45 protein-coding genes and 10 tRNA genes (1 of these 55 running past the window's edge) are annotated in these 57,671 nt (G+C 39.0%); 18 read left to right on the top strand and 37 right to left on the bottom strand.

Annotated elements, in window-relative coordinates:
- Both PX700_RS06740 and PX700_RS06735 read right to left on the bottom strand, forming a co-directional pair.
- On the bottom strand, positions 1 to 1,802 hold the 5' portion of the coding sequence (locus tag PX700_RS06740) for a TonB-dependent receptor (RefSeq protein WP_479520275.1). 643 nt of this gene lie to the left of the window's left edge; 1,802 of the gene's 2,445 nt are visible here — the first part of the coding sequence; it begins with the start codon at positions 1,800 to 1,802; its stop codon lies beyond the left edge, outside the window.
- Positions 1,803 to 2,689: 887 nt separating this feature from the next.
- Positions 2,690 to 3,115, bottom strand: coding sequence for a hypothetical protein (locus tag PX700_RS06735; protein WP_479520274.1), 426 nt, complete (start codon positions 3,113 to 3,115; stop codon positions 2,690 to 2,692).
- Between the two features lie 340 nt (positions 3,116 to 3,455).
- Here PX700_RS06735 and ccoN point away from each other — a divergent pair, with 340 nt between their 5' ends.
- The 12 genes from ccoN to ttcA all read left to right on the top strand — a co-directional run bounded on the left by ccoN (position 3,456) and on the right by ttcA (position 15,207).
- Positions 3,456 to 4,889 carry a cytochrome-c oxidase, cbb3-type subunit I gene (gene ccoN / locus PX700_RS06730; RefSeq protein WP_479520273.1) on the top strand — a complete coding sequence of 478 codons (1,434 nt, stop codon included), beginning with the start codon at positions 3,456 to 3,458 and terminating at the stop codon, positions 4,887 to 4,889.
- 12 nt (positions 4,890 to 4,901) lie between these two features.
- Complete coding sequence (gene ccoO / locus PX700_RS06725) at positions 4,902 to 5,576, top strand: cytochrome-c oxidase, cbb3-type subunit II (protein ID WP_415637754.1); 675 nt, start codon at positions 4,902 to 4,904, stop codon at positions 5,574 to 5,576.
- Between the two features lie 5 nt (positions 5,577 to 5,581).
- Entirely contained in the window at positions 5,582 to 5,767 is a 186-nt protein-coding gene (locus PX700_RS06720; RefSeq protein WP_010554061.1) for a cbb3-type cytochrome oxidase subunit 3, read from the top strand.
- A complete protein-coding gene (ccoP, locus tag PX700_RS06715; protein ID WP_415637584.1) occupies positions 5,764 to 6,801 on the top strand; it encodes a cytochrome-c oxidase, cbb3-type subunit III in 1,038 nt (345 codons plus the stop codon). Before PX700_RS06720 ends, ccoP begins: the two co-directional genes overlap by 4 nt.
- Positions 6,802 to 6,950: 149 nt before the next feature.
- Positions 6,951 to 7,442, top strand: a complete 492-nt coding sequence (locus PX700_RS06710) for a FixH family protein (protein ID WP_479520272.1) — start codon at positions 6,951 to 6,953, stop codon at positions 7,440 to 7,442.
- Positions 7,443 to 7,450: 8 nt separating this feature from the next.
- Entirely contained in the window at positions 7,451 to 9,826 is a 2,376-nt protein-coding gene (locus PX700_RS06705) for a heavy metal translocating P-type ATPase (RefSeq protein ID WP_479520271.1), read from the top strand.
- A complete protein-coding gene (gene ccoS, locus PX700_RS06700; RefSeq protein ID WP_002963071.1) occupies positions 9,823 to 9,990 on the top strand; it encodes a cbb3-type cytochrome oxidase assembly protein CcoS in 168 nt (55 codons plus the stop codon). The genes PX700_RS06705 and ccoS overlap by 4 nt, the downstream gene beginning before the upstream one ends.
- Complete coding sequence (locus PX700_RS06695) at positions 9,983 to 10,654, top strand: sulfite exporter TauE/SafE family protein (protein ID WP_479520270.1); 672 nt, start codon at positions 9,983 to 9,985, stop codon at positions 10,652 to 10,654. Before ccoS ends, PX700_RS06695 begins: the two co-directional genes overlap by 8 nt.
- A gap of 42 nt (positions 10,655 to 10,696) precedes the next feature.
- On the top strand, positions 10,697 to 11,434 hold the full coding sequence (locus tag PX700_RS06690; RefSeq protein WP_415637586.1) for an FNR family transcription factor: 738 nt from the start codon (positions 10,697 to 10,699) through the stop codon (positions 11,432 to 11,434).
- A gap of 412 nt (positions 11,435 to 11,846) precedes the next feature.
- Positions 11,847 to 12,998 carry a right-handed parallel beta-helix repeat-containing protein gene (locus tag PX700_RS06685; protein ID WP_415637587.1) on the top strand — a complete coding sequence of 384 codons (1,152 nt, stop codon included), beginning with the start codon at positions 11,847 to 11,849 and terminating at the stop codon, positions 12,996 to 12,998.
- 197 nt (positions 12,999 to 13,195) lie between these two features.
- Positions 13,196 to 14,122, top strand: coding sequence for a universal stress protein UspE (uspE, locus tag PX700_RS06680; RefSeq protein WP_415637588.1), 927 nt, complete (start codon positions 13,196 to 13,198; stop codon positions 14,120 to 14,122).
- Positions 14,123 to 14,292: 170 nt separating this feature from the next.
- A complete protein-coding gene (gene ttcA, locus PX700_RS06675) occupies positions 14,293 to 15,207 on the top strand; it encodes a tRNA 2-thiocytidine(32) synthetase TtcA (RefSeq protein WP_415637589.1) in 915 nt (304 codons plus the stop codon).
- Between the two features lie 90 nt (positions 15,208 to 15,297).
- On the opposite strand, the gene PX700_RS06670 is transcribed toward ttcA, so the two are convergent.
- The 10 genes from PX700_RS06670 to PX700_RS06625 form a co-directional block, all read right to left on the bottom strand.
- The gene (locus PX700_RS06670) at positions 15,298 to 16,359 is read right to left on the bottom strand and encodes a hypothetical protein (protein WP_479520269.1); all 1,062 of its coding nucleotides are present in this window, start codon (positions 16,357 to 16,359) and stop codon (positions 15,298 to 15,300) included.
- Positions 16,360 to 16,413: 54 nt separating this feature from the next.
- The gene (locus PX700_RS06665; RefSeq protein ID WP_479520268.1) at positions 16,414 to 17,484 is read right to left on the bottom strand and encodes a hypothetical protein; all 1,071 of its coding nucleotides are present in this window, start codon (positions 17,482 to 17,484) and stop codon (positions 16,414 to 16,416) included.
- Between the two features lie 294 nt (positions 17,485 to 17,778).
- Positions 17,779 to 19,104, bottom strand: a complete 1,326-nt coding sequence (locus PX700_RS06660; RefSeq protein ID WP_479520267.1) for a methyl-accepting chemotaxis protein — start codon at positions 19,102 to 19,104, stop codon at positions 17,779 to 17,781.
- A gap of 163 nt (positions 19,105 to 19,267) precedes the next feature.
- On the bottom strand, positions 19,268 to 21,310 hold the full coding sequence (gene recD, locus PX700_RS06655) for an exodeoxyribonuclease V subunit alpha (RefSeq protein ID WP_479520266.1): 2,043 nt from the start codon (positions 21,308 to 21,310) through the stop codon (positions 19,268 to 19,270).
- The gene (recB, locus tag PX700_RS06650; protein WP_479520265.1) at positions 21,307 to 24,870 is read right to left on the bottom strand and encodes an exodeoxyribonuclease V subunit beta; all 3,564 of its coding nucleotides are present in this window, start codon (positions 24,868 to 24,870) and stop codon (positions 21,307 to 21,309) included. The genes recD and recB overlap by 4 nt, the downstream gene beginning before the upstream one ends.
- Positions 24,857 to 28,156 carry an exodeoxyribonuclease V subunit gamma gene (recC, locus tag PX700_RS06645; RefSeq protein WP_479520264.1) on the bottom strand — a complete coding sequence of 1,100 codons (3,300 nt, stop codon included), beginning with the start codon at positions 28,154 to 28,156 and terminating at the stop codon, positions 24,857 to 24,859. Before recC ends, recB begins: the two co-directional genes overlap by 14 nt.
- A gap of 157 nt (positions 28,157 to 28,313) precedes the next feature.
- Positions 28,314 to 29,375, bottom strand: coding sequence for an alkaline phosphatase D family protein (locus PX700_RS06640; RefSeq protein ID WP_479520263.1), 1,062 nt, complete (start codon positions 29,373 to 29,375; stop codon positions 28,314 to 28,316).
- Positions 29,372 to 30,496, bottom strand: coding sequence for an alkaline phosphatase family protein (locus PX700_RS06635; RefSeq protein ID WP_479520262.1), 1,125 nt, complete (start codon positions 30,494 to 30,496; stop codon positions 29,372 to 29,374). Before PX700_RS06635 ends, PX700_RS06640 begins: the two co-directional genes overlap by 4 nt.
- 75 nt (positions 30,497 to 30,571) lie before the next feature.
- Complete coding sequence (locus PX700_RS06630; protein ID WP_479520261.1) at positions 30,572 to 32,941, bottom strand: TonB-dependent receptor domain-containing protein; 2,370 nt, start codon at positions 32,939 to 32,941, stop codon at positions 30,572 to 30,574.
- Positions 32,942 to 33,143: 202 nt separating this feature from the next.
- On the bottom strand, positions 33,144 to 34,187 hold the full coding sequence (locus tag PX700_RS06625) for an alkene reductase (RefSeq protein ID WP_479520260.1): 1,044 nt from the start codon (positions 34,185 to 34,187) through the stop codon (positions 33,144 to 33,146).
- 224 nt (positions 34,188 to 34,411) lie between these two features.
- On the opposite strand from PX700_RS06625, the gene PX700_RS06620 reads away from it, so the two are divergent.
- Positions 34,412 to 34,801, top strand: coding sequence for a DUF2750 domain-containing protein (locus PX700_RS06620; protein ID WP_138585855.1), 390 nt, complete (start codon positions 34,412 to 34,414; stop codon positions 34,799 to 34,801).
- A 70-nt stretch (positions 34,802 to 34,871) separates the two neighbouring features.
- Here PX700_RS06620 and PX700_RS06615 read toward each other — a convergent pair whose 3' ends face one another.
- Positions 34,872 to 35,738, bottom strand: coding sequence for an alpha/beta fold hydrolase (locus tag PX700_RS06615; protein WP_479520259.1), 867 nt, complete (start codon positions 35,736 to 35,738; stop codon positions 34,872 to 34,874).
- A gap of 107 nt (positions 35,739 to 35,845) precedes the next feature.
- Positions 35,846 to 37,171: an OprD family outer membrane porin gene (locus PX700_RS06610; protein WP_479520258.1), complete on the bottom strand. Its 1,326-nt coding sequence runs from the start codon at positions 37,169 to 37,171 to the stop codon at positions 35,846 to 35,848.
- Positions 37,172 to 37,818: 647 nt separating this feature from the next.
- Between PX700_RS06610 and PX700_RS06605 the strand changes: the two genes are divergently transcribed.
- A complete protein-coding gene (locus PX700_RS06605) occupies positions 37,819 to 38,898 on the top strand; it encodes a CHASE domain-containing protein (protein ID WP_479520257.1) in 1,080 nt (359 codons plus the stop codon).
- A 50-nt stretch (positions 38,899 to 38,948) separates the two neighbouring features.
- Positions 38,949 to 40,496 carry a PAS domain-containing hybrid sensor histidine kinase/response regulator gene (locus PX700_RS06600; protein ID WP_479520256.1) on the top strand — a complete coding sequence of 516 codons (1,548 nt, stop codon included), beginning with the start codon at positions 38,949 to 38,951 and terminating at the stop codon, positions 40,494 to 40,496.
- Between the two features lie 64 nt (positions 40,497 to 40,560).
- On the opposite strand, the gene PX700_RS06595 is transcribed toward PX700_RS06600, so the two are convergent.
- The 21 genes from PX700_RS06595 to PX700_RS06495 all read right to left on the bottom strand — a co-directional run bounded on the left by PX700_RS06595 (position 40,561) and on the right by PX700_RS06495 (position 54,834).
- Positions 40,561 to 40,650, bottom strand: a tRNA-Ser gene (locus PX700_RS06595).
- Between the two features lie 177 nt (positions 40,651 to 40,827).
- Entirely contained in the window at positions 40,828 to 41,868 is a 1,041-nt protein-coding gene (gene nadA / locus PX700_RS06590; RefSeq protein ID WP_415637603.1) for a quinolinate synthase NadA, read from the bottom strand.
- 141 nt (positions 41,869 to 42,009) lie between these two features.
- Positions 42,010 to 42,085, bottom strand: a tRNA-Lys gene (locus PX700_RS06585).
- A 64-nt stretch (positions 42,086 to 42,149) separates the two neighbouring features.
- Positions 42,150 to 42,225: transfer RNA gene (locus tag PX700_RS06580), tRNA-Lys, on the bottom strand.
- Positions 42,226 to 42,307: 82 nt separating this feature from the next.
- A tRNA-Lys gene (locus PX700_RS06575) sits at positions 42,308 to 42,383 on the bottom strand.
- Positions 42,384 to 42,407: 24 nt separating this feature from the next.
- A tRNA-Lys gene (locus PX700_RS06570) sits at positions 42,408 to 42,483 on the bottom strand.
- A gap of 82 nt (positions 42,484 to 42,565) precedes the next feature.
- Positions 42,566 to 42,641 (bottom strand) — tRNA-Lys (locus PX700_RS06565).
- 84 nt (positions 42,642 to 42,725) lie between these two features.
- A tRNA-Lys gene (locus tag PX700_RS06560) sits at positions 42,726 to 42,801 on the bottom strand.
- A gap of 84 nt (positions 42,802 to 42,885) precedes the next feature.
- A tRNA-Lys gene (locus tag PX700_RS06555) sits at positions 42,886 to 42,961 on the bottom strand.
- Positions 42,962 to 43,031: 70 nt separating this feature from the next.
- Positions 43,032 to 43,107 (bottom strand) — tRNA-Lys (locus PX700_RS06550).
- 216 nt (positions 43,108 to 43,323) lie between these two features.
- Positions 43,324 to 44,070, bottom strand: coding sequence for a tol-pal system protein YbgF (gene ybgF, locus PX700_RS06545; protein ID WP_415637604.1), 747 nt, complete (start codon positions 44,068 to 44,070; stop codon positions 43,324 to 43,326).
- A gap of 13 nt (positions 44,071 to 44,083) precedes the next feature.
- On the bottom strand, positions 44,084 to 44,626 hold the full coding sequence (pal, locus tag PX700_RS06540) for a peptidoglycan-associated lipoprotein Pal (protein WP_149592635.1): 543 nt from the start codon (positions 44,624 to 44,626) through the stop codon (positions 44,084 to 44,086).
- A gap of 34 nt (positions 44,627 to 44,660) precedes the next feature.
- Complete coding sequence (gene tolB / locus PX700_RS06535) at positions 44,661 to 46,019, bottom strand: Tol-Pal system beta propeller repeat protein TolB (protein ID WP_165740652.1); 1,359 nt, start codon at positions 46,017 to 46,019, stop codon at positions 44,661 to 44,663.
- Positions 46,020 to 46,028: 9 nt separating this feature from the next.
- Positions 46,029 to 46,955 carry a cell envelope integrity protein TolA gene (gene tolA, locus PX700_RS06530; protein WP_415637605.1) on the bottom strand — a complete coding sequence of 309 codons (927 nt, stop codon included), beginning with the start codon at positions 46,953 to 46,955 and terminating at the stop codon, positions 46,029 to 46,031.
- A 4-nt stretch (positions 46,956 to 46,959) separates the two neighbouring features.
- On the bottom strand, positions 46,960 to 47,388 hold the full coding sequence (tolR, locus tag PX700_RS06525) for a protein TolR (RefSeq protein ID WP_149592638.1): 429 nt from the start codon (positions 47,386 to 47,388) through the stop codon (positions 46,960 to 46,962).
- A complete protein-coding gene (gene tolQ / locus PX700_RS06520) occupies positions 47,375 to 48,079 on the bottom strand; it encodes a protein TolQ (protein WP_007580384.1) in 705 nt (234 codons plus the stop codon). Before tolQ ends, tolR begins: the two co-directional genes overlap by 14 nt.
- Positions 48,080 to 49,337: 1,258 nt before the next feature.
- Entirely contained in the window at positions 49,338 to 50,345 is a 1,008-nt protein-coding gene (ruvB, locus tag PX700_RS06515) for a Holliday junction branch migration DNA helicase RuvB (RefSeq protein ID WP_138585712.1), read from the bottom strand.
- 7 nt (positions 50,346 to 50,352) lie between these two features.
- Positions 50,353 to 50,970, bottom strand: coding sequence for a Holliday junction branch migration protein RuvA (gene ruvA, locus PX700_RS06510; RefSeq protein ID WP_002960647.1), 618 nt, complete (start codon positions 50,968 to 50,970; stop codon positions 50,353 to 50,355).
- Positions 50,971 to 50,972: 2 nt separating this feature from the next.
- Positions 50,973 to 51,497, bottom strand: a complete 525-nt coding sequence (gene ruvC / locus PX700_RS06505) for a crossover junction endodeoxyribonuclease RuvC (protein ID WP_002960649.1) — start codon at positions 51,495 to 51,497, stop codon at positions 50,973 to 50,975.
- Between the two features lie 132 nt (positions 51,498 to 51,629).
- Entirely contained in the window at positions 51,630 to 54,131 is a 2,502-nt protein-coding gene (locus PX700_RS06500) for an ABC transporter permease (RefSeq protein WP_479520255.1), read from the bottom strand.
- Positions 54,121 to 54,834 (bottom strand): ABC transporter ATP-binding protein, encoded by a 714-nt coding sequence (locus PX700_RS06495; RefSeq protein WP_165728877.1) that lies wholly within the window; start codon positions 54,832 to 54,834, stop codon positions 54,121 to 54,123. The genes PX700_RS06500 and PX700_RS06495 overlap by 11 nt, the downstream gene beginning before the upstream one ends.
- Between PX700_RS06495 and PX700_RS06490 the strand changes: the two genes are divergently transcribed.
- Both PX700_RS06490 and PX700_RS06485 read left to right on the top strand, forming a co-directional pair.
- Positions 54,835 to 55,458: an arylesterase gene (locus tag PX700_RS06490; RefSeq protein WP_415637607.1), complete on the top strand. Its 624-nt coding sequence runs from the start codon at positions 54,835 to 54,837 to the stop codon at positions 55,456 to 55,458.
- 111 nt (positions 55,459 to 55,569) lie between these two features.
- Positions 55,570 to 55,646, top strand: a tRNA-Pro gene (locus PX700_RS06485).
- A 173-nt stretch (positions 55,647 to 55,819) separates the two neighbouring features.
- On the opposite strand, the gene PX700_RS06480 is transcribed toward PX700_RS06485, so the two are convergent.
- Positions 55,820 to 56,080: a hypothetical protein gene (locus tag PX700_RS06480; RefSeq protein WP_479520254.1), complete on the bottom strand. Its 261-nt coding sequence runs from the start codon at positions 56,078 to 56,080 to the stop codon at positions 55,820 to 55,822.
- A 166-nt stretch (positions 56,081 to 56,246) separates the two neighbouring features.
- Between PX700_RS06480 and PX700_RS06475 the strand changes: the two genes are divergently transcribed.
- A complete protein-coding gene (locus tag PX700_RS06475; protein WP_479520253.1) occupies positions 56,247 to 57,164 on the top strand; it encodes a YbjQ family protein in 918 nt (305 codons plus the stop codon).
- Between the two features lie 72 nt (positions 57,165 to 57,236).
- On the opposite strand, the gene bamE is transcribed toward PX700_RS06475, so the two are convergent.
- Positions 57,237 to 57,503, bottom strand: coding sequence for an outer membrane protein assembly factor BamE domain-containing protein (bamE, locus tag PX700_RS06470; RefSeq protein WP_479520252.1), 267 nt, complete (start codon positions 57,501 to 57,503; stop codon positions 57,237 to 57,239).
- Positions 57,504 to 57,671 lie beyond the last annotated feature (168 nt).

Raw genomic sequence — 57,671 nt, 5'->3', positions numbered from 1 at the left:
TCCCAAACCATACCAAAAGTGAATGAACGGCTCTCTTCAGCTTGTAGGTCATCATCACTTGCACGGTTTACAAGTATTTGAGCATCTGTAGCGTTTCCCCATGGATCTGATAAGTAATCATAAGAACCTGAATTTCCGCCAAACAATTCAGCAACATTTGGTGCTCTAAAGCCAGTAGCTAATACAGAGCGCACCATAAATTCATCAGTGACATTCCAAGTTGCACCTAGTTTCCAGGTTATTTCGCCACCAAAGGTAGAATAATTATCGTAACGAGCCGCGCCTTCTAATGATACAGACTCCAAAACTGGTATTGATGTCTCAAAATAGACTGACTGTACAGAATAGTCGCCATCTGTAGAATCCTGCTGTGCTGAAGAACTTTCGCCTAATTGAGTAATTAAATCAGGGGTATAAAAACCACTTTCAAAACGGTTTTCAATACCTATAGCATAACCAATATCACTTTCTGTTACATTGCTGTATCCAGCAGAAAGAACGAACTGCTCATTGCCGCCCTCATTATTCTCCATAAATATTGAATTGTTAGCTGTTAAGAAGTCGCGTTCTAGAGGCTCGCCACTAAACCAAATATCCTGATTAGCATAAATACTTTCTTCTACTCTGACGGCGTTAATTGAATTTTTTACGCTATCCTTAGAGTCATTTCGTCCATAAGTTGCACTTATATCCCAGCTAGCATCATTATCTAAAAGTCCCTGTAAAGAGACTGAAGCTCTGTAAGTATCAGTTTCTTGTTCATAGAGACGAGGACCAGCATCAGCCATCCTTCTTTTATATTCTAATGTATCAGCTAGCGTACCATTTTCAGAAAATGAATTGGTATATTTAGCATTTAGTCTATCGGTTTTTAAATCGATCGTTATCGGTTGCGGTGCTAATTGCTGTGATGATTCACGGCGCGTATACATTAAATCGATATTTAAAGTTGTATCTGAATCAAGTTCAGTATCATAGCTTGTAAAAATACTATACAAATCATTGGGTGTTTGTGCATAGCTAGATGTAGTGAAATCATAAGACGTTGTTCTATCTTTAAAATCACCATTACCAACGGAGGTTCTACCGCCTAATGTACCTTGTGGTATCCAAGATGATTGCCCTGCATCCACAAAGCGTCGATCAGATTGAATTATTTCTCCGCGACCAGAGTACTGAGCGCCAACGACAAAATTACCATCCGCTACCTGCATACCGTGGAGTATACTAAAACCGTAATTATTCCCGTCATTCTTTGTTGTTCTACTTCCGTCAATATTAAGTTCCGTGCCTTCAAAATCTTTCTTAGTGATTATATTTACAACACCAGCTATGGCATCAGAACCATATACTGCAGACGCACCATCTTTTAATATTTCAATAGACTTAATCATTGCGACTGGAATAGTATTTAAATCGACAGAAGAATCAGCGCCAGTACCAGATGACACCATTCTGCGGCCATTCAATAGAACCAAGGTACGTTGAGAGCTCATTCCACGTAAGTTTACTGTTGCAGAACCGCCTGAACCATTATTACTAGTACCACCTAAGCTTGTACCTGCAACTGAAGGTTGATTTGAAAGTACATCAGCAACTGATGTATAACCACTTTTGGTAATAAAATCATCGCCAATGACGGTAATAGGGCTTGACGTTTCCATATCAGTGCGATTAATACGAGAACCCGTCACTTGAATTTTTTCGATTGATTTTGCAGCTTCGTCTGCCGCTAAAACTTGCACACTTGAGAACATTGGGATCGCTGCAATTACAGCTAAACCAAGAGTTGATTTTTTCATGAAAGAACCCTACTTGTTGGAAATTTACCTTTATTGGTAATGCTCACTTTTTATTAGAATAGTGAGTCAGGCGGGCAACTTAGGCGCTTCTAACTGAACGAAAACTTAACGTCTGTTTATTTTATATATCACAACAAAATAGAATAACTTCATTAGGAACATACGTTACAACTTGTTTCATTGTTAACAAGTAAATACATAGTAATATCAAAACTTTGAGTACAAATAAACACTTAATAAACACACCTGAAATCAAAGTGATTCACTTTGTAATCAAATGTAATTAACTGAGCCATGTACCAAAAACAGACAAATTAACAAGTTAATCACAGTGCATTATTAAAACCGCAAAACTAAATGTTAATTACTAACCATATTTATGCATGCTTAGCGATTAAATAGTCTGATTTAGCTACTTTAAGACGTTTTTTGATTAGATTTTTTATTCAGTCGGAATTAAAGTTGAACTTTTTGAGAGCACTCATTCACCATTGAAACTTTATCAGTATCAAAACCTAAAAAGGCAATTTTATTGATCTTGTCACTCAAATAATCGTATGTATAAGAAAACGAACTCACATCAAAAATGTAAGCTGTATGCAAGAGTTTGCAGCCGCAACTTTAGGGTCTGTTGATCTTTGCGGATTAAAATTTGTTCAAATTAGGGGCTATTTAATTGCGGCGCGAGATTTGTAACCTAGTCGACTAAGTAAAAACCGAGCAACAAAGAGTAAATAGCCCCTAGGAAGAACCTTTTGGGCAGCGCCTGTTTGGCATTAATGCTACGTTATCGCCTATTTATGGGGAATAACCACACTGCATAGGCTCTGCCTTGCCTAAATACCAAACAGACTGCTGCAAATTTAACCTTGAAAGATCAACAGACCCTAATAAGTTACGTAAAAAGAATAATTGAGAGTTTGTATTACAGAGGTTGTATTATCTTTAACAGTTAGCTCTAAATTCCAAAGCATATTTTGCTCGGAACAAATGCCAACCATAGTATTACTTTGCCAAAGATCATTATGTTTTTTAAACTGCTGAGGAATGTAGCCCATATACATAGTGATGCCTTTAAGCTTGGCATCTTCAATTGTAACGTTTGCAGGTAAATCACTAAAAATAGTAAATGGGGTTTCGGGTGAGAGCGTTTGTTCGCTTAACCACACTTTAACACCGTTTGAAAAAGTACACGGCAAATTAGCTTCGCACATGCCATTTTTAAGAAATTCTTTATCTGTGTTTTTAGAAAAATCACACGCTGTTAATAAAAAAAACACCGCCGTAAATAAACTTAACCTGTATGTAAGCATAACAATTTCGCACTAAAGAAAAGCAAATACTAATAATCGTGACTATAAATAACAAGTGCGAGTGTTACTATTAGGCCAAATTAGGCACAAACTGTATCAAAAAATAAACAACAAGCTCACAAAGTTTGATTGATGTCATAATTTTATGTAATTGACCTATCTTTTTTAGGCCAAAAAATTTATCATTTCACCCGCAAAAAATAAGGGTTTCTCAAGTTTTTTTTCTGAAGCTTTCATGTATTGAAAGTTTTAGATAACACGCTTGGGGAAAATAGTAGGCCCCACTTTTAAAGGTGGGTAATTCATTTCTAAACGCATTTATTGCAGCGGAAGCCAGAAAATGAGCCAAACAGTAGCATCACAAACTGAGTATAACTATAAGGTTGTACGCCAATTCGCTATTATGACAGTGATTTGGGGCATCGTTGGCATGAGTATTGGGGTTCTGATTGCTGCCCAATTAGCTTGGCCAGCACTTAACTTTGATACACCATGGTTAACTTACTCTCGACTACGTCCGTTACACACGAACGCAGTAATTTTCGCATTTGGTACTAGTGCACTTTTTGCGACGTCTTATTATGTCGTACAACGTACTTGTCAAACGCGTCTTTTCTCAGACAAACTTGCCGCCTTTTCTTTCTGGGGCTGGCAGCTAGTTATTGTATTAGCAGTAATAACGCTTCCTTTAGGTATTACTAGCTCAAAAGAATATGCAGAACTTGAATGGCCAATCGATATTTTAATCGCTGTGGTTTGGATTGTTTACGCAGTTGTATTTTTTGGTACTTTGATTAAGCGTAAAGTGTCGCATATTTATGTTGCTAACTGGTTCTACGCTGGCTTTATTATTACTGTTGCAGTTCTTCATATTGTAAATAGTATGGCAGTGCCTGTGTCGTTAACTAAATCATACTCAATCTATGCAGGTGCGGTAGATGCGATGGTTCAGTGGTGGTACGGTCATAACGCTGTAGGCTTCCTACTAACTGCTGGTTTCTTGGGTATGATGTATTACTTTGTACCAAAACAAGCAGGTCGTCCGGTGTATTCATACCGTTTATCGGTAGTTCACTTTTGGGCTTTAATTTCATTATATATCTGGGCTGGCCCTCATCACCTTCATTACACAGCGCTTCCTGATTGGACGCAAAGTTTAGGTATGGTTATGTCTATTATTTTATTCGTACCGTCTTGGGGTGGTATGATTAACGGTATTATGACGCTATCAGGCGCGTGGCATAAACTACGTACCGACCCAGTACTGCGTTTCTTAGTTGTTTCATTGTCTTTCTACGGTATGTCTACGTTTGAAGGTCCTATGATGGCAATTAAATCTGTAAATGCGTTATCTCACTACACAGATTGGACAATCGGCCACGTACACTCAGGTGCGCTAGGTTGGGTTGCTATGATTTCAATTGGTGCTATTTATCACTTGATCCCTGCATTATTCGCGCAAGGTCGTATGTATAGCGTTAAATTGGTTAATACCCACTTCTGGTTACACACTGTAGGTGTTGTTTTATACATCGTTGCAATGTGGATTTCAGGTGTAATGCAAGGTCTAATGTGGCGTGCAGTAAATGCTGACGGTACATTGATGTACAGCTTTGTGCAGTCTTTAGAAGCGTCGCATCCTTTCTATATCATGCGCTTTGTAGGCGGTGTATTCATCGTAGCAGGTATGTTAGTTATGGCTTATAACGTTTACCGTACTATTTCAGCTGAGAAAGAATCTCTGAAACTAGACGCGCAAGCACAATTAGCATAACGGAGTGAGATGATGAGCAAGAAAAATTCACAAAACAAACATGAAATAGTAGAAAAGAACGTTGGCCTTATGGCTATCCTGACTGTTTTTGCTATTAGCTTTGGCGCCTTAGTTGAAATTACTCCGCTAATGTTCCAAGACGATACAACTAAGCCAGTAGAAGGCCTTCGCCCTCTTAACGCTTTAGAAATGGAAGGCCGAGATATATACGTGCGTGAAGGTTGTTCTAACTGTCACTCACAAATGATTCGTCCTTTTCGTGATGAAGTTGAGCGTTATGGTCACTACTCTGTAGCCGGTGAATCTGTTTGGGACCATCCGTTTTTATGGGGTTCTAAGCGTACTGGTCCTGACTTGGCTCGTGTTGGTAAGCGCTACTCGGACGATTGGCACTATGCGCACTTAGTAGATCCACGTGCAGTGGTTCCTGAGTCAAACATGCCAGGCTTTCCTTGGTTAGCAGAGAATACGGTTGATACCAGCCTTACTCTGAAAAAACTACAAATTTTCCGTGATACTTTTGCTATTAACCCTGAAAACCCAAAACATCCGGGCTTAGGCTATGGCAGCGACGAAGAACTTAAAGCTGATGTTGAAAAAGTTAACGCTATGAATAACAGCGAAGGCGCAACAGAGATGCAAGCTCTAATCGCGTATTTACAGCAACTTGGCACCCACTTGAAGTAAAAATTATGGATTACGGAACATACAGAGGCATTTTGACTCTGGTAATTTTAGTATTGTTTATTGTGATTGTTGCATGGGCATATAGCAAGAGAAGCAAAACTCGTTTTGACAGCGCCGCTAATGCCATTTTCGAAGATGAAAAAAAACATGACAACACACTCTCTAACGAGGAAAAGGAGTCTGAAAAATGACTAGCTTTTGGAGTATTTGGGTTATTGTATTAACCCTTGCATGCTTATGCATCATTTTTGGCCTGTTAGTTTGGAACTTAAAAAACTACGCTGGCGTAAAGGAAGGTGAAAGCTGTGGACATGAATTTGACGGCATTGAAGAGCTAAATAATCCACTACCTAAATGGTGGACTTACATGTTTTTCGCAACCTTTATTTGGTCTGTATACTATCTTGCGGCTTACCCGGGTTTAGGCAACTGGGAAGGTTTAGGTAAATGGACGAGCTCTAACCAAGGTATAACTTCTTTAGCTGAATCTAAAGAAGCGATTGCTAAAGCGAAAGAAGAAGGTCGCTTTGTAAAACTTGATAAAGAGTACGAAGCTGCAGAAGAACGCTTCGGTCCTATTTTTAATAGACTGGCGCAGGTACCTGTTTTAGATTTAGTTAATTCTAAGTTTGAAGGTGACGCTGCGCAACAAGTTGCTCTTGAAAATGGCAACAAACATGAGCAAACAGATGGTCAATTAGCCATTGAAATTGGTCAGCGTTTATTTTCACAAAACTGTGCGCAATGTCATGGCTCTGATGCACGTGGTGGTACTGGCTTCCCTAACCTAACTGATAAAGATTGGTTGTATGGCGGAACACCAGATAAAATTAGAGAGACATTGCTACTTGGTCGTATTGCAGCAATGCCAGCTTGGGGTCCAGCTCTTGGTGAGCAAGGCGTTAAAGAAATGACAGCACATGTGCTGAGCCTTTCTGGTCGTACTGTTAACCAAAAAGATGCAACCGCAGGTGCAGCAAAATTTGCAATGATGTGTGCTGCATGTCACGGTGCTGACGGTAACGGGTCGGTTGCACATAACCTTCCATTTGGCGCGCCTAACCTGACTGATAACATTTGGTTATATGGTGGCTCTCAACGTGCAGTTGAAGAAACACTTAACCACGGTCGTGCTGGTGTAATGCCTGCTTGGAAAGACATTTTAGGTGAAGAAAAAATTCACTTATTAACTGCCTACGTTTACAGTTTATCGCAAGATAAATAAGTACACGGTTAATAAAATGTTTATAAATTAATTTATTTAATTCAATAGATTAATCCAGATCAAAAAAGCCTCCACTGTGAGGCTTTTTTTTAGTCTTTTACGTATAAATCCTATAAAATAGCCCTTCCTAAACTTACTTTAGAGACACTATGCAACCTACTCCGTGGTATAAAAATTTTTGGCCTTGGTTTTTAATCTTTTTTCCGTTAGTTGCCATTATTGGCTGTATTAGCTTATTTATTACAGCAATAGGTAACGGTCCAGATATGGTTGTTGACGACTACTATAAAAAAGGTAAAGCAATCAACTTAGAGCTGACTAAGTTTGAAAAAGCAAAGGCACTTTATTTACATGGCGAGTTAAATGTAACTAACGAACGTGTAAGCTTTAAATTTACAAAAGGCGACAGCAGCAATGTGCATGTGTTAAAACTCTCGTTTTATCATCGCACAATTAAAGCGCATGATTTTACAGCTACTCTAACCCCTAATGCGAATCAAGAATTTACTGCACTACTTGATAATTACACACCAGGTGCTTACTCAGTATTTATTGAACCAATTGATGGCAGTTGGAAAATGAAAGAAAATATAGCGTTACCAACTGAACAGACCCTTTTAGTTACTCCTAATTATAAGTAGTCATAACTATGTCTAACTCTTGTTTTCATTGCCTTGAGAGTGTGCCAAATGGATTTAGTGCAAGCGTTATAATTGACGACAAAGCCCAGCCAATGTGTTGCATTGGCTGCCAAGCTGTTGCGCAAAATATTGTTGACCAAGGTATGACCGATTACTACAAATACCGCACCGTACGTGCCGGTAAAGTAGAACAGCTAGTACCTGAGCAACTCGCATTTATAAAAAGTTATGACAACGAAGATATTCAAGACGAATTTATAGCCACCAACGATAATATCTCAGAGGTATTGTTGAGCGTTGAAGGGATAACCTGCGCCGCTTGTGCGTGGCTTATCGAAAAACAACTTTTAAATTTAAACACAGTCAAACGTGTTGATGTAAATACCTCAACCAACCGCGCTATGATTCAGTGGGATAAAACCAGCACCCCATTGAGTGAAGTAATTACCTCCTTAGCTAAAATTGGTTATAAAGCCTATCCATTTCAAGCCGATACTGAAGCCCAACAAAAACAACAAACGGCAAAAGCCTATATTCGCCGCTTAGGTGTAGCAGGCTTAATGACCATGCAAGTAATGATGTTTGCATTTGCCATGTACTTTGGCATGTTTTCAGGCATGGACAGTAATTTTGAACAGTATTTTAGGTGGATCAGCTTAGTACTTGCCTCTCCCGTTGTTCTATATAGCGCACTGCCCTTTTTAACCAATGCCATAAATGGCTTAAAAGCAAAACAGCTCAATATGGATTTACCCGTCTCGCTGGCTATTTTTGGCGCATTTGGTGCAAGTTGTTACGCTACATTTATGGAAGTGGGTGAGGTATATTTTGAATCTGTATGTATGTTTACCTTTTTGCTGTTATTGGGAAAATACCTTGAATTTAGAGCGCGTTTAAAAGCGAGCGAGTTTACTGCCAACTTACAAAAACTACTGCCATTAACAGCGCGTACTATTAACGAAAGTGGTGACGAGCTTATAATTGCAGCAAAAAAACTAAAACTTAATGACATCGTACTTATTAAAGCGGGTGAGACAATTCCTGCCGATGGCGAACTTATTAAAGGCAAAACCACGGTTGATGAGTCTATGATGACCGGTGAACATCAACCCGTAACTAAGTTTATTGGTCACAATGTTTATGCTGGTTGTGTTAACCACGACGGCGTTATTGAAATAAAAATTAATAAAATTGGTCAAAATACGCTTTTAAATCAGATTATACGCCTGCAACACAATGCATTAACCAAACGCCCTAAATTGGTTGAAATTACTGATAAAGTAGCACAGTGGTTTATTGCGTGCTTACTCATATTTGCTTCGCTTACTGCTATTGGTTGGTACCAAATTGATCCAGAACACGCATTTTGGATTACTATTTCGGTTTTGGTTGCTACCTGCCCATGTGCGTTGAGTTTAGCCATACCTACCGCGCTTACCTGCGCCGTAGCAACACTTACTCGCAAAGGCGTGTTAATAAAACAAGCGCATGTGCTCGAAACACTCTCACAAATTACTTTATTTGCATTTGATAAAACAGGCACTCTTACACAAGGTAAATTTAGCCTTAATGAAGTCGATATAATCGATAAACAATACACAAAAACACAAATCCTCGATATTGCAGCTAGGTTAGAGCGCTATTCTGAACACCCTATCGCTAGCGCTTTTGATGAAATCACACTTGCTCATCATAACCTTGATAACGTTGAAGTACACCCAGGGCTGGGCATTAGCGCACAAGATGCAACTCATCATTACGCAATTGGTAAAAGTGGTTGGTTTGATAGCAAAAAATCAAATGCACAAGCAAGCTTATATATAAATAAACAAGTTGTTGCACGTTTTTACTTTGTTGATAAAGTTAAAAATGATGCTAAAAAACTTATAGAGTCTCTTCAATCGCAAAACTTAACGTGTCATATGTTAACCGGTGACGCCTCCGATGCAGGCCAAAAAGTAGCAAAACAACTTAAACTCGAAAGCGTGCAATCTGGATGCTCCCCACAAGATAAACAAACAGCCGTTGAACAGTGGTCTTCAAAAAAAGAAGTGGTTGCTATGGTCGGCGATGGTGTAAACGACAGCCCAGTATTTGCCAGCGCACACTTATCAATTGCCATGGAAACCGGTGCAGATATATCTAAAAATAGCGCTGATGTGGTGCTCCTTAATAGCGATTTAGCCTCAATCGATCACTTACTTAATGTTGCTAAACAAACTAGGCGCATTATTAAGCAAAACCTTGCGCTTTCTTTATTGTATAATGCGTCCATATTACCACTTGCAGCATTGGGCTTAGTTGCTCCATGGATGGCTGTGATTGGCATGTCTGCCAGCTCAATTATTGTGATCAGTAATTCACTAAGGCTATTAAAGTTATGAGCATAATTTACATTTTGATCCCCATTGCCATTTTGTTCGTCATTATTGCTATTGGTGTTTTCTTTTGGGCTGTAAAAAGCGAGCAGTTTTCTGACTTAAACAAGCAGGGTCATAGTATTTTGTTTGAAGACGACAAAGAGCAACATAACAAAAGTAATGATTGACCCTCTTTATACCAGCGCATTCTTAATGGGGCTAATAGGTAGCGGACATTGCATTGCTATGTGCGGCGGTATAGCAAGCTCATTACAACTAGCGAGTGATAAACGTAAAACGTTAACCTATTCATTTGCTTATAATATTGGGCGTGCACTAAGTTATATGGCTGCAGGTGCACTTGTTGCAGGAATTAGTAGCCAATTTGCAAGGCAAAACACGTCTTTCTCTTTAGCCCTTTCATTCATTGCTGCTATTTTTATGCTCCTCGTTGGCGTGTATATAATGCGCTTAGGGCCCACTTTGCAATGGTTAGAGAAAATAGGTAAAACCCTTGTATGGCAACACATTGTCAAGCTCAACAAATACTTAATGCCTATTAATTCTCCTTTTAAAGCCCTTGGCTATGGTGCTTTGTGGGGATGGCTGCCTTGTGGTTTAGTATATTCAGCGCTTACATGGGCGATGACTAGCCCAAGTGCATTGGATGGTGCTTTAGTAATGCTTTGTTTTGCTTTAGGTACTTTTCCGGCAATGATTACTTTAGGTGTTACTGCGCAAAAGCTAAATACTATTATTAACCATCCATGGACTCGTATTGTATTAGGCAGTGTTATAATTTGGTATGGTATCTACTTATTGATTATTGCAACTGACAAGTTGGTACATTAATCTACACAATGTCGTGAATAAAAATTAAAAACGGATTAAATTATGGATTTTTCTCAAAGTCGCGCTAAAGGTAATTGTGCTATTAGCTGTAATAATTGCAGTATTAGTCAATTGTGTTTGCCATTTTCACTTAATGGCCAAGAAATGGATAAGCTTGACGAAATTATTGAGCGAAAAAAACCACTGCATAAAGGCGACTATCTATTTGAATCAGGCGCACCGCTGCAAGCTATATATGCGGTACGTTCTGGCTCATTTAAATCGTACACGTTATCAGAGCAGGGCGACGAGCAAATTACTGGTTTTCATTTAGCAGGTGATTTGGTGGGTTTTGACGCAATAAGTAAAATGGCGCATCAAAGCTTTTCGCAAGCGCTAGAAACGTCAATGGTATGCGAAATTCCGTTCGATACCCTTGATGAACTTGCTGGCAAATTACCAAAACTTCGCCAACAAATAATGCGTTTAATGAGTAGCGAAATTACTTACGATCAAGAAATGCTGTTATTACTCAATAAAAAATCAGCGGAAGAGCGTTTAGCAAGTTTTATTTATAACCTTTCGGAACGTTTTGGTGAGCGTGGTTTTTCGCGTAAAGAATTTAGATTTACCATGACACGCGGAGAGATTGGTAACTATTTAGGTCTAACCGTTGAAACTATAAGCCGTTTACTGAGTCGTTTTCAAAAAGCCGACTTAATAAAAGTAGAAGGCAAGTTCATTACTATTTTAGATAATAATGCACTCGCTAAAACAGCCGCAATAGTAAAACCTTGTTAATAAATACCTCCAAAAAAAATCAATGCTTTATTCGTAATTAAAGTGTAATTATTGCAATTGCACTTCCCCTCAACTAATACTTTAGAAGTGAACTTATACAAATCAGTATAAGTATGAAAACTATTTAACAATATGAAAACTGCGATCTAATTCAGTGTAATTATCCTTACAGTGCGTTTTCATTTATACCAATCTGCTTATATATGAGGTCTATTTAATGTTAAGAAAATTACGCTAGAACTAGGCAAAAATTTTTGTATCTAGTTGTTCTAAATAAAAAATTTTAACGACGTTATGTTGCAATTTAATTCGTTAAATTGATCAAAGATTTATGCAGTTTGGTATTAGTCATATTGCAATCCTTATCATAGTTATAAACTTCTATTTATTAACAATATAAAAGGAATAACCTATGCCTAATATTTTATATTTCCTGTTTATCTTCTCTTTAAGTATTATCAGTACTCAAGCATCAAGTTCAATGTTACCTGATGATAATATTGATGACACCCAAGCATTAAAAGAGTTAATTTTAAACACTGCGGAAAATAGCGAGTTAGTGATAGAGCAACCAGGTATTTATGATATTTGCTCAGCCATCATTTTTAGAAATATTAGTAATATCGTCATTTCTGCGAAAAAAGGGGTAGTACTAAGAAAGTGTGAAAAATTTGACGGTGAATATATTTTAGCTTTTTATAACTCACGCTTTATAACTATTGAAGGCTTCACTTTTGAAGGATTAACAAAAGACACTGTTAATTATGTGTGGGGTGAGCAAGGCATACTCTTTGCTGGTTCTTCTGATATATCGGTACGTGATAATCAGTTTTTTAACTTTGGGGATGCCGCAATCAGAGCGACCTCTTCTCATTTATCTTCTTATGATGCGCCAATTAATTCTTTTAGAGTCAAAATTACCAATAATTACTTTGAAAATATCACGCAAGTTACCACCACTCACCCTTGGAATAATAACTTTGGTGGTACGCATGATATTACTGTTGAAAATAATATTTTTGAAGGCTTAAAAGGCTCTTTAAAATTTGCTTCCGTAAAGCCAGTGTCAAAGGGGCTAATAAAATATAATACATTTAAAAATACCAAAGGGACTGCAATTGAGCTGACCTATTATTCCGATGTTAAAATAATTGCGAATACGTTTGTAGATACAGATAAATTTATACTCAATGCCTACCCAAATAAGCCAAGCAGCGTGACAACACCATTTAATTGGGGAAATATATATTTTACGCACAACAGTATTATACGTTCGAAAGGGGGGATCAGAATACAGTCTGATGTCACAAATGAGCTCATTGACGATAAATACGTCAGAGGTATTTATATCAATAATAATCACTTTCTCAATATTGATATGACTGTTTACCCTGAAAAAAAATACTGGGATCTAATTAACTTATTCTCTCGTGGTGGGAAAAGCTATGTATTTTCTACAATTAAGAACAATACTTATAACTTACTCCCAGAAGTAAACTTTGTGAAAAAAACGAGTGGATTTATCGAGAAAAATAATACATTACTCACACCTAAAAGTGATTAGGGCGTGTTGACCTTTCGTGATTAATTTTGGTTTAAATTAACTTTCAGTCTATTTTATAGCCATTTTAGGTTATTAATTTTTAATAACCTTGGAGAAAAAATTTCTTGATTTAGAACAACAATTATTATGCTACCCCTTTAACTGTTTTATATTTACGTTACACTAAATGTACACCCGTTATGTAAATGGAGTAGCATATGAACACTATTAAACGCATTATTGCGGTTATTGACCCTACCAAAGATGATCAACACGGTTTAGCACGTTCAATAGATTTAGCTAAAAAGTCTGGCGCAAGTATTACCGCTTTTATGACGGTGTACGACTTCTCTTATGAAATGACAACCATGCTCTCTGGCGATGAACGTGAAGCAATGCGTAACGCCGTATTAAAAGATCGTGAGCTATGGCTGACCGATTTAGTCTCTCCTTATAAAGATATAAATATTGAAACCCAAGTGGTTTGGCATAATCGCCCTTACGAGGCCATAATTGATACTGTCATTGATCAAAAATACGACTTAGTTATTAAAGGCACACATCAACATGGTGCACTTAAGTCAGTTATTTTTACCCCTACCGATTGGCACTTAGTACGTAAATGTCCCGCTCCTGTATTGTTTGTAAAAGAAATGGCATGGCCTGCTAACGGTAATATTTTAGCTGCTGTAAATGCGGTTAGCGAAAATGAAGAGCATGTAGCACTTAATAAACGCGTTATTAAAGATGCACAATTTTTATGTGAACTTGCCAACGCAAAGCTTAATTTAGTTAATGCCTACCCCGCTACACCGATTAATATAGCAATCGAAATCCCTGAGTTTAATCCTGGGCTTTATAACGAATCAGTTAAAAAGCATCACCATGAATCAACTAATGCATTGGCAGCTGAGTTTAATTTAAGCCAAGAGCAATGTTTTATTGAAGAAGGCCTACCTGAGGATGTAATTCCTGATGTGGCTAAGCGGTTAAATAGCGAATTAGTTGTTATTGGTACTGTTGGACGCACTGGCTTAAGCGCGGCGCTTGTGGGTAATACAGCAGAGCATGTAATTGATAGTCTAGACTGTGATGTACTGGCACTTAAACCTGACGGTTACGTAAGCCCGCTGGCAAAGGATTAATTTTAGGCCTTATGTACACGTTATAAGCGAGTTATTTTTACGTGTTAATAAGGCATGTTTAAATCAATTTTAATTACATCCTAAACTCGCATATTCAGGTGGTTTGGGTATAATACGCCCCTTTATTTTTAGCAAATAACTTTGCTGTATTGTTTTACTAGGGGGCGTAATTGTCACACTCAGATCAAGCTAAAGCTCAATTTAACTTAAATAAGCTGCAAAAGCGTTTACGTCGCCAAACTGGTCAAGCCGTTATGGACTTCAATATGATTGAAGAAGGCGACCGCATAATGGTATGCCTTTCTGGCGGCAAAGACAGCTACACTATGCTCGAAATGCTCCAGCATTTAAAACGTGTTGCACCTATAAAGTTTGACCTTATTGTTGTAAACCTAGATCAAAAACAACCCGGTTTTCCTGAACATGTATTGCCTGAGTATCTTGATAAATTAAATGTTGAATACAAAATAGTAGAAGAAGATACCTACAGTATTGTTACTGATATTATTCCTGAAGGTAAAACTACCTGCTCACTTTGCTCACGCTTACGTCGTGGTATTTTATACCGAACAGCAAAAGAGCTGGGTGCCACTAAAATAGCCCTTGGGCATCACCGCGATGACATGATTGAAACCTTATTTTTAAATATGTTTTATGGCGGTAAATTAAAAAGTATGCCGGCTAAATTAATGAGTGATAACGGTGAGCACATGGTTATTCGCCCGCTTGCATACTGCAGAGAAACCGATATAGCTCAATACGCATTTGCACAAGGCTACCCTATAATCCCGTGTAACCTTTGTGGCTCACAAGAGAACCTGCAGCGTAAACATACAAAAGCAATGCTCGCTAAATGGGATGCAGAGCACCCTGGCCGTATTGAGAGTATTTTTACAGCCATGCAAAACGTAGTACCTTCACATTTAGCTGATGCTGATTTATTTGATTTTAAAAACTTACAAACGGGTGAAATCATTGATGGTGGCGATATCGCCCTTGATAAGCCAGATATACCTAAAGTGCCTGTTACTAATGAGCTTGATGAACAAGAATCGCCAAGTGTAGTTACTATAAATCTAAGCTAACTTTTAGTTATAGTTAACTAAGAGTTAAGGATTAAGGGTTTGTATTTATATACAAACCCTTTAGTTTACCAATTTAATCTTAGCTTTATTTTAGCTCTCAGCTAAACCTTGTAAAAACTCTAAACTTAACTTTTCTTGTGCATTGGCCTGGTACGGCAACTGTTGCAAACTATCGTATGCAAAATCAGTAATATCAAAATGACTTATTTCACTATTCCCAAAGCTGTTACGCTCACCGGGGCTTGGCGACATTCTCTCAATTACAAAATCACTTAAACGCATATCTGTAATACCGTGAGGTAATATTGACCAATGAGCTTTTAAGTCTAAGGTTTGGTTTCCCTGTGTTAAACGTTCCTTAGATACCAAATGAGCAAGTGGTGTATCACCACTGTATAAATTAGCCCTAACACGATACAAACCGCTTTTTATCACGGTTAAATTAGCTGGCACGACCATGTTTTCATCTTGCGCATATGCAGTTTCAAAACCTGTTAAAGTCGCACTTGGCGCCATATATTGAATTTGCGCAACTACGGGGACTTTTTTACCAGCAACATTACCCTCTACAAACACTTGCAAACTACGAGGATAATCATCTTCGCCTTTAAAAGTGATAGTTGCCTCACCTTCACGTGCATTACCTGTATGAGTGTTTAATACTTCTTTCGTGTCTGTATTTGCAAGTTCAACGACTACTTTACCAAGCCCTTGAGCGCTTACTTTTATTGTTATTTCTTCTGGGTATACAAAGCGATATTGTTTGAGACTTACCGTTAAAGCATCGCCACTTTCACCTATAGGGCTCGACACAGGATAAAACTGATTTGGCTTTAATCTATCTTCATCTAAAGCGCTTAATGGCTGAGAATAAGGAGGAAATTTAAGTGCACTTTCATATTGCATAACCACTTGCTGCGCTGCTTTTGTTAGGTCTTCATTAAACACAATTTGTTTTTTTGATTGTGGTTTTTTAGCCTTAGGTACATCTATAGGGATCACTTTTACAGGCGATAAGTCAGCTGCGTTCGCGCTGTGTTTAATCTGTGGTTTTATAGGCTCAGCTACTTTATGAGCATCACTTTTCCCAGTAAACCATAGCGAAAATAAAATAGCGCTAATAATTAAAGCAACGACATAAAATTTTTTCATTAGTTAAATTTAATCCTTTATAAGACGTGCAGTTATAAACCGCACGTCTAAATGTTATGGGATCACATTATAAATAAGTGCTGATGCGCTTAAATTATTTGAATCCTTAATATAACGATATTGTTTTTTCCAAAACCAACTACCTGTAGTTTTATCAAACGTTTTAAACCCTACGTTATCATCGGCTACATTTACGTTGTTCATCGCTATCGTTACATTACCTTTACGCTGCGCGTTATGTATTTCGTTGTGGCTATAACTGTCACTCATCATCATTGGATAATGGTTTGGCATAAAGCTGTTTACCGCATCACCTTGCGATTTTAAACGGCCATCAGTATCAATACTTTGGCTACAACTTCCAAATGAGCGTGCTGAACTTGCACCACATGAAGAATGCGATGCAACAACCGAATCATCATTGCCTTTTAAAAATCCACCTGTTAAACCTAAATACGCATTACCATCGGCAACAAAGCGTAAACGAGGTGTACGTGCATCAGGAAATGGCGATATTTTGCGGGCATTATTCACTTTTAAATCGTGTAATACGCCAACAGCTTCGGTTACATCACTCCCTAACCACCATTTGAGTGCTGCATCGACCGCAAAGTTCCATGATGCGCCAGTTAAAGCACTAACTGCCACATCAGCCAGCTCGCTTCCACCACCCGCGCCAGCTAAATCAAAGGTAGCCACAATATTAAGCGGCTGTAAGCCTTCGTTTTCTAACCAGTTTTCTTGATTATCAATAATATGGCGTGCAACTAAGTCACCGGTTGAATGCGTTACAAATACACAACCATCACTGCATAAATTAGAACGTGATATTTGCTTTAATTTTGGCCACACCCAATCAGTAGCAATTTTTCCTTCAATACGTTCATAAGCAGGCCAATCAATTCGCTCATCTGCGTGATTATTCCAATACGACTGCCAATATGTTTCCCCATCATTAACTACATCGCTACCCGACTTATTTGTAATTTGCGCGGTTTGTAAGCCGTGAATTAATATAATTTTATAGTCTTTACTCGCTGCAGAAAAGCTCATTAACATAGCTAACCCCGCACCGAGTATGTGGCTTGGCTTAATTAATTTGTGTGTGCGTTTTTTGTTGTTCATACAATTCCTTAATGTTGTGTACTTAATATTTTATTATCATTTAAGGTATTCATGTTGGTTTGCGTAAGCTTGTCAGCCTAAGCGCTCACTAGTATTAGGAACAACGGACAAAAATGCAACAATTTATTATCATTTAGGAGGGGGTTGAAATTTATTTCATACTAATTAATGACTTAATAAATCTATACTTGTTAAATTTGAAATTATTGGATGGTTCTCAAGGGGATATTGAGGTAGTAAGATTAAAACGAGCACCATTAAAAGTACCCGCTTTAGAATAAGGACGAAGCTAATCTAACCGTTGGCTTTAAGCTCACTGGTAAATTGCCCAATCGCATTCACAACTTCTTGTGCACCTTCTTGAATTTCCTGCATCACTTCACCTGATTCTTTAGATAGCGCTAAGCCTTGCTCTGCTTTTTCTTTACCTTTTTCTATTACAGCCACCGTATTTTGTGTTTGTGATTGATTGCGCTGTACAACTTCTACAATTTCTTCTGTTGCTTTTGAGGTACGCGATGCAAGCAGCCTAACTTCATCTGCAACAACTGCAAAGCCTCGACCTTGCTCGCCAGCTCTAGCCGCTTCAATTGCCGCATTTAGTGCTAATAAATTTGTTTGCTCAGCAATACTACTAATGCTTTGTACAATACTCGATATTTGTTGCGACTGCTGATCAAGCGCTGAAATTTCATTTGCAGCTTGCTCCATGTTAATAGCCAACTCCGTCATTACAGTAACCGTATCTTGTATAACGCTCGCGCCTTGTTCAGCTTTTTTGTCTGTTTGAGTTGAGGTGCTATAGGCAATTTCGGCCGCTTGTGAAATTGCAATTTCTTGATTTACTTGATCAGTGATAACAGTCGCAAACTTCATCACTTTATAAAGCTCATTAGCATCATTAGATATCGGGTTATATGACGCTTCTAGCCAAACAATATTGCCATGCTTATCAACTCGCTTAAAACGCTCTGCAATAAATTGTCCTTCTCTCAATTTAGCCCAAAATTGTAAGTACTCTTGGGAGTTTGATTCTGACGGTTCACAAAATGTACGGTGATGTTTACCTAGTATTTCACTTTCTTGATAACCCATTGCCGATAAAAACTGATCGTTTGCTTTTAAAACATGACCCTCTAAATCAAACTCAATCACTGCCATAGAACGGTAAATAGCTTTAATGGTATCGCTTTGCTCGCGAGAAGCCGTAATTGTTTTTGTAAGCACACTGCCAAATACAGAAAAATAGAGCAACTGATCTTGCTCCCCTTTTACTGGATGAACTATTAACCGCAGCCATTCAGCTTTGCCGTCGCTGCGCATAACTTGTAATGCACCGCCCCAATGCCCTTCTTTTTTAATGGCTTGCTGTAGACTTTTAAATTCTGCAGATTGACGAGAAGATTCAGTAATAAAATCACTAAAAGAGTTATTACTTAAGTCATCTTCGGTATAGCCTAAATTACTTAAAAATTTATCATTCGCGTGCGAAATTCGCCCATCATAGAGGATATTAAATACTAGCATCTCTCGATAAAGCCCTTCCCATACTTGCTGTAATGGGTAAAGTTCAGCTTTTAAAGACGCTATCTCATTTTGTTTATTTTTAGAAAAAAACATTAATATCCTTACTAATACAATCAATATAAAATTAATTTTAGTATAGGAGACATTTACCATAACGCGATAAATAATAAGAGTTTTAACCGCAACTACATATGAACACTTATATAAGTGAAAATGTACTTATATAATAGCTTCGGCGCAACGTAATCCTCAAAGTCTAAAACGTTAATCTTTCGTATAAACCTGATGCCCTAGATACGCTTTTATTCATTGCTAATTGCAGTACTTTTTTGTCAGCCACCAGCTCAAAGGTGTTTTTAGCACGGGTTATGCCCGTATACACTAATTGTCTGTTAATACCCATGCGCGCTTGCTTTAGCGGTGGCAGTACCATGGCGGTGTAGCTAAATTCTGAGCCTTGTGATTTATGAATAGTCATTACGTATACTTTATCGTGCGCCGGCAAGCGTGCAGGCGAAAATGATCGTTGGTTACCTTGCTCATCAATAAATATGGCTTTGAGCTGCCCACTTTCATCGGGCATTAAAATACCAATATCGCCGTTAAATAACTTAAGCTGGTAATCGTTTTGGCTCACCATTATAGGCATGCCTGTGTAATGATGAGTATTAGGGCTTACGGTAATCAAGCCTTGTTGTTGTAATACGCGCTCAATACGTTGATTTAAGCTATGCACGCCATAGTCGCCCTCCCGTACCGCAGCTAAAAGCTGATAACTTGCAAAAGCAGCATGCACCTGTGCAACACTTGCACCTTGGGCAATTAAGTTTAGGTATTTTGCATAATGACTTGCTGCACTTTTAACGAGTTTTTCTATTGGTTTTGCTACAAAGTCGTAATCTAAAATTACATCGTTAAAACGCCCTTCAGTACTTTCTTGCTCTACGTAATTTAAAATACCGGTGTTATTGGTGTTTACCGCCAATGCTAGTTGACCAATGCCGCTTTGTGCATCAAACCGATAACTGTGCTGCAAAAAGGCAATGCAATCTGCGAGCTTAAATTCACTCTTGTTTTGAGCTGCTAGTTTAGGCTGATTATTAAAACATAAGCTATTTAGCTCATCACAACGTGCTTGCGAGTAGCTTGGTGTTTGCCCAAGCGCTAAACCTTGGCATAAATCGCTCATTACACTGCCGGTATCTACCGAGGCAAGCTGATCTTTATCACCTAAGAGTATTAATCGCGCGTGCGCAGGTAACGCTTCTATTAATTTAGCCATTAGCGATAAATCGACCATACTGGCTTCGTCTATAATCAGCACATCTAAATGCAGTGGATTGCTTTTGTTATGTCTGAATTTATTAGTAAACGGTTTTACGCCCAATAAGCGGTGAATAGTTTGAGCGCTTTGCGGTATCAACACCTTTATATCATCAGGGATCGTTGTGAGCTTATTTTTTGCACCCAATATTGACTCACTCAACCTAGCAGCGGCTTTACCTGTAGGGGCCACAAGTTTAATGCTAAGGGGTACTGTTTTATAAAGAGACTGTAAAATAGCCAGTAACTTAGTTACCGTGGTAGTTTTACCTGTGCCAGGACCGCCCGTGATCACGCTGAAGCCTTTGGTCGCGGCAATCGCGCACGCCACTTTTTGCCAATCAGTTTCAATTGCAGAATCTGCAGGAAAATAGGTATTTAAAAGTTCAGCCAATACTTCGTTGTTAATATTGAGCTTTCGCTCGCTCATACTTAATAATCTGTCAGCGAGTGTTTGCTCATAACCGGCAAGACGCGCAAAATAAAGCCGGTCGTTAAACAATTGCAGTGGTTTACTCTCGCCTACGCTTTCGTGGTTTTGTAAGTAACTAAGCGCTGTGTGTACGTTAAAATCATCACTAAACGGGCTTAGCGTACTTGGTACATTGCCATCGAGTTTATTAAAATCGCCTTTGCGTAAATTAAAAGGATTACTCCAATCAACCTCATTTAAGGTTAAACAACTGTGTTGGCTTTGCTGCGATAAGCACAGCAGTAAAATAATATAAAACAATTCATTATGAACGTTTGATGCGTTATTAGCGCACAATAGCTCAGCGAGTTTTACATCAACGACACGTAGCCGATTTTCAGATAATAGATACTCAAGTAACGGCACTTCGGTAATTGTATTCTTTATTGCAATGTCTTCTTGTACAGCATCTGGCGCTGTACTTTGTGCTACAACGGATGTTTCATCATTAAGCGTTTGGTCAATATCGTCAAACAAGCCAGGTTGCTCATTTAAATCGCTCATAGCATGGCTCCTTGGCTAAATAAGCCATCTAAAATAATCACTTGTTCTACAGTTAGCTTTTTAAAGTACACGCCTTGCCCTGCCGGCATTCCTCGTAAAAAAGTGTAATACACACCACCTAAATGGGTTTCTATCGAGTAATCAGCTATGCGTTGTTTTAATAACCGATGCAGCGCTACTGTGTAAATTAAATACTGTAAATGATACTGATGACTGCTCATCGCTTGCTCAAGCATATCGCCTTCGTAATCAGCTGGCGAACTGCCTAAATAATTAGACTTATAATCTAAAATATAATACTTGCCTTGATAGCAAAATATTAAATCGACAAAGCCTTTTAATAAGCCTTTTACTTGCGAAAACTCAAGTTTACTTTGCGTAAAACCAAAATGCTTAACCAGCATTTCGTTTAGCTTAGGTGCACTTAAACTCTCAAGTGGTAAATTAAATTCCATTTCGACTAGGCAATCATTAGGTGTAAGCACATCCAATGAAAGAAGACCCTTATCTAGGGGGCACGCAAGAACATCAAGCACCCATTTTTCAGCCACTTCTCGCCATTGCTCACCTATGTGATACTTTTCAAGGCTGCGTTTTACCACCTCAGATAAGTTTTGCTCCGTATTAGTCGGGTGAACGACTGGGCTGGTAAAATCTATTTGTTCAAATATTTCATGCAAACAGCTACCAGGTTTTGGCCCTTTAGGAAAACTATAAGGTGATGGCAGCTCGTCCTCTTGTACTGCAAACTCGTCTTTTTCGTGATCTTCATCACTTCGCCCTGGGGCTAATTGGTCGTTGTGCTTTTTAAAACTCAACGCACTAAAACTAGTTGCTCGCCAATTACGCTCAATATTTGCCTTTACACTATTAACACTTAACGTTTGCTGCGCAATTTTGCTATTACTAAAACAAAGCGTGCCCTGCTCTAATAACGTTTGTGAGGTAAATTGCTGGTAACTCATCGCGCTGTTAGCGTCGCAAAACTCACTTAAATGCGTGCGCCATGTTTGGCTACTCGCAAGCTCAAGCCCTGCAAATAACACGTGTCCTAGTGAACTACTTTGAATCGCTAAGCGGCTACTTTGTCCTTGCCCAATGTTATAAACACCCAGCGCACAAAAATGTACGGCACGAGTAAGCGCTACATAAAGCAGGCGTAAATCTTCAGCTAGGCGTTCTTGCTCTGCTTTTTGCAGGGCATCTTCGTCTTTACTTAAATCGTAAACTAGCTTGCCATTATTATGATAAAGCGCTTCTTTTGTTTCGCGATAGCCACTGGCAAACGGCATAAATACCAGTGGGTATTCAAGCCCTTTTGAGGCGTGCATAGTGACTATTTTAACTAAGTTGGCGTCGCTTTCTAGGCGTACTTGCACTGTTTCGCCATCTTGTTGGCTTACCTTTTGAGCAAACCAGCGCAGTAAACGCAGCGTACCTTCAAGCTCTATTTGTTTTTGCTGAAGTATTTCACCCAAATGCCTAAAATCGGTTAACCAACGCTCAACGTTATACCCTAACCCTTGCCATTTAGCGCTAAGCTGATTGTGGCTCATTAAGCGCTCAAGCATTGCCATAGCACCTTGCTTGTTCCAAATGTGGCTAAGCTGTGCAAAAAAGTTTAAGTAGTCTTGCCATTTATTTTCATCATCAGCGAGTGCGTGTATTTCGTTATAACTTAAACAAAATAGTGGTCCGGCTAAAACACCGCGCAGCAATGACTCGTCATATTGACCATGCAGCGCTGTTAAAAAGTTAAGTAAGTGATGGCTAAGCTCTTGGCTAAAAACGCTTTCTCGTGATAAATACACGCTGGCAATTTTGGCATCATCTAGCGCTTTTTTCATTATTTGCGCTTCAACACGGTCACGCACTAATATACAAATATCAGCAGCGCTTACAGGGGTACTGCCAATGCACGCGTCCCCCTGTTTTGCTTTTTCAAGCAGGGTCACTATTTTATTAGCAAAGTGAGTGGCTAAATGCGCTTGCCCTACACCTTTGTTAGTTGGTTTGTTTTTTTCGTCTGCGGCTTCATCTACAAATACATTAAATTCGAATGCGGTAGCGGGTTTGCCATCAATTAAAAAAGAGTCATCCGCTTTTTTGCCTTTAGCAGCCACTGCGTTAAACGGTATGGCGTCGTTATAAATAAAGCTGTTAGCGTGTTTGCCAAATAAACTATTAACGCTATTGACTATATCGGTGCTTGAGCGAAAGTTAGTACCCAGCGTAAATTGCTGATCAATCAGTACAGCTTCTTTTGCGCCAATGTACGTAAAAATATCTGCGCCCCTAAAGCCATAAATAGCCTGCTTGGGGTCGCCTATCATGGCAAGCGTGGTATTTTGTTGCCCATAAATTTTACTAAAAATACCGTACTGAATCGGATCGGTATCTTGGAATTCATCAATCATGGCAACCGGAAACAACTGCGCAATTTTTTGTGCTAGTACGTCGCCTTGCTCATTGTTAAGCGCGCTGTGTAAATTGGTCAGTAAATCATCGGGGGTGATCACACTTTGCTCTTGCTTACGCTTAACTATGGCAGCTTTTACCCAACGTGCTGCATGTTGTACAACCGCTATTTTTAGCCCTTGGTTTATGGTGTTATTAAGTGCGGCAAGCTCATCAAACTGACTCAGTAATGGATGCGTAAATAATGGCTGATTTTTTTTATAATTACCTGCATCGCTTAAGTTTTCTGTGCTCCACACTTCAAACGAATACTTGTTAGTGCCAAATTCAAAAAACAAATCGCCGCCTAAACAAAATGCTTCAAGCGCAGCAAGACTGCCTTTTCGTGCTGGCGTTTTAGAACCACTTAAACCCGAGCCTTTAATAGCGCCTATAAACTCTTGCTCTAATACTGCTTTTTTAAATGCGGGTACACGGATTATATATTCATCGCGGGCTTTCCATACATCATCTAAATTTATTTGTGGTGTAATGTGCGCATTGGCTTTATTTAAAATACTCGCCACTTGAGCGAATAAAGCCTCTGGTGCGGCAAACACATCTAAAATAGCATCGGTGCGTTCTTTATTAAGTGGATATACAAACGCACGCCAAAAATCTTTAATGGTTTCGAGCAGTATGTCGCGCTCATCTAAAATAAATTCGAGATTAAACGCCACACCCGACTCAAACGCATGTTGTTTTAGCATTCGCTGACAAAAGCCATGAATGGTAAAAATAGCGGCTTCGTCCATTGATTTAGCAGCCGCATCGAGTAAATCAAATGCGCGGTGTTTATCGTCAATGACGGCAATTACACCTTCAATGAGTTCATCGTTTGGGTCTTGTCCAAGCAGTGCATCGCGCGCAGCAATAATTCGGCTGCGTACGCGGTCTTTAATTTCTTGGGTGGCAGCGTCGGTAAAGGTTACTACCAATATTTGCTCAACACTGAGCGGCGTATTTACCTCACCGTCTATTTGCATACCTAATAAGTAACGCAAATAAAGGCCTGTTATGGTGTAGGTTTTACCGGTACCCGCACTCGCTTCTATTAAGCTTTGACCAATGAGCGGCATAGTAAGAGGATTAAGCGCTTGCATGGTCACTCTCCTTTGCGTGTTTAAATAAAGGCGTGAGCAATTTATCACTCCATTTTATAAATTCTTCTTGGCAGTCGTTTAGCGATTGCACCGTTAAGCGAATATACGGGTTTTCGCCCTCGCCTCGCCCTATGTATTGCGGGCTAAATTTGCTCATTGCTTTTGTTATATCGCCGCCGCTTTTAACGTACTCATAACCACTTACCGGAAAAAATGGCACAGGCTCTTTGCGCAGTGCTTTGTATAACTCAAACCAATCAAGTAACAATGCATCGGCATCGGCTTTGCTTATGGGCGCAAAGGTAATTTGCTTATCAAGCCCAAGTAACAATGTTTCTACGTGATGCTCCATACTTTGCGCTGCAAGGTGATAAATAAAGCCTTTAATTAAATCTTTCGCTTTAATACTCGCGCTGCGATAAAACACTTGTTTTTGCAAATAAACATGATTGAGCCATCCCTCTATTTTAGTGCCTTCAATGGTAAGCAAAACTTCTATTGGCTCACTTTTTCCGCCTTTAATGTGCTCTTTTACTTGCCCTGCAAGCGCATCAACTCGGTGCTCCATACTTTCAAATATGAGGCTGCCTACATTGGCTTGAGGTAACTCACCTCGCTGCAGTATTTGTTCGGTACTTAGTGGTTGCTCGTTTATATTGGCTTTAAGTATTTCATCAAGATAAAAATAACGGCGCAGCGCATCTAGGCTAAATGGCTCTTCGTCTTTTGCTACTTCGTTAAATTGTGGCAGGCGTAAACCTAGTGTTTGTTGATAAAAGCTCTCTTGTGCGCTGCACACACTTTTAATAAACACATCGAGATCTAACTGCTCTGGCACAATCACATCAAGCGCAATAACCGGTTGTGGTTTAATTGACTCACTTGGCAGCCAAATTGGGTTGTAACTGTGGTTACTCAGCACAGTATTGGCTTGCTCATCTGCTAAATAATAATGGCTATTAAAGGGCTGTAAATGCTGCTGATTGATTAAACATGCTGGCAGTGTTTTTTCGCTTTCTTCGCTTAATACAAAGCTGCGCCCTATGTATTCTAACAGCTCACTTACAAGCGTTGATGGCATGCGCGGTTGGTTATCAAAACACGAGCGACCAATGTAACTCATGTATAAGTTGTCGCGGGCACTCAATAGCGCCTCTAAAAATAAATAACGGTCATCTAATTTACGTGATCGGTCACCTTTTTGCTTTTTAGAATACGGCACCAGGTCAAAACCAATAGGCTGTACGTTACGCGGATAGTCGGCATCGTTTAAGCCAAGCATACATACCACTTTAAATGGTACGGCGCGCATTGGCATCAATGTACAAAAGTTTACTTGGCCTACTAAAAACCGCTGCCCTACGCCTTTTTCTTGAATGCCTTGCTTAATTAAATAACTAACAATACGCTGCGAAACCGCTTTGCTGTAATCGCCGTTGTCGTGGTGTTTTTGTAACTCTTCGAGCACATTTTGCAGCACTAATAAATCCCAGCTATCGTCGCTTTCACTTTCGTATATCGCGTTTAATAGCTCGCTTAAAATATGCGCTTTATTAGTCAGTGTATCGTCGGGCGTTAATTGCTCTTTAAAACTTTGCAGTACATCAATAAAGTGCACAAGCTTATTAAGCGTATCAAGCGCCATGCCCTCTACTTCGTCAGCGCTGTAAATACCGTTAAACGGACATTGCTCGTCGCGCATGGCAATGCCAAGCAGTAAACGGTTAAGCCCATGTTGCCAGGTATTTAAATCGATAGCGGGCAAATCAAAGCTGCTTTTATGCGCTGCGTTTATACCCCATTTAACGCCTACGCGTTCAAGCCAATATTGAATTTGCTCATATTCGTGTGCTTCAAGCCCAAACTTTTCGGCTATTTGCGTCACTTGTAATAAATCGAGAATATCTGACACACCAAAGCGCGAAAACGGTAAGTTAGCTAAACTCGCAAATGAACTAAGGACGGGCTTTTCTTGCTCGATGGCTAAATCGGCCAAAGCGTAAGGAATAAAGCGGCTACCTTGTGCGCCACCAAATACGGCTTCAATGTAAGGGCTGTAAGTGCCTACGTCGGGCATCATCACAATTATGTCTTTAGGGGTTAGTTCGGGGTTTTGATTAAATAAGTTAAGTAAGTAGTCGTGCAAGCGCTCAACTTCTCTAAGCGGTGTATGGCAATCGCTTAGCGTAATGCTGGTGTCGGTTGCACTGATTGGTAATTTACCCTCGTCGTTTATAAACCACTCTTTGTTATCGGTCAGCGATTCACCTTTAAACGCAAGCTGATAAATCTCGCTTTGTACTTGCCCAAGTAAGGTGTCGTCAAACACATCAATAAAACCATCAATCCAACGAGCATCTAGCTGTACGAGTTGCTCAAAATAGTCGCGACCTAATTTACCCCACGACGATAACAACGGATTACCAATAAAGTAGTATTCTTCATCTGGGTTAGTTTGTTTTTTTTGTTGCGCTTCCACCAGCGGCATTTTAGCGTATTTAGCGCTTATTTTAGCCGCTGTTTTTTCATCTATAATATCGCCCCAGTAATGCTCACTCGGGTTAAAAAAGAATAATATAACCTCTGTTTTTTTACTCAGTGCTTCAAACACCTCAAGCTGGGAGCTGGCAATTGCCGATATACCAAATAAGCTAATGCGTTGTGGTAGTAAGCTATTATCCATCGTCTCAAGTGCTGCCAATAATTGCCCTTGCATGTTAGCGCGATGAAATTGGCTTTGCCCAAGGTCTTGGCTTAGTTTTACAATGCGTCGCCATAAGTCAGGTTGCCATGGGGCAATGGTTACATCAACATCATCAAGCTCATCTTTGCCGCTATCCCATGTAGCAATCCAGTGCGGTCGGTACATTAAATATTGGTCATACACATCGGCTATTTTTTCGCACAACGCAAAGGTTTTTTGCCCGTCGATATCGCCCTCTAAATAAGTTTTTAGCGGCAAATATAATGGCTCATCAATACAATTTGGTAAAATTGCAAACAGTTTCCAAGCAAGGTTGGGTTTGTTAAATGCCGACTCTTTAGGGACATTTGGCAGTAATTGCTGATACAACTGCCAAATAAAGCTCGACGGCAGCGGAAAATCCACCTGCGCTGCGACTCCTAAGTTTTCGCTCAAACCTATTTTTAACCACTGCGACATACCCGGCGATTGCACTAGCACCACTTCTTTGTCGAACGGGCTTTGCAATGGGTTTACTTTTAACAGCTGGTGGAACTGCGCTTGCAGAGCTTCCATCCGGTTTGATTGAATAATATTTAGCATATAACACGGTCCTTGCTTGAGATAAAACCAGTGTAAGATATTTTTAATATTAGGGGTAGCGAAAAGGGTAATTGGCTTTAATAAATCAGAGAGTTAAGAACTAACTTACAGGTTTTTAAACGCACAGCATCTATTTTATAAACTGTGCGTAGTGAGTTTATTTATAAGGGCTAATACTTGATAAACTAAAGTCACTTTGCATTATTACTTCGCCATCAATGCCTTTTAATTTAAGTGAAATAGTGGGATCAATTTGCTGCCAGTCGATGCTTAAATCACCATAATTTACGTTATGAGTAAAATCCCCTACTCGGTGTTTGTTAGGGCTTACGTCTTTCCACTTTTCAGTTAAGCCAGAGCTGGTCATCTCAATTAATGGGTAATCAAGGTTTTGCTGATACTTTGATATTTCACCCCAGTGCGTATCGCCGCTGATGATCACTACTCCATTTACTTTATGCTTTTTAATTAATGCAAATAAACGGTTTCTATCTTCAGGAAAGTTTGCCCATGACTCCCAACCTGTAAAATCGGGTAAAAGCTGTAAGCTTGAGGCAATCAATTTTATTGCAGCAGGCTTTTTAAGCTCTTGTTCAAGCCATTGCCACTGGGCTTCACCTAGCATTGATGCGTCCTTCATTTCACTAGGACTATACGGACCTTGGTTATTAAGTTTGCGCTTAGTGTAGTATTCAAGCTCGCTTACATTGTTTAGCGCATCACGGTTCCAACGTAAATCAGGCATTATTACTTGTATGGTTTGCTCATTTTCACCATACATGTACGAGGTATAAATTCCATCAGGACGAGTGCGACGCGCTGAGTTTACAGGTTCATCCCAAAAATTAAGCATAATTTGGCGTGATTGCTCTTTATGTGGATACTCTTTACCTGCATCGTTTTGGCCATAATCGTGGTCATCCCACATAGCAATAATAGGCGTTTGCGCTTTCAACGTTTTAAAACCAGCCTTTGCCCCTAAACGTTGGTACTTATCGGCAAGTACATCCATATCGTTGGTATCGCCATAAATATTGTCACCCAAAAATATAAACAAATCCCCCTGCTCTTTGTTAATTGCATTAAATATGGGTATTTTTTTATCTTGATGCCCACACGAACCAAACAGGATTTTAGATGGCGCAGCAGTAACACTTGCGCTAATAACCAAACTCAACGCCAAGCCAGATAGAGTCAATGGTTTTAATAGGTTCTTCATTTTAAAATCTCGCTAATAGCAGGCGCCATATTTGAATTTATTTCATTTGGGTTCTGCCCAAGAGCCTTTAAAACGGTCGCCGCTATTTGCGCTTGTTTAAGCTCATTTTTAGTTTTAATTAAGCCACTACCTTTTATTGCGGGGCCAATGGCTGCAAGCCAAATATGTTCAGAACCGACAATTCCTTCTGGGTAGGTATTTTCACCTAACTCTAGCTCAGCAAGTGCACGTTTAGAGCTGTGATGTTGCCAATCATTGGCATTATTGCCACGGCCGTGATCAGTAGTAATAATTAGTGTGGTGTTATTTTTATAACCCGTTGTAGTTTGAATGGTTGCCCATAAGTCTTTTATAAACGCGTCACTTTGCCTTGCCGATTTAAGGTATTGATCGTAATGACCATCATGTGCAAAGTCATCGGTTTCGCCTAAACTTATCACTAACAACTTAGGCTTTTTAGCCAACATATACGCTTTAGCAAAGCGATATGTAAAACTATCTAGTCGTACGTTATACCAAGGACTGGGAATTTCATTTTGTAGCGCATTTAACAGTGGCGCATCAGTGAATAAATTCTCTTCAATTGACATAAAACCTGCATTTACATACACGTTACTGCGCTTAGTATTTACAATGTATGGGAATACATCCCAACTACCAAATAAGGCTGTGCTACCTTTAAACTCAGGTAAATTATCTAAACGCTCTAAAATAGTTTTATTTGGGTTGAGCACTTTGTTGTTACTATTTATATTTTCGTCAACTTCACCGGTGAGTATTTCGTTGTAACCAGGGTATGAAAAATACCACGGGTTACTTACCGACATAGTAGAGCCGTTAGCTCTATCGCCAATTATAATCCCTTTTTTAGCCACTACTTGAGTTAAAAAAGGCATTAGTAATTGCTGACGCTCATTTGCTGTTTTTGCCCAAAACTGGGGCTTTAATTGCTCAGGCTTTTTAACAAAATCAGCATTATTAATTAAGCTATTATCAGCCCCATTAAATACTTCTTGCCAGCGTACTCCATCAAGCGTTACCAGCACTACATTTTGCGCTGCTGCAAAGTTGCTCGCTAATACACTTAAACTAAATAGTGTTACTTTTAAAATCGTTTTCATCGCGTTTTTCCGCCCTTTCATATAATAAAGCCCATCAATGATGGGCTTTATTTTAATTCAATTACTAAAACCTAATTAAAAGTCAGCGGTAAATGTAACTGCTGCTGTGCGAGGCGCACCAATAAAGTAAGTAGAGCCATTGCCTGTACCACCTGCTAAGTAGCTTTTGTCTGTAACGTTATAAACAACAAACGATACGTCAATGGCTTTAAATGGGCCTGCATTTACATCAGTTGAGTAGCCTGCATTAAAATCAAGTACGGTGTAACCGTCTACTTTATTGCGCGCGCGAGTGTCTTCATCTTGCCATGCACCTAAGCGCTCACCGGTGTATTTAGCCGATAAACCAACACGAAAGCCATCGCTAAAGTAATCAGTAGACACCACAAATAAATCCTCTGATGAATCTATTATGCTATCGCCTTTTCTAAAGCTCGGCGCTACCTCATTACCACTTTCATCTTTTAATATTACGCCTTGTGAATCATATGCATTTGGATCATCGGATGAATACTCAGAACTGCTATTAGTATAAGACGAGTACACGCTCCAGCTTGGTGTAAGCATATAACTTGCTGCAAGCTCGAGTCCACTGGAATCAATACCTCCTACATTTACGTACGAGCCATTTGTACCAATAGTGTAATCAATGCCGTCTGTGCCACTACCAGGCGCAATAAAAGTAATGCGGTTATCAAACTTAACACTGTAAGCCGTGGCTGTAAGCGTTAACTTATCGGCTTGATAACGTACACCAAAGTCAATATTGTCGGCAGTTTCTGGTTCAATATTTGTAAGTGTTGAGCTGTCTCGTTCAAGTACACCGTCTTTTATTGCTGCAAAATTTTCGCTGTAGCTGGCAAACAATTCAGTGTCGTTATTTAACTGATACAACACACCACCACTAAATAACACGTCTGAGTCGCTATCTACTTTATCTGAACTCTCATTGGCAAAATGGTCGTACTTTTGTAACTCAACTAAATACTGTTTTGCACCAATATTTAACGTTAAATCGCCAAAATTAATAGAGTCTTGTAGGTACCATTTGAATGTATCGGTATCAAAGGTATTTTTGTACTGAGTCCAGTAAGGTGTGCTGTCAAAGTGATGATAAATGCGTGCATCAATAACTTTGTGCCAATCACGCAATTCTTCACGTTCGCTTTGCTCATACCAAAAACCCGCTTCTATATCGTGATCGCCAAATGTAGCTTGGTAGTTTGCGGTTACACCCAAACGGTCTTTGTTGTAATGCGTATGGCGGTATGACATGACAGGCGTTGCTGTAGCATCGTAACACGCAGGATTTAAACCAGGACCCGACTCCCATGGCCAGCTTAAACTTGCAGTACACCCTTCATTTGGTGCAAGCGGGTTGCCTTCACTATCAGCAAAACCATAAGAGCCTGCATTAGTGCCGCCCTCTAGAGTTGGGTCGCCATTTTCATCAACAGGCGTTGTTAAATAAGGTGGGATCCAATCGCCACGCCCTGAATTTTTATGATAATAAGGGCTAACAGTTAATAATGATGTTGGCGAAATCGCGTATTCAAATTTTAAATAGCCTAAGGTATTTTCACGAAGCGTTCCCCAGCCTTCTGCAAACATTTGGTCAAAGTGCGGAACTCCCGTCCAATTCCATGTAAGCTGATCCCACTCTGGTGTTTGTTCAAACTGCTCAAGGCTTACGCTGTTATAATTCGTCTCGCTTACATCGTCGTAAGATAAACGCCCGGTAAGTGTTAAGTCGTCAAAATTAGATACAAACTTAACCTCAGCATGTTGATTGTCTTTACCGCCATTACTGCCTGAGCCAATCCAGCGGCTTGTATCTGTTTGCGAGTAACTTACGTACGCTTGCGTGTTATCAAAAATAGTGCCTGTTTCGTGTTTAAAGTAATAACGCGTGGCATCGTGACTTCCTGAGGTATAAGCAAACGTAGTGCCCTTTTCAAGGCTTGGGTCTTTACTTACAAAATTGAATGTACCGCCTAGCGCTTCAAGTGAAGCCGATTTAATATCAGACGTACCTTGACCAACTTCCACCGTTGCTAAATTTTCGCTTTCTAGGTAACGGTTAGCTTTAGCACCACCACCGTAATTAGAGCCACCATTGGGAATGCCATCAACGGTCATACCTAATTGTTGTTGGTTCCCGTCAATACTAAAACCACGCATTGTAATTGTAGTTGACCAATCATCGCCACCAAATGCATCACCTTCGTTTATGCTAATACCCGGTAAATTATCAATAACCGATAATATGCTCGATACCGAACTTTGCTGCTCAAGCATTGCAGGCTCAATAACATTGTTAGCGTAGCTCGTTGGTTTAGCTACAACGGTTACTTCTTCTATGGTGTTGTCGTTAGCATAAGCAGATGTTGATACAGCCATGGCAATAGCCATGCTCAAAAGCGATTTATTTTTTAAAGCGTACATTGTTGTCCCGTTTGATTTTAATTATAAAATATGAAAACGAGCACAGTATGAATTTCAAATATGACAACGAGGATGAACTTTATTTACATAAAGGTTAAACAAATATGGGACATTTATGGCGGGAATATGTACAAAAAAAGACACCCAAGGGTTTTTCCTCGGGTGTCTTAATTATTTTCTACAGCTTATTAAAAACAGTAATTTATTTTAATTCAGCTAGCATTTCATCGCTGTACGGTACTAACTCTTCACCGTTTGCAATTTTGCTAACGTAGTCTGGGTTTGCAATAAGTGGGCGACCAATAGCGATAAGATCAAACTTAGCATCGTTAATTGCCTCTTTTGCAGACTCAAAACTATAACTGCCTACACCTACTAATGTGCCTTTGTAGCCTGCACGTAAAAATTCAGACGTCGTTTTACCTTCAAGTGATTCAAACGTTGTACTGTCGTCAAAAATACCGCCGTGCAAGTACGCTAAATCTCTCTTTTCAAGTTCTGGTAATAAGTAATCAAATACAGCTTTATCACGGCTATCTTCGCTCATGTTAAAGTACGCACCTGGTGTTAATCTAAGTGCAGTACGCTCGTTGCCTACAGCTGCAATAACGGCATCGGTTACTTCTAGAGCAAAGCGCGACATATTTTCAGGCGTTTGACCGTATTCGTCGCTGCGAGTGTTTGCAGCGTAATGTAAAAATTGGTCAACTAAATAACCGTTAGCACCGTGAATTTCTACCCCATCAAAGCCCGCTTCAATTGCGTTTTCAGCCGCTTTTGCAAAATCAGCAACTAGACTTTTAATATCATCAGTAGTGGCTGCTTTTGGTGTGATGTATGTAAGCTCACGCATACGAGGGACAGAGCCTTCAACGCCAATTGCTGATGGAGCAAGTACATCGCCATCAAAAAAGTGAGGGTGTGCAACACGACCAACATGCCAAAGTTGTGCAAACATTTTGCCGCCATTAGCGTGCACTGCGTCTGTTACTTTTTTCCAACCTTGAACTTGCTCACTGGTAAATAAGCCCGGGGTATTTGGGTAACCTTGCGCATCTGGACGAATAATAGTTGCTTCACTAATAATTAAACCGGTTTCGGCACGGCGAGCATAATATTCAACCATATCTTGTGTTGGCACTAAATTATCGTCAGCCATACAACGCGTTAATGGTGCCATAAGTACACGGTTTTTAAGCTCTATCGTATTATTTAGTTTAAACGGAGCTAGTAGATCAGTTGTCATTTTTCAATCCTTCATTAAGTGTATGCTTACTACAATGTGGCCTTTTTACAAACATTCAAGCTTATTTTGAATGATCGCTCAAATTAGTGAGAAGTTATACTGATCAATCTACAAATTAGATCTGCATTGCTGAAATTAAATAGCAACTTTTCAACACTCTGTCATATAACTCGATATACTTGTGTGCATATAATTTAGATATAGTAATTAAAAGTGAGCTAATTATGACAACGCCAAATTTAAGCGAAGAACAAGCAGTAATTTTAGGACTTGGAGCAAAAAAACGTCTCGCCTATATGTTCGAAACTGTGCAGCAATTTAAGCAAGTATGGATTTTAAACGACGATGATGGCTGCGTTATGCTTGCCAACGAAGATGACGACTGCGTACCAGTTTGGCCAACTCGCGAATTTGCAGAAGCATGGGCAACTGGCGAATGGGCTGGCTGCAGCGCTAAAGCAATCCCACTTGCTGACTGGTTTAGTCGCTGGACACCAGGTCTTGAGGAAGATGATTTACTTATTGCTGCATTTCCTACTGAGGAAGATGATGGCACGATATTGTTTTCAGATGAGTTTGAAAAGCAATTAAAAGCGCCAAAGCAAAAATATTAAGGTGTAAAGCCTAAATACTCAGTGTTCTTTATTTATAAACGCGGCACTTAATTTAGTAGCCGCGTTTTTATTACCTGTTTCTAAAACTCAAATACGCCTGCGTTATAGCATTTGCATTCTCTACTTGCGGGTAATGGCCAAGCCCTACAAACTCTTGTACGCGCGCATTGGGAATAAGCTTTTTATAATGCTCAATCATGTGCTTACCAGAAATTGGATCTTCTGCGCCTGCTATAAACGTAAGTGGTATATTACTATTTATGATGGCACCAACCCAGCGTTCTCGGTTTTGCTGCCTCTGTTTTATATAACTAATGAGTTTAGGCATAACGGCTAAACCACCTTTGTAAACCAGCAGTTCCCAAAGTGTGTCTATTACCTGTGTTGTAGGCGGTGTATTTTTGCCAAAAATAGTCACTAGGTTATTGGCAAATTTTTGTTTATTCATTAATTTCGGCACTATCCAACCTAACTTCGAAAGTAAAAGCTTTTGTATAAATAATGGTTTATGCACTTCAGGAAATAACCCACCATTTAAAAAACATACACTGTTTATTTTAAAGTCACTTTGCGAAGCTACTTGCCTTGCTAACAACTCTTGAGCAACAGTATCGCCATAATCGTGGGCTAGTATGTGTACATCGGTAATATTTAAACGCTTTAAAAATTGCGTGTATAAATCAGCCTGCTCTGTAATTTTATAAGTCGCGTTTATTGGTTTATCCGAAAGCCCAAAACCCAGCATATCGAGTGTTACTAAAAAGTAGTGTTTAGTAAGCTCATCCCACATACCTTCCCAGTCCCAACTTGCACTTGGAAAGCCATGTATTAAAAGCAGCGCGGGGTTATTTGCATCCCCCGCTGTTTTAGTAAAAATTTGATGGCCACTAATTTGAGTAAATTGACCCTGTGATTGCCACTGTTGAAGAGAAAACATATATTAGCTTAATTTTTATTATTAATTTGTTAGTTTTATCATAAAGGTAATTAAAAAAGGACACAAAACCAATGCATAAAATTTGCATTGGCTTATTAAAAGTCATTTTAAAATTTAATAGTGTAATCTACATAGACTCGGTGGTCGGCTCTGTCGCCTTTAACACCATCAACACTGCCTGATTTTTCGGTTGTATAATCTACATATAACCAGCGCAAACTTAAGCCTTTTATTTTCTCTACTTTATAACGAGTATCTACAGCCCAGTACTTTTCATCGGCTTCACCGCCTATTTTACCTAAAGCTGAATTTTCAGCGCCCGTACCGCTAGTGTAGTAAAATTTAGTTGTTAAGCCAGGCGATACTGCTTTCAAATCAATTCCTAAACGAGCTTGCCATGATGTTTCATTTTGGTTTGTTAAATCGGCACCAATTAATGAGCGAGTTGGAAATGGGTTTGTACCATGATCGCCACTGAAATTATCTTCAATCCAAGCATCACTTACTTTAGTAAATGCCGCACCTACACTCCAAATATCTTTTTTCCAATCAGCATCTAAGTAATAGGCAAATCCATCATTTTCACTTTTAGTTAAGCCCGTTAATGCACCAGGTGTATCTTCATCATCTAAATCACCGCCCTCTGCGCCTATTACAAATAAATCACCATCATCTTTTGAGGTAAATATACCACTTGAAAGCGTTAACTTACTTTGCTCAAGTTTAATGTCGTAATTGATTTTAAATCCCATTTTACTTAGGTAATTATGGGACTTTAAATATTCAGCTTCTAATGTTATGTCGTCTTTTTTATGCGTAGCACCTACGCCCCAAATTACACTAATAGCGCCAGTTGCAGATTGATCGGTAGAAAAATCTTCCCAGCGGTCGTCGTGTCGGCGGCTCCATTTATCGTATACATAACCATATAATTTAGTGTTGCCGATATTATAGTCGCCAAAAACACCTCGAAAAGTATTAGGAATAGCACGGCTGCCTGAGCTTTTTAAAAGCATACTTTTGGTTTTTTGCCCACCTACTTTAACGTGACCGTTGTTGCCCAATTTAAAATCTAAAAAATATTGACCAAATTTAGAAAAGCTATCGTCTACTCCACCACTCTCATTACCTGCTGGTAAAATATTACCTGCGGCTGTACCTGTAGAGTTAATATTCATTGCGGTATAAGTCGATACACCCACACTCAATAAATCGTTTATATAACCCGATGTGTAATTGAGCTCTATACCTTGAGCAAAAGTTGAATCGTCACTTGCGTCGTTATCGTAGTCACGATCAAAATATATTGATCTAAGTTTTATATTAAATTCATCTTGCTCTGTCAGCCCATTAACAGCGGCATACGAAGGAATAGAAATACATGTTAATACTGCGGCTGTTACCGCAAATAATTTATAGAGCCGTAGAGTCATAGTTATCTCCGTTACCTTGTTTTGTGTTAAGTTAATGCTGTAGTGCATAACAACGTGTACGTTTAGCAAAAATGGTAAACGTCGTCTAAGGTAATTATATTTCACGCAATGGCGTTTTTTTCATGCTATTAAATATAGAACAATATAAGTTTTTTAATGTTTTAATTTTCATGCTATGAATATTAAGTATTTTTTTTGTGCTCGATACATCACAACATTGAGGCAGCTATTTACTCGTATCTATACTGCTAGGTCACTTTAAAAACACTATAATTATGGCTGAATTTTACTTCGAGCAAACTTACCAAATTAAAATTAGGAGAAAAGACTAAGAGTTATTCGTTGTTTTTATGGGCATCTAATCTACACTAAAGACCAGTAAATATAAAAACGAACACCTTTAGCTAATACTTTTATTGGTAGTTATAAAGCCATCGAGAACATATAAATTATTATATTTATATGTATGTATGTTCATTTTACCTTGATGCTTAAAATCAATTTTTTGCATTCCCTTCATTCTAAACCTCTATAAAGTATATATATTCTAATTAAGAACAAAGTTGTATCCTGAATAATAAGTGCTATATTTATCTCGTTGATAAAACAGATATATGCTTAGTGTATCCATAATAAAGGATGGGTTAATGTTTTCAGGACGACCGGTTAGTAAAGGGCTATTAACCTCTGTACTTATTCATACCATTTTACTCACCACCGGTGTTGGGTTAACTTATATTGCTCATATTAAGCATCAAGATGCACTTAACAACAAAATAAATGACGCCCTTACTAGTCGACTTTCTACGCTTTCATCAGGCGTAGAAAGCAGGCTCGATTTATATAAGTATGGTCTATTTGGTTTAAAAGGCTTTGTTCACGGCATAGGTGTTAACAACCTAAACTACAAAGCAATTTCTAATTACTCTAACAGCCGTAACTATGCCCAAGAATTCCCCGGCGCAAACGGTATTGGTTTTATAAAAAAAGTAAACTATGAAAACTTAAATCAATTTCTACAAACTGCAAAAAACGATCGTCCTGATCATATATTTAATATAAAAAAACTCACGAACAAGAGTAATGAACTTTTTATTATTCAATACATATTTCCTGAAAAAAGCAATTTACAAGCCATTGGGTTAGATATTAGTTCAGAGGAAATGCGTCAACAAACGGCTTTAAATGCAGCCATTAATAATAGCACTCAACTAACAGCTCCCATTACGTTGGTGCAAGCTGATAAAAAAGCACAACAAGGCTTTTTAACCTTACTGCCAGTTTATAAAAAAACGATTATTCCTAAAAACAAAAATCAACGTTTAGAGCAGTTACTAGGATGGGTTTACTCCCCTTTATTAATTAATAATATTTTGGACTCTTTATCACAGGTAGATGAAAATCACCTCATTATTAGCGACCTTAATAGTAGCACCGACTTTTTTAGTTATGGCGCTAAAAGTACTTCTACAAATTTCTATCACAGTAAAGTAATAGAGGTTATGGGAAGAAAGTGGAAAATAACAATTAATGCCTCAGATGAGTTTATTGAAACACTTCACTTACCAAGTAAATATAAAGCATTAGTAAGTGGTATATTTTACACGCTAGGCTGTATGCTTATGGCTTTTTTAATACAGTTATTTATTTTTAGACGAAACCAAAGAATTAAAAGAAAAGCACTACAAGCAAAAAAAATAAGCTCGCATTACAACAAGCAAATTTAAGACTAGAAAATGAAGTAAAACAACGCACCAAAGAAATTGCAGATATAAGTATGCTTCAGCGTAGCATTTTAAATAGTGCTAGCTATTCGATTATTGCTACCGACATAAATGGCTTAATTACATTATTTAATCCCGCCTCTGAAAAGTTATTAGGCTATAAAGCGCAAGATGTTATTGGAATTGAAAACCCTGGTATTTTTCATTTAAAAGAAGAAATTATAAAAAAAGCTCAGCAACTAAGTACTGAATTAAATAAACCTGTCTCCCCTAGTTTTGAAGTTTTGATATTAAAAGCAACAGCAACAGCAACTAAGCCTGATATTAATCAATGGACATACATTTCCTCTACGGGTAAAAAAATACAAGTTAATATAAGCGTTACCTCTTTATTGAACAATGAAAATGAAGTTGTTGGTTATTTGGGGGTAGCATATGATTTAACCGAACAAATTAATCACGAACAAGCTCTTGGAGATGCTAAAGAGTTAGCTGAGCAAGCATCCCAAGCTAAATCTGAGTTTTTAGCTAATATGAGCCATGAAATACGCACTCCTATGAATGGCATACTCGGCACATTACAGTTACTGCAAGAGCAGCCACTCAATGAAAAATCAAAAGAGTATTTAAAAAAATCACTCTATTCAACCCGCTCACTCACCACTATTATTAATGATATTCTCGATTTTTCTAAAATTGAGGCTGGTAAGCTTTCATTAGAGCATAAGCCTTTTGATCTTTTTGAACTGATTCATCACTTAGAGTCAGATCTTGGTCTGCAAGCTAGCGATAAAAACATATACCTTAAATTTGTTATCAATATTAATCATAAGCATTGGGTGGGCGACCCTGTTAGGCTCAGACAAGTGTTTTTAAACCTAATATCTAATGCGATTAAGTTTACGTCGCAAGGTGGCGTTACAGTAACATTTAGGCTAACCGACGAACACAAAATATGTTGTTGTATATCAGACACCGGCATAGGAATTTCTGAGCAAGCAATAGAGCGATTATTTGAGCGCTTTGAACAAGCAGAGCAATCAACCACGCGTGAATATGGTGGTACAGGCCTAGGCTTACCAATAACTAAATCATTAATAGGCCTCATGAATGGCGAAATTAAGGTAACAAGCCAACTAGGCTCCGGTAGTCAGTTTTATGTGTACTTACCATTAAAACAAGCGCAGATTAATGAAAGCACATTAACGACCAAAAACATTGAGCTTCCTGACCTATCCGGAAAAACCATTTTATTAGCTGAAGATAACAAAATAAATCAGCTTGTTGCATCTGCGATGCTTGAACCGACTAAAGCCACCATTATTATTGCAAATAATGGGTTAGAAGCAGTTTCATTATACCAAGCACACAAGCCAGACATTATTTTTATGGATATCCAAATGCCAAAAATGGATGGACTTCAGGCATGTAAACAAATTAAGGCGCTTGATAGCGAGCAAATCGTTATTGCGTTAACTGCTAATGTTTTTACAGAACAAAAAGAAGTATACAGACTATTATTTGATGGCTACGTTTCAAAACCAATTGAAAAGCATGAACTTGTAGACATGTTATCAACGCTCGATTTAGTCGATAGTTAATTTAGACATTAAAAAACCCAGTTACTAATACCTTTCGATATTAGTAACTGGGTTCTAAGAATAATGGTGGAGGGAGAGGGATTCGAACCCTCGTTAGGGATAAACCTAAACACACTTTCCAGGCGTGCGCCTTCAGCCACTCAGCCATCCCTCCACAGTGCTGCAATTGTGTAATGCAACAGCGCGCTATAGTATGAAATAGACCCCTAAGGTGCAAGGCATTTTTAAATATGAGCCTTTAAATGCTTACTAATCAAGCAATAGCTTATCTATAGTCACAAAAAAACGGCTAAATCTAAGACTTAACCGTTTTTAATTTATACTTTTAAAATTACTTAGCCATGCTCGCAGTAAACTCAAGCATGCGATTAAGTGACTTAAGTGCGCCTTCGCGTAAATCCATATCAACGAATACTTCTTTACCTTTAGGGCTTATGAGAGCTTCCTCAATCGCTTTTAAGCCATTCATTGCCATCCAAGGGCAATGAGCACAACTTTTACATGAAGCGCCCTCACCTGCCGTTGGAGCCGCAAAAAACTCTTTGTCTGGGCACAGTTGCTGCATTTTATAAAAAATACCGCGATCAGTTGCTACAATAAACTTTTTGTTTGGCATTGTTTGAGCAGCTTTAATTAATTGGCTCGTAGATCCAACAGAATCGGCAAGTGCAACAATCTCTGCTGGTGACTCAGGGTGAACCAATACACCTGCATCTGGGTGCAATGCTTTGAAGTCTTTAAGTGCTTTTGTTTTAAACTCGTCATGCACGATACATGCGCCATTCCACATTAGCATATCAGCACCGGTATTTTTTTGAATGTAGCTACCAAGGTGCTTATCTGGGCCCCAGATGATTTTTTCGCCTTGCTCATCTAGGTGCTCTACTATTTCAAGCGCACACGATGAAGTTACAATCCAATCTGCACGTGCTTTAACAGCCGTAGAGGTGTTTGCATACACAACCACTTTACGGTCAGGGTGCTCGTCACAAAATGCAGAGAACTCATCTACAGGGCAACCAATATCAAGCGAACACGTTGCTTCAAGTGTTGGCATAACAACCGTTTTATTTGGCGTTAAAATTTTGGCGGTTTCGCCCATAAATTTTACGCCCGCGACGATTATCATATCTGCATCATGACGTGCGCCAAAACGTGCCATTTCTAGCGAGTCGGCAACGCAACCGCCGGTTTCTTCAGCAAGTGCTTGAATTTCAGGATCGGTATAATAATGTGCAACAAGTACTGCATTTTTATCTTTTAGTAATTGTTTTATACGCGTTTTGTATTCGCCTTGCTCGTCATTTGTTAACGGTGCTGGCTTAGGAGGAAAGATATAACCTTCAGGCATAATAGTTTGAGCTAGACTCATGTTCTCGACCACTTATCTACAGTGCATTAATTACGGCGAATTATACGAGAATATAAACACAAATAACAGCAAACTAGCGAAGCTGTTTATAAAAAATAGAATGGGAATTTAAAAAAGAATATAAAGGAAAGTATTAGAGAGTGGTGGGTCATGATGGATTTGAACCATCGACCAATTGATTAAAAGTCAACTGCTCTACCAACTGAGCTAATGACCCGCTCTAATATAAATCTGCTTTGTAAAAAGCGTGCGTAAATCCGCCGATTAAAACTTTCATAGAATGGTGGGTTATGATGGATTTGAACCATCGACCAATTGATTAAAAGTCAACTGCTCTACCAACTGAGCTAATAACCCGCTCTATGCACTTATTCAAATATGAATGAAGCTTACGTAAATCCGCCGATTGATACCAAGCATTATTCATAAGAATAAAGAATGGTGGGTCATGATGGATTTGAACCATCGACCAATTGATTAAAAGTCAACTGCTCTACCAACTGAGCTAATGACCCGCTCTGATATAACTTTTCATAGAATGGTGGGTTATGATGGATTTGAACCATCGACCAATTGATTAAAAGTCAACTGCTCTACCAACTGAGCTAATAACCCGCTCTATGCACTTATTCAATTATGAATGAAGCTTACGTAAATCCGCCGATTGATGCCAAACAATATTCAAAAGAATAAAGAATGGTGGGTTATGATGGATTTGAACCATCGACCAATTGATTAAAAGTCAACTGCTCTACCAACTGAGCTAATAACCCGCTCTATTGTTGCGTTTAATTGCAACTCACTATTTTACGTAAATCCGCCGATTGGAACCAATCACTATTCAAAAGAATAAAGAATGGTGGGTTATGATGGATTTGAACCATCGACCAATTGATTAAAAGTCAACTGCTCTACCAACTGAGCTAATAACCCATTCCAGTTGCTAACTTATTGCTAAGTTAAAGCTTGCGTAAATCCGCCGATTGATACCAAACATTATTCACAAGGAATAAAGAATGGTGGGTCATGATGGATTTGAACCATCGACCAATTGATTAAAAGTCAACTGCTCTACCAACTGAGCTAATGACCCGCTCTGACGCTGCATTTTATAACAACTTAGTTTTCTACGTAAATCCGCCGATAAAAGACCATTCAAAGAATGGTGGGTTATGATGGATTTGAACCATCGACCAATTGATTAAAAGTCAACTGCTCTACCAACTGAGCTAATAACCCGCTCTTTTTGCCGCATTTCGAGTGGGGTAACCATTCGTTTGCTGCGGGCGCTTATAATACTTATTTATAAAATGAGTGCAACCGAAATTGTCTCTTTTTTTAAGTTTTTATGTCTAGATGCACAAAATTAAACCGTTTGTGCTCAAACTACATGCAAATCCAAGATTCATCGAGACTTTTCATGTAGTTTGGTCGTCTTAACTAAAAATTTAATCGCTAGTTCCCTAAACGATCAGTTGCTAGTTTTGCAGCCGTTGTACTTGGGTATTGACTGATAAGATCGCTCAATATTTTTTGTGCTTGCGCCGCTGAACCCTGATCTTGTAAAAGTGTGCCTAACTTTAGCATGGCATCTGGGCGCTTATTCGAATTTGGGTATTCGTTAACAACCACTTTAAAGTGCTCTACTGCTTTTACGCCATCATTTTTAATCGTAAGCAACTGCCCTAACCAATAATGTGCGTTAGACGCATATACAGAATTTGGATAAGTAGTTAAAAACGTTTGAAACTCAGGAATTGCTTGATCATAGCGTTTATCTTTCATTATTAACGCAACAGCACGCTCGTACGCTTCGTTTTCAGATAAATCACTGCTATAAGTCTGTGCATCGTTTGGCTGCGCCTGATCGGCTACCGGAGCTGCTGGCTGTGTATAAGCTTGGCTAACGCGGTTTTCAATTTCTTGGTACAACTCACGCTGGCGCTGCAGTACTTTTTCAAGCTTGTAGCTTTGCTCTTCAGTTACACCGCGAATTTGACTTACTTCGTCTTGTAACAAATTAAGCTGTTGCTGTAACTCTACTTGTAAAAAGTTACGCTGTTGCATCATATTCTCAAGCGACGCTAATCGCTTCTCAATACTTGATTGTGAACTTGCAGCTTCTGAAACAGGAGCGGGAGCAGCCATTAACTGGGTGCTCCCGCTCAATATCATGGCTGCCAAAATAATTTTCGGCTTCATAATATCTCTTATCTTAGTAAACTAGTACCGCACGGCGGTTTTTAGCGAAAGCTGATTCAGTGCGAGACTTAACCATTGGCTTCTCTTCACCGTAGCTTACCACTGACATTTGGCTAGCTGAAACACCTAAGCTTAATAAGTATTTTTCAACTGCTTGGCCACGGTGCTCACCTAGTGCAATATTGTACTCTGGCGTACCGCGCTCATCTGCGTGGCCTTCAATTAGTACTTTAACTGATGGGTTTTGAACTAAAAACTCAGCGTGTGCACGAAGTAAGTCTGCGTACTTGCTTTCAACTGTTGCAGTATCAAAATCAAAGTAGATTACTTGCTCTTGACGAAGTGCTTCGTACTTTTGACGAAGTTGCTCTTCTGCTTGTTGCTCAGGAGAAATTGTAGCTACTTCAACCGTATCAGTATTCATTGATTGCTCAACAACACCTTGGTTTGATTGGTTTGCAGCACCTTCGTCAATATCTGAAGATGAGCTACAAGCTGCTAATGTCATTACTGGCACAGCAATTAGCAGGCCTTTAAGTATTTTGTTAAGTTGCATTGAGTAGATTCCTATTTTGAGTAAACCAGTAATATTACTGTAAGTATGGCGACCAAGCTGGTGCCTTTACTTGTCCGTCTAGCACAGGTAACCGTGCTTTAAAGCGGCCGTCCATCGATACTAGCGCAAGTACCTGTTTATTATTATGAAGCGTGCTATATATAATCATCGAACCATTTGGCGCTATGCTCGGTGATTCATCTAGGCGTGTTCTTGTTAATACTTGAAACGCACCTGTAGCCAGCTCTTTCTTAGCAAGATGGTACTGCCCGTTGGTACGGTTAACCATCACTAATTCTTTTCCATCTGGTGATATAGAACCTGCAAGGTTCATATCGCCATCAAAGGTAAGTCGTTGTGACCTACCTGTTTTTAAATTTAACTTATAAATCTGAGCATTACCACCCCTTTCAGATGTAAACACAATATCTTGGCTATTTGGGTACCAAGATGGTTCAGTATCTATGCTACGGTGATTTGTTAAGCGTGTTTCTTTACGGGTAGCCAAGTCAAGCATGTAAACTTCTGTTGCGCCTGTTTTATCTTTTGAAAGCACTAACAGTAATTTTTTACCATCTGGCGAAAACTGTGGTGCACCATTAATACCACGGTAGCTTGCTACAATTTCGCGTTTACCTGTGTATATGTCTTGAATGTAAATTTGGCTTTGACGGTTTTCAAACGTTACATACGCTAGCTTAGTACCATCTGGTGACCATGCTGGCGACATTAACGGCTCTTTTGAGCGAAGTAATACTTGCTCGTTAAAACCATCGTAATCGGCAACCACTAACTGATAAGGTTTAGGGTCATTATCTCGTACTATTACATAAGCAATTTTAGTTAAAAACGCGCCTTTTTCACCCGTTAGTTTTTCGTAAATAACATCGCTGATCCGGTGCGAGTAACGACGAAAACCGCTTTCGCTAATAACACTTTCACGTGCTTCTAAAACATGAGCTTGGCTTTTAACTAGTTTGCCATTACTCATCATTTGCGTGTTGCCACCGGTAATTTGGCCACGGATCACATCAATTAACTCATAACGTACTAAGTAACGGCCATCAGTTTGCTGCTCTACTTCACCAACAAGAATAGCTTCAACACCTTTATTAACCCAAGACGCGTAATCAATTTCGCTGTCTTTACTTGGCTGTTGCGGCATTTGTGCCACTTCTACAGGTTTAAATTTACCACTGCGCATTAAATCAGCAGCAATAACACCGCTTAATTTTTCAGGTATTGGACCAACACCTTGATATTTAAAAGGGACTATCGCAATAGGCCTTGCACCGTCTACGCCCTCTGTTATTACAATTTCAAGCGCTGCATTAGCAACACCTTGAAATCCAAACAGTAAAACTAAACAGGCTATTTTTATTTTGTTGAACATATCATTCCTTTAAAATTCTGGCTTGATTGTTAAGTTAATATTCTTAAGTTGTTCGAATACGTCTCTATCTTTAGATACCGGTAATGTGTCGGCCATGCGTACTGCTCTTAATGCAGCTTCACATACTAACTTATCACCACCTAATGACTTAACTTGCGTTACTAAACCATTAAAGCCTAAGCGAATATTGACTCGGCACTGCTGGTTTTTCATTTTTTGATCAATCAGTAAGTTTTGCTGAATACGCGCCATAATTAACGCTCGGTACTTATCAACTTCGCTCACTACTTGTTGCTGACGTATTTTACTACGGGCAGCCTGCTCTTTGGCAAGTTGCTCTTGTAACATTTGCTCTTGCATCGCTTGCTGGCGCTTACGTTCTGCCTCTGCTGCACGCTCTTTCGCCTCGGTTTCACGTTTTTTACGCGCAGCCTCCGCTTTTTTAAGTGCGTCTTCTTCGGTTTTACGTTTATCAGCAGCTGCTTTTGCTGCAGTTTCAGCTTCTTGCTTTTGCTTTTCGGCTTGCTTGGCTTTAGCGCGCTCTTTTTTCTCAATTGCGCGTGCTTTTTTAGCTTCTGCCTCGGCTTGCGCTTTTTCTTTCTCTTTAGCTTTACGCTGTTGCTCTAACTTTTTAATATTACGTGCTTCTGATTCACGTTGTTTACGCGCATTTGCCGCTCTGCGCTCTAAATCGCGAATACGTTTATCTTCTGCATTTTTTTTATCTTTTTCTTTCTTTTTAAGTTCAGCAATTTTTTGCTCAACTTGTTTTTGATCAACTGTAACAGCCGATACTGCTTTATCTGGCGTTGGAATAGCCGAATTAAGCGTTACTTCCATTACCTTAGGCGCTGGCGGATGAATGTTTGCAGACGCATACAAAAAACCACCAATACCTAAATGAAGCACTATCGATTTTACTACTGAACTATTCATACAGCTACTTCCCCTCAAAGGATTCAGTCATTAACCCTACTGACGGTACGCCTGCATTTTTCAAAAAATCCATTAGTAATAATACTTCTTGATATGACACCTTACCCGAACCTTTAATCATAACTGGTACATCAGGATTTTTCATTAACTGTAATTTTATAACCGCAGCAACGTCAAGTGCTTCCATAGGCTCTTCAGGATCGGTACCTACGCTCACGTAATATTTACCCTCTGCATCTATTGAAGCAATAATGGGTGGAACATCTTTAGTATCAACTAAATCAGACTCTTCCATTTTAGGTAAATCAACTTTCACACCGTGTGTAATAAGTGGTGCTGTAGCCATAAATATAATAAGTAGTACCAACATTACATCAATGTAAGGTACTACATTAATTTCTGCGACCGGACGGCGCTTTTTACGCTGATACATTCGCTTGTGCCTCTATTTGTGTAGCTGCTTGACGGTGTAAAATATTAGCAAACTCTTCCATAAAGTTAATATAGTGAGACTCAAGCTTTTCAACACTATTTGAAAAGCGGTTATAAGCAATAACAGCCGGAATAGCCGCAAATAAACCCATCGCAGTCGCAATGAGTGCTTCTGCAATACCTGGTGCTACCATTTGTAATGTAGCTTGCTTAACTTCACCTAGTGCAATAAAGGCATTCATGATACCCCACACAGTACCAAACAAACCGATATACGGACTTATAGAGCCGACAGTTGCTAAAAACGATAAGCTAGATTCAATTTTTTCAATTTCGCGAGATAGCGCAACACGCATAGAACGGTGCGTACCTTCCATAACAATACTTGCACTTTGAAACGTATTCTTTTTATGACGAGCAAACTCTTTAAAGCCCGAAGTAAATAATGCTTCAATACCTTGAGACTGACCGCTGCGTGACGATATCTCGTTATACAATTTGCTTAAATCAATACCCGACCAAAATTTTTGCTCAAATTTCTTAGCATTTGATAGTGCATCCGATATTGCTTTTTTACGTTGAAATATAATTGTCCACGACATTACAGACATGGCAACTAGCCCTAACATTACTAATTGAACAAGCAAACTTGCTTCTAAAATTAGATCTAAAAAATTAAGCCCTGATCCCACGTTAAACTCCTAAGTAATTTCAAAATACGGCAAATTGATTAATTTGTGTAAATATGACCGCTTACACGGTCAAAAAGTTGCATCTAGTGTATCTAGTCCATTTCAAGCTGACAACGGTATTGCTATGAATAGGCAACAAAAAACGTTAAAAAACAGCTTTAGTTGGCATTTCCCTTTGCCTCAGTATTTTATTTAATCTTTTAACTAGGGTCTGTTGACCTTTCAAGGTTGAATTTGCAGCAGTCTGTTTGGTATTTAGGCAAGGCAGAGCCTATGCAGTGTGGTTATTCCCCATAAATAGGCGATAACGTAGCATTAATGCCAAACAGGCGCTGCCCAAAGGGTTCTTCCTAGGGGCTATTTACTCTTTGTTGCTCGATTTTTACTTATTCTTACATGGATGTAAGTCAGTAGAATAACGCAGGAGCAGTTATCGAGCCCGCTAGGTTACAAATCTAGCGCCGTGATTAAACAGCCCCTAGTTTGAACAAATTTTAATCCGAAAAGATCAACAGACCCTAGGCTCGCTAATTATAAATATGCGTAAATATATAAGTAAACGTCATAAAATGCGCCGTTTATTCAAAATAAGAGCATAAACACTCAAAACTTATAAGCTTTACCTTCACGTAATAGTAAAACTAATACCGCACCACAAAATAATATATAACTTAAACCATAAATTTCATCAACTTATAAATTTAACGATTAATTAACGCTCAAGATATAAACAACAATAAAATTCACCAAGTTAGTTTTTCTAATCCGAAAACACAAATTTTCTAGTTTGAACAAATAAAGGTTCTTACGTATTATTACCCCATACCGAGCTAGCGCACTGAATGAGATAGTTTCATTAAGCCAAGTTCTTAGTAATAGGATATTTTATCGTATTACATTGTTTTACTCTTTGTGGATAAAACCAAATTAAGTAAAACATAGTTCCCTAGATTACTTCCTTCAACTTGTTGTTTGCCCGCATTTTTTGCGGGCTTTTTTTTGCCTGCAATTTGGTGCTCTACCTATTTTACAATAAGTAATTCGCTTACTAGTTTGAATGGTACGCAGGATAGCTTCGCTAGTCTTAACGCCCTGTGAATTAACAGTTAACTATAAAGCGTATAAGTATTTTAAAATAACACTTGTAACAGTGTGCTGAGGTTTAGGTAAAATGCCAGCCTGTATAAATATTTGAAAGAAAGCGATACTAAGTCAATTACCTGCTGTGCAATAAACCACAGCAAGTAAAGTACATAGGCTAGTCTTTTTTAGGAAGTAAACCAAAGTGATGGTATGCGCTGTCTGACACTATTCGCCCACGTGGTGTGCGCTGAATAAACCCTTGCTGAATTAAAAATGGCTCTATTACGTCTTCTATTGTTTCACGCTCTTCGCCAATAGCAGCCGCTACATTGTCGAGCCCTACTGGGCCACCCATAAATTTTTCAATTATGGCGAGTAAATATTTTCGGTCCATATAATCAAAACCGCTTTTATCTACGTCAATCATATCAAGGGCTTGCTTAGCTACCTCGGCGTTTACTGTACCGTCAGATTTTACCTGTGTGTAATCGCGTACGCGGCGCAATAAGCGGTTAGCTATACGCGGTGTGCCGCGCGAGCGTTGTGCAATTTCGGTTGCGCCATCGTCGCACATTTCTAAATCAAGATAATGTGCTGAACGCCCTACTATATGTGATAAATCCTCTACAGAGTAAAACTCTAATCGCTGTACAATACCAAAACGATCACGAAGTGGTGATGTAAGTGAGCCTGCTCGTGTGGTTGCACCTATAAGTGTAAATGCAGGTAAATCTAATTTAATAGAACGTGCAGCTGGGCCTTCACCAATCATTATATCAAGCTGATAGTCTTCCATTGCTGGGTAGAGTATTTCTTCAACTTGTGGGCTTAGTCTGTGTATTTCATCAATAAACAGTACATCGCCTTCTTCTAAATTAGTAAGTAGTGCGGCTAAATCGCCCGCTTTTTCAAGTACTGGGCCTGATGTTGTTTTAATGCTTACGTGTAATTCGTTGGCCACAATGTTTGCAAGCGTGGTTTTACCAAGTCCTGGAGGGCCAAATATTAATAAATGATCGAGCGCTTCACCACGGGTTCGGGCAGCTTCAATAAAAATTTCCATTTGCTGCTTAACATGAGGCTGGCCTCTGTAGTCGGCTAAAAGTTTTGGTCTTATTGCACGATCAATAGAGTCTTCATTTGTTTTTTCAGTCGCATCAATTAAGCGATCCGCTTCAATCATGGGTTACTCACAACATTGATTTTAAAGATTCTCTAATAAGAACCTCAGTAGACATATCGGGTTTGCTTATCGATTTTACTGCTTTTTGAGCTTGTGGCAATTTATAACCTAATGCAAGCAGTGCTGATACGGCATCGTCTGCTGCATTATTAGCAATTGTCGCATCGCTCATTGGCTCTATTACTGCGCTATCGCTAAATGGCGTAAATAAATCATTGCCCCAATCTTTTAATCTGTCTTTCATTTCGAGTACTAAACGCTCGGCTGTTTTTTTACCTACACCCGGTAATTTAACAAGCGATGTTGAGTCTTCGTTATTCACACAACTCACAAATTGCTTAGCCGACATACCCGACAAAATAGCTAAACCAAGTTTAGGACCAACGCCATTTGCTTTTAATAGCTCTCTAAATAAGGCACGCTCAACTTTATTATTAAAACCAAATAATAGTTGAGCATCTTCGCGCACTACAAAGTGCGTGTAAACAATCGCGTTTTCACCAATTTTTGGTAAATCGTAAAAACAGGTCATTGGCATTTGTACTTCGTAACCTACACCACTTACTTCGAGTAAGATTTCTGGTGGCTGTTTTTCGACTAAAATACCATTTAAACGGCCTATCATAGTTATTTCCTTAAACGTCCTCTAACGGTTTTGCTTGCGCTACCCGCTAGTTTAATTAAATTTTGTTCTGAATGGGCATGGCAAATAGCAATAGCGAGTGCATCAGCGGCATCGGCTTGTGGTGTACCGGGTAGTTTTAAAATATTTTTTACCATGTGTTGCACTTGTGTTTTATCAGCGCCACCGTTTCCTACTACCGCTTGCTTAATTTGCCTAGCTGAGTATTCAAATACGGGTAAGTCGGCCATTGCAGCGCCAACAATCGCGGCGCCTCTAGCTTGACCTAGTTTTAAAGCAGAATCGGGGTTATGCGCCATAAATACTTTTTCAATGGCAAAGGTTTCTGGCGAAAACTGCTCAATAAGCTGTGTAATGCCTTGGTAGATCATTTTAAGTCTAACCGGAAAAGGATGATCGGCTAACTTAATACAGCCACTGCCTAAGTATGTAAATTTAGAACCTTGGTGGGCAACAACGCCATACCCGGTCAAACGTGAACCAGGATCGATCCCTAAAATAATGGCCAAACTTGCATTCTCATTATTGTTATTTTTAAATTACGCTAATAATGCCAGAGCACTGTATAAATTACCAGTACAAAGAAAAACAAAAATGCCCATGTGTTAGATGGGCATTAGAAGGCGCATGTTAGTTTAAGCTTACCCTAGGGCACGTACTAATCCTTGAGTGTTTTGTTTAAGTGTTCGGGCAATCATTAAATAGCCTAAACCTGCTACAAATACACCGCCCGCTACCGGCCCAATAATCCATATATGTGGGTGTAGCTTACCGGCTAAATCAAACATTTGTTGCTGCACAATTAAAAGCGCTATATCACTAAAAAATGCAGCGACTAAACCAGCTAAACCACCGAGTAATAAAAACTCATACAGGGTCGCGTTTTTAATTAATCGGCTTTTAGCACCAAGTGTTCGCAGTATTACAATTTCTTGCATACGTTCACCCAAGCTAGCTTGCACTTGCGATATAAGTACAAGCGCGCCACACAGCACAACAATAGCCAGTACAAAGCCAATGGCGAGCGATACTTGCGAAATAGTTGTTTGTATTTGCTTAACAAAGTTATCAATGTCAATGGCTGTAATAGTTGGGTAAGTGCGCAGTAACTGGCTAAAGTCACGCTTTTGCTCTGGGTTTATGCGTACCGACGAAATATACGTTGCAGGAAAATCTGCAAGTACATCTGGGCTTAAAATAATAAAAAAGTTAGGTTTTAGCGTAGCCCAATTAACTTTACGAACACTGGTAATTTTAGCGTCGAACGACTGCGAACCAATTAAAAAAGTAAGCGTATCGCCTATCTCAACATCTAAACGCTCAAGCATCGACTCCTCTACTGAGGCTTCGGCTGTTGCATTTTCACCAAACCACGCGCCTTGTGTTACTTCGTTTTGATCTGGTACATCTTTAAGCCACGTAAGGTTTAGCTCACGGCCAATACCTGCACGGGCTTCTTCGTCTTTTTTCTCGTTATCTTGCAGCGATACAGAACGTGCTACCAACTCGCCGTTTACCGCATTTACGCGCCCACGAATAGTTGGATAAAACTCCGATACCTGAATATCTTTTTGAGCTAAATATTCATTAATTGGCTCAAGCTCATTTTGCGTAATATTAACTAAAAACGCATTAGGCGCGTCGTCTGGTAGTTGCGACTGCCAATCAGATATCATATCGTTTTTAAGTACCACTAAAAACAGCAGTAATTTAATCGCTAACGAAAAGCTAATTAACTGCACTGCATTTACGTTTGCACGCTTTTGAATAGACGCAATTGCAAGCGACCAACTATTACCTGGTTTTAAGCCAAGTTTTCGGCCGCCACCAAATATTAATTTAGATACTAAAAACAACACACCAATTAGCGCAAGTGTTGAGGCAAACAAAATAAGCGTTATTTTTATGTTGTTACTAAATAACCACATTAATAAAAACACAGTTAGCGCACTCATACCTAAATGCACACGGCTTACTGCTAACTTGTCGCCTAAATTACGGCGCAGCACTCTAAGCGGTGGAATATCAAATAAATCAAACAACGGTTTAATAGAAAACATAACAGCACAAATTACGCCAGTGCTTATAGCCACCAGCCAAGGTTTAAAGCCACCTAAAGGTAGCTCTGTGCCCATACTTTTTGATAAGTAACTTGTTGCTATTTCTTGCAAGCCATAACCAATTAATAGCCCAATACTTACCGCCATTGCACACACAAGCAATAAATGCAGCATGTATATTTTGCGGATCATTGAGCGGCTACCGCCCAATGTTTTCATCATCGCTACTGGGTCATATTGGCGTTCACAATAACGTTTTGCTGAAACCGCTATAGCCACTGCTGCCAAAATAATACCCAATAGACCGGCTAGTAATAAAAAGCTCTCTGCGCGATTTAAGCTGTTTGAAATAGGTGATTGACGGTCTTTAACACCATACCATTGTTGGTTTTCTTTCATTTGTGGTTTAAGCCACTCATAAAAGCTATTTATATCGGCCTCATTACCGGCATAAAGTTGGCGGTAATAAACTCGGCTACCCGGTTGCACAACTTCGGTTTTTGCCACATCGTCAATATTAATAAGCACACGGCGACTACTCGAAAATACATTAAATGGCGCGTCTGGCTCTTCTACAATAACTTTAGAAACATTAAATAATGCAGCGCCAAGCTCTACTTGCGCGCCTATATCAATATTTAAACTGTAAAATACCGACTCACTTAGCCACACATTACCCGGCGTTGGTCCGCTATTAGCAACTTTAGTTTCACCGGTTAGGGTATCTTTAACTTTTAACTGCCCTTTTAGCGGATACGCATTAGATGCCGCTTTTACTGAGCTAAACTGCATTTCATCATCGGCAAACAACATAGTGTCGAAGTACACCATTTGCGCCGTTTTTAAATTTTGGCTTTGTGCTTGAGTAATAAAAGCGGTGTCGAGAATATGATCGCTTGCAAGTACACGGTCTGCTGCAATAAAAGCACTGCTTTTTTGCGCAATACTTTTCCCTATTCGCTCAGTAACCATAGACAGTGTAAGCACGGTTAAAACAGCAAGTGCGATAGCCGCGCTTATAACGGTTAACTCACCACGGCGAAATTCTCGCGAAAATAACTTAAGCGCTAACTTAACCCACATCGGCAACGTCCTCTACTTCGCTTTTTACTAGTAAACCCGCTTCTATTTGAATAATGTGCTCACATTTTTGTGCAAGCCCTTCATCGTGAGTAACTAAAATAAGCGTAGTGCCATGTTGAGTATTTAAATCAAATAATAAGGATTCAATCATTTTACCGTTTTTGCTGTCTAAGTTAGCCGAAGGCTCATCAGCAAACAGTATTTTAGGTGTACCAATAAATGCTCGCGCAATAGCAACACGTTGTTGCTCGCCGCCAGAGAGTTGCGACGGGTAATGATCAATTCGATGGCTCAAGCCTACTTTTTCAAGTAGGGCTATTGCTTGCTCTTTCGCATCACTTTCGCCAGCAAGTTCTGCTGGTAGCATAACGTTTTCAAGTGCAGTTAAGCTCTGTACTAACATAAACGATTGAAACACAAATCCAATTTTAGCCGCGCGCAGTGCAGCACGTTCTTCTTCATCTAAATTGTGTAATGGCTCGCCATCTAAAAATATTTCGCCGCTGCTTGCAGTGTCCAGCCCTGCTAATAAACTGAGTAACGTAGATTTACCAGAACCCGACGTGCCAACAATAGCAACAGACTCGCCATGCTTGACATTAAAGCTGATGTCGCTGAGGATGGGCAGCTCACCTTCAAAGGTAGAGACTACTTTAGACAAACCATTAACTTGTATTATATTTAATTGAGAAAGCGCTGACATATGACTCATTCAATCCTTCGTTTAGTATTCATTTTATTTTTAGTTATCAAACCGCTGAGCGCAGCAGCCAACAACACGATTTTAATACTCGGTGACAGTTTAAGTGCAGCCTACGGACTTCAACAAGAAGAAGGCTGGGTAAAATTGTTACAAGATAAATACGATGACGAACAAACCGACATAGAACTTATCAACGCCAGTATTAGTGGCGAAACATCTGGAGGCGCCCTACGTCGTTTAGATGCATTGCTTGAGCAATATGAACCCACTCATGTACTTATTGAGCTAGGTGCTAACGACGGTTTACGTGGTTTTCCAGTTAAAAAAATGCAAGCTAACTTAACGTCTCTTATTCAAAAAAGCCAAGCAGCTAATGCGATGACCGCCTTAATGGAGATTTACATTCCCCCTAATTACGGTCCGCGTTATAGCAAAATGTTTACAGACACTTTTACAGACGTTAGCGAAGAAACAAATGCGCATTTAATGAACTTTTTTATGCTAAATATTGCCAGCCAATCTGATCTAATGCAAAACGATAGTTTACACCCTAACAAAAAAGCCCAGCCATTAATACGAGATGAGATGTATGACTCGATCAAAAAGTGGTTAAATAAAGACTAGCCAATTAATACACCGCAAGAGAGCTATTTTATGCCTCTTGCGTAATAAACATCCAAACAAACAATCGCTTATTGATTTTTAAAAAAATACACGTACTATTGCATACAAAGTCGGTATGTGGCGCAGCTTGGTAGCGCACTGTCATGGGGTGGCAGGGGTCGAGAGTTCGAATCTCTCCATACCGACCAATTAAATCAACACCTTACCTCTATTTAAAAACATCTCATTAAAGCCATACTTGTTGTGTGTAGCCAATATGTAGCCACTCTACTCTTTTTTATAGTCGGGAAATAAAATTTATCGCTTAGGTTTGTTCGCGCGTACTGGTTGCGAAACTCTTCCTATGAAGTAGGAAAATACCCTATAAAAATTTAGCTAACTTACTATATTGCTCTAAGCTCTTTCTAAGCCCCCATACACCCGAAAAGCCATTTCTTTGTAAATACCTAAATAAGCTTTTTCGAGTCCACCTATTACCCCAACTAGTTTTTAAGTTAATGTTATTCAAGTGGTTAACTAAAAGCTGGTAGCTAGGGTTATTATATTTACCTGATTCATTAAGCTTTAGCACAAGCGCCTTAAACACTAATTTATCGTTATCAACTTTATGTGATGTATTCATATATCCCCCTGTATGGACTCTTATTATACCCTTTTTAGCGCTCATTTTGGGCAGCTCAGTTAGCTATGAAGCGTGTTTAATAAAGCTTGAACAATAAAAACTAAATGTCTTGAGTTTTGAGATTACTTTTGCAATTCTTGTATTACTAAAACTACTAAGGATGGTTATGTTTCTATCAGATAGCACACAATCTAAAACTTCAAATACTAAAACTGAATGGACTTTAAATGAGAAAGGTCTAACGAATAATTTTACGGAAACAACTTACGAAATTGACTGCCTCAGTTTTTCATTAAAAAAAGACGGTTACAAAGGGGTCGCATCAATTTTTTATAAAGATAATTTTCTTTGTAATTTAACTACACTATATAGCCAAGCTGGTATTTATAAAAAGCATGGCTTGAGTGAGAGTAAAATCGTAAATAATAATACTGGTGAAAGGCTTACTGACCTAAAAAATAATGAGCTTTACCTTACTACTACATCACTTCGCTATGAGTCAAAAGATTACGGTGTTGCTGGATTACGAACCGTTAAAGATATCACATCATACGACGTTCTTTTTTATGGTAAGCATTTAACTAACGTATCAGAATCAACTGCTCATAAAATAGAGTCGACTAAAGATATATATTTAAAAATTAAATTATCTACTATGCAAAATAAAGTTAAGGACAATCAGATTGCTCTTGATACCGATAAGCAAGAAAAAGCCCCTATTGATAAAAGTTATAAAATAATCCGAAGCCCCAATGAAGTTATGCTCACTACTGAAACCGCATCAAATTTAAAAGTTATAAAAAGATTGGACGTTATAACTGCTGAATGCGCATATGGAATGAATTTATTCAAAGATTTTTTCGCCAGCATGAGTGATATTTTCGGTGGCCGAAATAAAAGTATCCAAAATACCTTACAAGATGCTCGTAAGAACGTATTAGCTGAATTGAAAAAAGAGGCCTTTGCATCAGGTGCTAACGCTGTAATAGGTATAGATCTAGATTACAGTGAAATATCAGGCGGTGGTAAATCAGGTATGTTATTTATAGTGGCTTCAGGTACTGCGGTAATAATTGAAACTTAAGTGAGTTTAATTGTTGTCTGCTAACTAATTACGGCGTTTAACACTTTCTAAACGCCGTCCTTATCATTTATATCAGTTAATGTTCATTTGAGGCGCTGCGCCATTGGTATAGGTGTAGTTTGAAACAATGCCGTCATCAAAAAGTATATCTAGCGTTTTTTGAGTGCCCTCTGTTTGAACCTTCATAGTAAACACATAAGATTGAGCTTTAGATGTTCCTTGTGAATAAAAATAAAGCCACTTAACTTGATTACCATTAATAACACTTTTTGAGTACGGTTGGCCAAACCATTCAGCGACCTGCTCTTTAGTTGTAACTCCTTTTTCTATTTGATCCACTTTATCCGTTTTAAAATCACTACCTGTGGTGTAATTGGCAGTAGCGCATGCCGTAAGAAACAAAAACTAAACTAGACAGCCACTCTAATTAAAAAATAAAACTGTGCCATAAAATCTACTTTTAGGTTAATTATTTACCTTTCCTACTCGGTTATTTTAATTTCATCT

The organism is Pseudoalteromonas sp. TP27 (genome assembly GCF_056470645.1).
This window is presented reverse-complemented; position numbering and strand designations above follow the sequence as displayed.

Bases quoted from the DNA above. Each gene is read 5' to 3' on its own strand.
- tolA (WP_415637605.1), bottom strand. From the start codon at position 46,955: ATGAATAGTTCAGTAGTAAAATCGATAGTGCTTCATTTAGGTATTGGT.
- ccoN (WP_479520273.1), top strand. From the start codon at position 3,456: ATGAGCCAAACAGTAGCATCACAAACTGAGTATAACTATAAGGTTGTA.
- recC (WP_479520264.1), bottom strand. From the start codon at position 28,156: ATGCTAAATATTATTCAATCAAACCGGATGGAAGCTCTGCAAGCGCAG.
- PX700_RS06495 (WP_165728877.1), bottom strand. From the start codon at position 54,834: ATGTCAGCGCTTTCTCAATTAAATATAATACAAGTTAATGGTTTGTCT.
- PX700_RS06705 (WP_479520271.1), top strand. From the start codon at position 7,451: ATGTCTAACTCTTGTTTTCATTGCCTTGAGAGTGTGCCAAATGGATTT.
- PX700_RS06605 (WP_479520257.1), top strand. From the start codon at position 37,819: ATGTTTTCAGGACGACCGGTTAGTAAAGGGCTATTAACCTCTGTACTT.
- tolR (WP_149592638.1), bottom strand. From the start codon at position 47,388: ATGTATCAGCGTAAAAAGCGCCGTCCGGTCGCAGAAATTAATGTAGTA.
- PX700_RS06625 (WP_479520260.1), bottom strand. From the start codon at position 34,187: ATGACAACTGATCTACTAGCTCCGTTTAAACTAAATAATACGATAGAG.
- PX700_RS06660 (WP_479520267.1), bottom strand. From the start codon at position 19,104: ATGTTTTTTTCTAAAAATAAACAAAATGAGATAGCGTCTTTAAAAGCT.
- ruvB (WP_138585712.1), bottom strand. From the start codon at position 50,345: ATGATTGAAGCGGATCGCTTAATTGATGCGACTGAAAAAACAAATGAA.
- pal (WP_149592635.1), bottom strand. From the start codon at position 44,626: ATGCAACTTAACAAAATACTTAAAGGCCTGCTAATTGCTGTGCCAGTA.
- uspE (WP_415637588.1), top strand. From the start codon at position 13,196: ATGAACACTATTAAACGCATTATTGCGGTTATTGACCCTACCAAAGAT.
- PX700_RS06490 (WP_415637607.1), top strand. From the start codon at position 54,835: ATGACTCATTCAATCCTTCGTTTAGTATTCATTTTATTTTTAGTTATC.
- ccoS (WP_002963071.1), top strand. From the start codon at position 9,823: ATGAGCATAATTTACATTTTGATCCCCATTGCCATTTTGTTCGTCATT.
- PX700_RS06710 (WP_479520272.1), top strand. From the start codon at position 6,951: ATGCAACCTACTCCGTGGTATAAAAATTTTTGGCCTTGGTTTTTAATC.
- recD (WP_479520266.1), bottom strand. From the start codon at position 21,310: ATGAGCGATTTAAATGAGCAACCTGGCTTGTTTGACGATATTGACCAA.
- PX700_RS06665 (WP_479520268.1), bottom strand. From the start codon at position 17,484: ATGAACAACAAAAAACGCACACACAAATTAATTAAGCCAAGCCACATA.
- PX700_RS06635 (WP_479520262.1), bottom strand. From the start codon at position 30,496: ATGAAAACGATTTTAAAAGTAACACTATTTAGTTTAAGTGTATTAGCG.
- PX700_RS06600 (WP_479520256.1), top strand. From the start codon at position 38,949: ATGCTTCAGCGTAGCATTTTAAATAGTGCTAGCTATTCGATTATTGCT.
- PX700_RS06735 (WP_479520274.1), bottom strand. From the start codon at position 3,115: ATGCTTACATACAGGTTAAGTTTATTTACGGCGGTGTTTTTTTTATTA.
- PX700_RS06610 (WP_479520258.1), bottom strand. From the start codon at position 37,171: ATGACTCTACGGCTCTATAAATTATTTGCGGTAACAGCCGCAGTATTA.
- PX700_RS06685 (WP_415637587.1), top strand. From the start codon at position 11,847: ATGCCTAATATTTTATATTTCCTGTTTATCTTCTCTTTAAGTATTATC.
- ybgF (WP_415637604.1), bottom strand. From the start codon at position 44,070: ATGAAGCCGAAAATTATTTTGGCAGCCATGATATTGAGCGGGAGCACC.
- PX700_RS06695 (WP_479520270.1), top strand. From the start codon at position 9,983: ATGATTGACCCTCTTTATACCAGCGCATTCTTAATGGGGCTAATAGGT.
- PX700_RS06640 (WP_479520263.1), bottom strand. From the start codon at position 29,375: ATGAAGAACCTATTAAAACCATTGACTCTATCTGGCTTGGCGTTGAGT.
- ccoO (WP_415637754.1), top strand. From the start codon at position 4,902: ATGAGCAAGAAAAATTCACAAAACAAACATGAAATAGTAGAAAAGAAC.
- PX700_RS06630 (WP_479520261.1), bottom strand. From the start codon at position 32,941: ATGTACGCTTTAAAAAATAAATCGCTTTTGAGCATGGCTATTGCCATG.
- tolB (WP_165740652.1), bottom strand. From the start codon at position 46,019: ATGTTCAACAAAATAAAAATAGCCTGTTTAGTTTTACTGTTTGGATTT.
- ccoP (WP_415637584.1), top strand. From the start codon at position 5,764: ATGACTAGCTTTTGGAGTATTTGGGTTATTGTATTAACCCTTGCATGC.
- PX700_RS06480 (WP_479520254.1), bottom strand. From the start codon at position 56,080: ATGAATACATCACATAAAGTTGATAACGATAAATTAGTGTTTAAGGCG.
- PX700_RS06615 (WP_479520259.1), bottom strand. From the start codon at position 35,738: ATGTTTTCTCTTCAACAGTGGCAATCACAGGGTCAATTTACTCAAATT.
- PX700_RS06500 (WP_479520255.1), bottom strand. From the start codon at position 54,131: ATGTGGGTTAAGTTAGCGCTTAAGTTATTTTCGCGAGAATTTCGCCGT.
- PX700_RS06720 (WP_010554061.1), top strand. From the start codon at position 5,582: ATGGATTACGGAACATACAGAGGCATTTTGACTCTGGTAATTTTAGTA.
- PX700_RS06690 (WP_415637586.1), top strand. From the start codon at position 10,697: ATGGATTTTTCTCAAAGTCGCGCTAAAGGTAATTGTGCTATTAGCTGT.
- PX700_RS06670 (WP_479520269.1), bottom strand. From the start codon at position 16,359: ATGAAAAAATTTTATGTCGTTGCTTTAATTATTAGCGCTATTTTATTT.
- ruvA (WP_002960647.1), bottom strand. From the start codon at position 50,970: ATGATAGGCCGTTTAAATGGTATTTTAGTCGAAAAACAGCCACCAGAA.
- PX700_RS06475 (WP_479520253.1), top strand. From the start codon at position 56,247: ATGTTTCTATCAGATAGCACACAATCTAAAACTTCAAATACTAAAACT.
- PX700_RS06620 (WP_138585855.1), top strand. From the start codon at position 34,412: ATGACAACGCCAAATTTAAGCGAAGAACAAGCAGTAATTTTAGGACTT.
- nadA (WP_415637603.1), bottom strand. From the start codon at position 41,868: ATGAGTCTAGCTCAAACTATTATGCCTGAAGGTTATATCTTTCCTCCT.
- recB (WP_479520265.1), bottom strand. From the start codon at position 24,870: ATGCAAGCGCTTAATCCTCTTACTATGCCGCTCATTGGTCAAAGCTTA.